We start from the raw sequence: 56,016 nt of genomic DNA on the forward strand, positions 1-56,016 counted from the left end.
TTCCTCCGGGCGCTTCCCTTCGGTGTTTCCAACCTTACCAGATCCGATTTCCGGCCCTGGCCCCCTGCTGGAGCGGGGTCTTTCTCGCCTTTCCGCTTTCGCGGCCCGGCGTGATCACTACTTTAGCCGGTTTCCCTCCCGGCTCCTAATCGGAGCCGCCCGACCGAATTCCGGACACGCCGGAATTCACCCCGGACGAGGGGTCGTACTGCAGTAGAGAAAGCCGCCGTCTGGCGAGAGGTGCCGCCCTGGGGCCGCTTGGCCCCGTGGCAACTCGGAGAACACTACACGAGGTCCGGGGTGCTTGGCACATCCCCCTACCCGCTAGCGGCCCTTGCGCTTCTTCTGCCCCGGCTGCCCCGACCGCTTCGACTGCCCCGACTGCTTCGACGCGCGCGCGGCCGGGTTGCCCGTGCGGGCGGAGCGGCGGCGTTCGTGGCGGGCGGCGGCCTCCTCGTACTCCTTGCGGCGCAGCTTCTCGCCGGGGGCCTCGACGAGGGTGCGGCAGGAGTAGGCGAGGAGGGAGCCGATGAAGCCGATCAGCATGATGCTGTGCATCGAGCGGTCGTCGGTGCCGCCTTCCGTCCGGCGGCCGACGAAGCCCTCCCAGGTGCGACGGAAGGCGATGGCGCTGCACACCGCGAAGGCCACGACCACCAGCGCGTTGACGAGGCTGCCGACCTTGGCGATGGTCAGGCCCTGGTAGCCGAAGCGCAGCACGGCCGCTCCGGCCGCGGCCGCGACCAGTGCGCCGAGGCCGGTGGCGATGCGGCGCAGGGCGTAGCCGCCGTCGTGGCGGAGCCAGGTCGTTCCGTAGAAGCGGATCGGCTCCGGCTGCGGGCCCGTCGCCTCGGGCGTCGAGTGATGTGCCCCGTTCTCTTCGGTCATGTGTCGATTATTGCCACCGCGCCATGACCGCCCCGTGGCCCCGCGGCCCCGTCAGGCGCAGCGGATGGTGACGAAGCCGCTGCTGCCCGTCTTCACATAGGCGTCGGAGACGTACTGCCCCGGGCCGATGTTGTCCCAGATGTCGGTGGTGCCGCAGGGGCCGGAGACGGTCTGGCCGCGGGTCTGGCAGCGGATCTGGATCCGGGAGTCCATGGGCAGGACGCGTACGACCTGGCTTCCGGTGTTCGGGCCGCTGCGCACGTTGACCTGGTAGCCGGGGGCGACCGGGTAGGAGACGGCGGCGGCGAAGGAGCGGGCCTGGAGGGGGACGTCGGGTTTCGCGTTCGCCGGCCCTTCCGTACCTTCCGTAGCTTCCACACCCGCCGGGTCCTCGATGACCGTGGGCTCCGCTCCCGCCGGGTCCTCGCCGGTCTCGTTCATCTCGTTGGTCCCGTCCGTGGTCACGTGTGGTCCTCCCCCAGGCATGCGATGACATGCGCAGGCTACAAGGCGCGGCCATGCCTTCCCGGGTTTCCCCCGCCGTATCGATTAGGCTCCGGCTCGGCCGCGGCCGTACGGACAACGGGGGTGGGGAATGCCGCCGCTGCGCAGGAGCGGGACGGGCCCGGAACCGGAGGATCCGCAGTGCGCCGGCCCGTACCGGCTGGAGGGGCGGCTCGGCTCCGGCGGCATGGGAGTGGTGCACCTGGCGCGTTCGGCGTCCGGAATGCGGCTCGCGGTGAAGGTCGTGCATCCCGAGTACGCGGTGGATCCCGAGTTCAGGGCGCGGTTCCGGCAGGAGGTCGCGGCGGCCCGGCGGGTGAGCGGCGCGTTCACCGCGCCGGTGGTGGACGCGGACCCGGACGGGGAGCGGCCGTGGATGGCGACGCTCTACATTCCCGGTCCCACGCTCTCGGAGCGTGTGAAGCGGAACGGGCCGCTGAACCCCGCCGAGGTGCGGCAGTTGGCGGCCGGGCTGGCGGAGGCGCTGCGCGACATCCATCGCGCGGGGGTGGTGCACCGGGATCTCAAGCCGAGCAACGTCCTGCTGGCGGAGGACGGGCCGAAGGTCATCGACTTCGGTATCTCACGGCCGTACGACAGTGAACTGCGCACCGAGACGGGAAAGTTGATCGGCACTCCGCCGTTCATGGCGCCGGAGCAGTTCCAGCGGCCGCGCGAGGTGGGGCCCGCGGCGGACGTGTTCGCGCTGGCGTCGTTGCTGGTGCACGCGGCGACGGGGCGGGGGCCGTTCGAGTCGGACAGTCCGTACATCGTCGCCTATCAGGTGGTGCACAACGAGCCGGATCTGACGGGGCTTCCGGCCGATCTCGTGCCGCTGATCAGGGACTGTCTGGCGAAGGAGCCGGCGCTGCGGCCGTCGCCGGACGCCCTCATGTCCCGGTTGCAGCAGACGGCCCGGGAGCCGCTGCCGTCACCGGCGGCGTACACCTCCCGTACCTCCCACACCTCGCACGTACTACCGTCGACCGTTCCGCAGGAGGAGCGCGAGAGACCCCAACAGGCCGAGCCGCACCAGCGGTTGGTGCCGGTGCGCCGCCCCCGGGGCGGCCGGCGGCGGGCGGTGTGGACGGTGGCCGCGGCGGTGGGGGCCGTGGCGCTGGCCGGTGGGGCGTACTGGGTGCTGGCCGAGGCGGAGCGGCCCGGTTCCCCGCTGCAGACACGGCCCACGGCGGCGGGGCACGAGTGGCAGCCGTGGCAGATGTCCATGCTGGAGGAGGAAGAGAGCGAGGAGCGGGAGGAGCGGGCCCGCGGCGGGTTCTGCACGTACGCACAGGACGCGCTGTACTGCTCCGCGGACGGTGTGCAGGCCTCCCGGATCGATCCGCGCACCGGGCGGCCCGTCTGGCGGCGGGCCGGGGCCAGTGCCCGGTCCGCGCCCGTGGCCTGCGGCGGGCTGATCCATGTGGTGACGCCGGACGGCAAGGTGCTCACGGCGCTGGACCCGGCGACGGGCGAGCCGCGCTGGACGCGGAACGTGGCGGCGTACGAGGGGCGCGTCTACCACACGGCCGACACGGTGCTGCTGGTCGCGGCGGACGGCACCGTGACGGCCGTCGACGGCGGGACGAGCCGGGAGCTGTGGCACCAGAAGCTGCCCCGGCACACCAGGCCCGTCTTCTCCTCCTACGGCGAGGGCCCCGTCTACGCGGTCTCGCCGGTGCCCGGCAAACACCGCACCGAGGTGCTCGCGCTCGACGCGCAGCGCGGGACGACGCTGTGGCAGCGCACGGCGGAGGGCGATCTCACGGCCGTCGGCAACGGGACGAACGACGCGCTGATCCTGACGGCCCTCGACTCCGAGAACCGGGTGTCCGCCGTGGTCCGTTACGAGCCGAACGGGCAGCGCGAGTACCGGGTGCGGCCGGCGGCGCCGCTGTACGCGACGAGCGTCGCCGCCCGGGGGGACGCGGTGTACATGCTGTCCAGCGACGGCGGGCTGACCGCCGTGGACACCCGGCCCGGCGGCGGCGAGGCGCTGCCGGAGGTGCGGCGCGGCGGGCAGCTGTGGCGGCTGGAGACGGCCGTCGCCAACGCCTCGGCCCTGGTGGCCACCGACGAGCGGCTGTACTTCTCGGCGGCCGACGGGCGGCTGCTGGCCGTGGACACGGCGCGCGGTTCGCTGCTCGGGCAGACGCCTCCGCGGCTGACCAAGGCCGGGCAGGGCTATCCGGACCTGCCGCCGAAGCCGGTGGCGGCGGAGGGCAAGGTGTTCGGGGCGACGCCGGACGGGAAGGTGTTCGCGGTCGACGCGGCGGATCCGTCGGGCTGGCACTGACGGTACGACAGGGCGGTTGCAGCCGGGCGGCTGCGGCAGGGGTGCCGGGAGCGCCCCTGCCGCAGGGCGGCGCCTCAGCCCAGTTTGCTGATGTCGCGCACCGCGCCCTTGTCCGCGCTCGTCGCCATCGCCGCGTACGCGCGCAGCGCCTGGGAGACCTTGCGGTCGCGGTCGCGCGGGGCGTACGTACCGGCCAGTGCCTGTCGGCGGGCCGTCAGTTCCTCCTCGGGGACGAGGAGTTCGACGGAGCGGGCCGGGATGTCGATGCGGATGCGGTCGCCGTCCTCGACGAGGGCGATCGTGCCGCCCGCGGCCGCCTCGGGGGAGACGTGTCCGATGGACAGGCCCGAAGTGCCGCCGGAGAAACGGCCGTCGGTGATCAGGGCGCACTTGGCGCCGAGGCCGCGGCCCTTGAGGAAGGAGGTCGGGTAGAGCATCTCCTGCATGCCGGGGCCGCCCTTGGGGCCCTCGTAGCGGACGACGACCACGTCGCCCTCCGTGACGCGCTTGCCGAGGATGGCCTCGACGGCCTCCTCCTGGGACTCCACGACGACGGCCGGGCCCTCGAACGTCCAGATCGACTCGTCGACCCCGGCGGTCTTCACGACGCAGCCGTCGGCGGCGAGGTTGCCGTGCAGCACGGCGAGGCCGCCGTCGGCCGAGTACGCGTGAGCGGTGTCGCGGACGCAGCCGGCGGCCGCGTCAAGGTCGAGGGACTGCCAGCGCTCGGACTGCGAGAAGGCCTGTGCGGAACGGACGCAGCCGGGGGCGGCGTGGAAGAGTTCGACAGCCTCAGGCGAGGGCGAACCCCCGCGCACGTCCCACTGCTTGAGCCACTCTGCGAGCGAGTCCGCGTGCACAGCGTGCACGTCCTCGCGCAGGTGGCCGGCGCGGTGCAGCTCGCCGAGGATCGCGGGGATACCGCCGGCCCGGTGCACGTCCTCCATGTGGTACGAGCCGTTGGGCGCGACCTTGCACACGCACGGGACACGGCGCGAGACGGCGTCGATGTCGGACAGGCCGAAGTCCAGTCCGGCCTCCTGGGCGGCGGCGAGCAGGTGCAGGACGGTGTTGGTGGAGCCGCCCATGGCCACGTCGAGGGCCATGGCGTTCTCGAAGGCGGAACGGGAGGCGATCCGGCGCGGCAGCACGGTCGGGTCGTCCTGCTCGTAGTGGCGTCGGGTGATCTCGACGACGGTGCGGCCGGCGGCCTCGTAGAGCTCCTTGCGGGCGGTGTGGGTGGCGAGCGTGGAGCCGTTGCCGGGCAGGGCCAGGCCGAGGGCCTCGACGAGGCAGTTCATCGAGTTGGCGGTGAACATGCCGGAACAGGAGCCGCAGGTGGGGCAGGCGGCCTCCTCGATACGGGCCAGGTCCTCGTCGGAGACGGACTCCGCGGCGGCCTCGGACATGGCGCTGATCAGGTCGAGGTTGGTGCGGACCGTGCCGTCGACCAGGGTCGTCTTGCCGGCTTCCATGGGGCCGCCGGAGACGAAGACGGTGGGGATGTTCAGCCGCAGCGCGGCCATCAGCATGCCGGGCGTGATCTTGTCGCAGTTGGAGATGCAGATCAGTGCGTCGGCGCAGTGGGCCTCGGCCATGTACTCCACGGAGTCGGCGATCAGGTCGCGCGAGGGCAGGGAGTAGAGCATGCCGCCGTGGCCCATGGCGATGCCGTCGTCGACCGCGATGGTGTTGAACTCGCGCGGGATGCCGCCCGCCGCCTTGATCGCGTCGGAGACGATCCGGCCGACGGGCTGGAGGTGGGTGTGGCCCGGCACGAACTCGGTGAAGCTGTTCGCCACCGCGATGATCGGCTTGCCGAAGTCCTCACGCGCTACGCCGGCGGCGCGCAGGAGGGCGCGGGCACCGGCCATGTTGCGGCCGTGGGTGACGGTACGGGACCTCAGCTCGGGCATCGGCTCGACTCCTCGTGCGGGGTGTCTACGTCGGTCGAGGGTACGCCGGGTCGTCTGCGGGGTGGACGGGGTTTCCGGCATCCGAGACGGACGGTACGGGGCGGGCCCCGGGATCACTGGCCTGTGAGATGGCGCTGCACCGACGGGGCGGCCAGGGCGATCACGCGGGAGGCGTCCGCCGAGGCCAGGGGTTCCACCTTGATGACGTAGCGGAGCATGAAGACGCCCACCAGCTGCGCCGCCGCGAGTTCGGCCCGCAGCTGGGCGTCGGGGACGTCGAGCTGCTCGGCGACGGGGCGCATGAGCCGGACGGCGACGAGCTCGCGGAAGACCCTGGCGGCCGTCTCGTTGGCGACGGCGGAGCGGACGACCGCGAGGAGGGGCTCGCGCGTGGCGGGGTTCTCCCACAGGCCGAGGAGGAAGCGGGTGAGGCGCTCCCCGACCTGGTCCCGGCCGCCGGCCGCGAGCACGCCGGGGGCCCCGAGGGCCGGTGCGAAGCCCGCCTCCACGGCGGCCGCGAAGATCTGTTCCTTGGGCCCGAAGTAGTGGTGGACGAGGGCGGGGTCGACGCCCGCGCCGCGGGCGATGGCGCGGATGGACGCCTGGTCGTAGCCGCGTCCGGCGAACTCGGCGCGGGCGGCGGCGAGGATGCGCTCCCGGGTGCCGGGGCCCGTACCCGCCTGGGCGCGGGCGGGCCGGCCGCGCTTCCTCGGGGCGTCGGGCGGGGTCACGGCCGCCGTGCGCCCAGGGGCGAGGCCAGGTGCAGCCGGGTGAAGGCCAGGGCCTCGGCGAGGTCGGCCTCGCGCTCGGCGGTGGACATGGCCCGTCGGGTGTTGACCTCGATGACGATGTGCCCGTCGAAGCCGGTCGCGGCGAGCCGCTCCAGCAGTTCGGCGCAGGGCTGTCTGCCGCGGCCGGGCACCAGGTGCTCGTCCTTGGCGGAGCCGTTGCCGTCGGCGAGGTGGATGTGGGCGAGCCGGTCGCCCATGCGGTCGATCATCTGCAGGGCGTCGGTGCGGGCGGTCGCGGTGTGCGAGAGGTCGACCGTGAAGTGGCGGTAGTCGTCCTTGGTGACGTCCCAGTCGGGCGCGTAGGCGAGGAGTTCGCGGTCGCGGTAGCGCCAGGGGTACATGTTCTCGACGGCGAAGCGGACGTCGGTCTCGTCCGCCATCCGCCAGACGCCGCGCACGAATTCCCGCGCGTACGAGCGCTGCCAGCGGAACGGCGGGTGGACGACGACGGTGCTCGCGCCGAGCTTCTCGGCGGCGGCGCGGGCCCGCTGCAGCTTCACCCACGGGTCGGTGGACCACACCCGCTGGGTGATCAGCAGGCAGGGCGCGTGCACGGCGAGGACCGGCACCCCGTGGTGGTCCGACAGCCGGCGCAGGGCCTCGATGTCCTGGCTGACGGGGTCGGTCCACACCATGACCTCGACGCCGTCGTAGCCCAGGCGTGCGGCGATCTCGAAGGCCGTCGCCGTCGACTCCGGGTAGACCGAAGCGGTGGACAGCGCGACCTTGGCATCCGGGATGCGCACCACAGGCTCTGTCACGAGGGACAGCGTACGACCGCCTGTCACACGGCGGGCAGGTGGTCCAGTCTCCGCAGGATCACTCCTTCCCGCAGGGCCCACGGGCAGATCTCCAGCTCGTCCACCCCGAACAGGTCCATCGCGGCCTCCGCGACGAGCGCGCCGGCGAGCAGCTGCGGTGCACGCCCTTCGGAAACCCCGGGCAGCTGGGCGCGCTGCGCGGCGGTCATCGTGGCGAGGCGGGGCACCCACTCCTCCAGGGCGCGGCGGCTGAGGGTGCGCTGGACGTGGATGCCCGCGGCGGACCCGGCGGCTCCGGCGATGCGGGCGAGCTGCCGGAAGGTCTTGGAGGTGGCGACGGTGTGGTCGGGGGCGCCGAGGCGGGCGAAGTCGCCGACGGTGCCGGCGATACGGGCGCGGACGTGGCGGCGCAGGGCCCGTACGTCCGTGGGGTCGGGCGGGTCGGCGGGCAGCCAGGCGGCGGTGAGCCGGCCGGCGCCCAGCGGCAGGGAGGCGGCGGCGTCGGGTTCCTCGTCCTGTCCGTAGGCGATCTCCAGGGAGCCGCCGCCGATGTCGAGGACGAGGAGCCGGCCGGCGGACCAGCCGAACCAGCGGCGGGCGGCCAGGAAGGTCAGCCGGGCCTCCTCCTCGCCGGAGAGCACGGTCAGGGTGACGCCGGTCTCCTTCTCGACGCGGGCGAGGACGGCGTCGGCGTTGGCGGACTCGCGCACGGCGGAGGTGGCGAACGGCAGGACGTCCTCGCAGCCCTTGTCCTCGGCCGCGTCGAGGGCGTCGCGGACGACGTCGATCAGCCGCTGTATCCCGGCGTCGCTGATCGCGCCCTCGGGGTCGAGGAGTTGCGCGAGGCGCAGCTCGGCCTTGTGGGAGTGGGCGGGCAGGGGGCGGGCGCCGGGGTGCGCGTCCACCACGAGCAGATGGACCGTATTCGAACCCACGTCGAGGACACCGAGTCTCATGGCCTGAACGCTACTGCGGTCCCCGGGGGCGCATAGGCTGGAGGGGTGGCGAAGACGAAGAAGGCGAAGCAGGGCAAAAAACTCGGCAAGGCGGGCCGCAAGGGCGTGACAGTGCCCGGTGTGGCGAAAGCGAAGGCCGGGGTGCCCGACGAGGTCGGTCTCGACTTCGCCCGCGCGTGGGTCGAGTTCCCCGACCCGGGTGACGACGAGCAGGTCTTCCGCTGCGACCTGACCTGGCTCACCTCCCGCTGGACCTGCGTCTTCGGCAACGGCTGCCAGGGCATCCGGGCCGGGCGCGCCGACGACGGCTGCTGCACGCTGGGCGCGCACTTCTCCGACGAGGACGACGAGAAGCGCGTCGCGGAGCACGTGGCCCGGCTGACGCCGGACATCTGGCAGTTCCACGACGTGGGCACCGGCTCCGGCTGGACGCAGACCGACGAGGACGGCGACCGCCAGACGCGCCGCTGGCAGGGCTCGTGCATCTTCCAGAACCGGCCCGGGTTCGCGGGCGGCGCGGGCTGCTCGCTGCACATCCTCGCGCTGCGGGAGGGCCGGGAGCCGCTGGAGACCAAGCCGGACGTGTGCTGGCAGCTGCCGGTGCGCCGCACCTACGACTGGATCGACCGACCCGACGACACCCAGGTGCTGCAGGTCTCGATCGGCGAGTACGACCGCCGCGGCTGGGGTCCGGGCGGCCACGACCTCAACTGGTGGTGCACCTCGGCGAAGTCCGCGCACACGGGGGCCAAGCCGGTGTACCTGAGCTACGCGGCCGAGCTGACCGAGCTGATGGGCGAGGAGGGGTACGCGCGGCTGGTCGAGCTGTGCGAGGAGCGGATGGCGGCGCAGCTGCCGATGGCCCCGCACCCGGCGGATCCGGCGCTGTAGGCGTCTCCCCCCTCTCCGGCACGCGCCTGTCAACCGCCGTGCGGGGCCGGTCCCTTCGGAGGAGCAGCCGTCGGCGGCTGCTGTGTCGGGGCGGCCGGGGAGGGCGAGGGCGGCGCGCTGGTCGGGGTGGGCTCGGGGGTGGTGCCCCGGCCCTCGATCGTCACCGCCGTGCCGCCGGGTTCGACCGTCACGCGGGCGCTCCAGTGGCCGACCGGCTGCCGCGCGGCGTCGACGCGGACGGCGACCGTCACGGACTCCCCCGGGCGCAGTTCGCCGGACGTACGGCTGATCAGCAGCCAGGGCGCGTCCGTGGTCAGCGACCAGTGGACGCTCGCCCCGCCGCTCGCCGTGAGCGTGATCAGCGTGGCCGTGCCGCTGGGCTGCGCCTCGACGGTGAGCCGGCCGGGTCCGGGGACGGGCGCCGGGAGCCCCGGCAGCGTGGGGGCGGCTCCGGGCGGGGCGGGGGACGCGCCGCCGCCGTCCGGGACCGGCAGCGGGGTACCGTCCGGGCCGCTGACGGCGACGGACACGTCCGGGATCCGGGCACCGGCCGCCGCCTTCGCGAAGGGGCCGGAGCCGCCCGGCAGGGCCTGCCCGGCCTGCGCGGCCTCCTCGTAGGGGTACTCGGTGAGCCCGCTGCTCTCCTTCGCGGAGACCCTCGGCGCCTCGTGGCCCTCCGGGGTCGCCGGGGCGCCCCGGCAGGCGGCCCACAGGGCGAGCACGGGCGCGCACACGACGGTGGTGACGACAGTGAGGGTCACCGCCCGGCCGCGCAGCCGGCCCCGGCGGGCGGAGCGCTCCTTGGGGTCCTGCGGGAAGCCGCGCCGGTCGAAGCGCGGGACGGGGGCGGCGGCGGGCCCGCGCCGGCCGCGCGTGCCCGTGGCGGCGGCCCGCGCCGCCGCCACGGCCTGCGCGGGAGCGGTCAGCACGGGCAGCGCGGCCGTGGACGCGGCGGTGCCCGGCCAGGGCTCCCCGGCGGTGGCGCGCTCGGCCGTGCGCCGGCACTCGGCGCACTCGTCGACGTGGCGCACCAGTTCGCGGCGCAGCGCGGCGCTCAGCAGCACCTGGCTGTCGCCGGCGAACCGCGCGACGACCGGGCAGCGGCCCGACTCGACGACGGCCAGGGCGGTACGGGTCCGCTCGACCTCGCAGGCGGCGCTGGAGAGCAGGGTCAGGGCGGGATCGGGCTCCAGGCCGAGCACGGCGGCGACCTCGTGCGCGGCGAGCCCGTGGCGGACGGCCAGTTCGAGGGCCTCGCGCTGCACGGGGGTGGTGCCGGCGGCCTCGGGCCAGGCGAGGCGGGCGAGCTCGGCGCGCTCCTTGTCGTCGGGGCCGGCGGGCGGCGGGTCCTGCCGGGCGTCGGGGTCGGCGAGCCGGCGCAGACAGGCCCAGCGGGCGAGCGCGTAGAGCCAGGAGCGGCGCAGTTCCTCGCCGGGGGCGCGGTCGGCCCGCCGCTCGGCCGCGGCGAGGGCCTCGCCGAGGGCGGCGGCCGCGGCGCCGTGCTCGCACAGGACGGACAGGCAGTAGGTGAACAGCCCGTCGAGATACGGCTCGTACTCCAGGGGCGGGCGCTGCCCGAGGGTGTGGTCGGCCGTGCGGGCCGCGTGCGGGCCGCGGCCGCTGTCCGAGCGGACACGGTCCGCGCCGGTGCCGCGCATGGGGTGCTCGGGCCTCCTCGTCATCCCGGCGACGGTAGGCCGGTGGCGGGCCCTGGTCCCCGCCGCTGACGCAGGATTACGTCGTTCGAGTGAGCTTCTCCCTCAAAAGGGGACAGGAACTGTACGTTCTGGCTCCCCGGTGGGGGTGTGCGCGCCGGTGCGGGGACGCGGCGGCGTACCCGGGCCCGGTGCCGGGTGCCGGGGCTGTCGGTGGCCCCCACTACGGTGGCTCGCATGGCTGCCCGTACCTCACGCTCGTCCGCCAAGGACCGGCCCTCCTACCGCTGCACCGAGTGCGGCTGGACCACGGTCAAGTGGCTCGGCCGCTGCCCCGAGTGCCAGGCGTGGGGCACGGTCGAGGAGTACGGCTCGCCCGCCGTGCGCACGACCGCGGCCGGCCGTGTGACCTCCGCCGCGCTGCCCATCGGGCAGGTCGACGGCCGGCAGGCCACCGCGCGCGGTACGGGCGTTCCCGAGCTGGACCGGGTGCTCGGCGGCGGTCTGGTGCCCGGAGCGGTGGTGCTGCTGGCGGGCGAGCCCGGCGTCGGCAAGTCCACGCTGCTGCTGGACGTCGCGGCCAAGGCGGCCTCGGAGCGGCACCGCACGCTGTATGTGACGGGCGAGGAGTCCGCGAGCCAGGTGCGGCTGCGCGCCGACCGCATCGGGGCCCTGTCCGAGCATCTGTATCTCGCCGCCGAGACCGATCTGTCGGCCGTTCTCGGGCATCTGGACGCGGTCGGGCCCTCCCTGCTGGTCATGGACTCGGTGCAGACGGTGGCCTCCCCGGAGATCGAGGGCGCGCCGGGCGGCATGGCGCAGGTGCGCGAGGTGGCGGGCGCGCTGATCCGGGCCTCCAAGGAGCGCGGCATGACCACGCTGCTGGTCGGTCACGTCACCAAGGACGGCGCCATCGCGGGCCCGCGGCTGCTGGAGCACCTGGTGGACGTGGTGCTGCACTTCGAGGGCGACCGGCACGCCCGGCTGCGCCTGGTGCGGGGCGTGAAGAACCGCTACGGGGCGACGGACGAGGTGGGCTGCTTCGAGCTGCACGACGAGGGCATCACGGGTCTGGCCGACCCCAGCGGCCTGTTCCTGACCCGCCGCGCCGAGCCCGTGCCGGGCACGTGCCTGACGGTCACGCTGGAGGGCCGCCGCCCGCTGGTGGCCGAGGTGCAGGCGCTGACGGTCGACTCGCAGATCCCCTCGCCCCGGCGCACCACCTCGGGCCTGGAGACCTCCCGGGTGTCGATGATGCTCGCCGTCCTCGAACAGCGCGGCCGGATCAGCGCGCTGGGCAAGCGGGACATCTACAGCGCCACGGTGGGCGGGGTGAAGCTGTCCGAGCCGGCCGCCGATCTCGCCGTCGCCCTCGCCCTGGCGAGCGCCGCGAGCGACACCCCGCTGCCGAAGAACCTGGTGGCGATCGGCGAGGTGGGGCTGGCGGGCGAGGTGCGGCGGGTGACGGGCGTGCAGCGGCGGCTGGCGGAGGCGGCGCGCCTGGGCTTCACGCACGCGCTGGTGCCGGGCGACCCGGGGAAGGTTCCGGCCGGGATGCGGGTGCTGGAGGTCGCGGACATCGGTGACGCGCTTCGCGTGCTGCCCGGGAGGGTACCTCGGGAGAATCGGCGGAAAGCGGGGCCGGACGGCCCGGCCGACGAGAGCCCTGTCCGATCGGCGGCAGGCACTCTTTAATAGGCTGGGCGCCCGAATACGCCAGTAGACTTTGCCCTGGTCTCGCCCGTACGTACGGCAACACGCGTACGCGCGCAAGCAGGGCGGCCTGCGGAACCGTATACCTTGCGACGCGACCGGAGGAGTGCAGTGGCAGCCAACGACCGGGCAGCGGGCCCCGGCAGGGCCGGGGGCGGCTCCGGTGCCGACGGTCTGATGCGCGCCTCGCTGAGCGCCGTCGCGCCCGGCACCGCTCTGCGTGACGGCCTTGAGCGCATTCTCCGCGGCAACACCGGCGGGCTCATCGTCCTCGGCATGGACAAGACCGTGGAGTCGCTGTGCACCGGCGGCTTCGTCCTCGATGTCGAGTTCACCGCGACGCGGCTGCGCGAGCTGTGCAAGCTGGACGGCGCGCTCATCCTCGACAAGGACTGCACCAAGATCGTGCGGGCGGGTGTGCAGCTCGTCCCGGACGCGTCGATCCCCACCGAGGAGACCGGCACGCGCCACCGCACGGCGCAGCGGGTGTCCATCCAGACCGGCTTCCCGGTGATCTCGGTCAGCCAGTCGATGCGGCTGATCGCCCTGTACGTGGGCGGGGAGCGGCGGGTGCTGGAGGAGTCGGCGGCGATCCTCTCGCGCGCCAACCAGGCGCTGGCCACCCTGGAGCGCTACAAGCTCCGGCTGGACGAGGTCGCGGGCACCCTCTCCGCCCTGGAGATCGAGGACTTGGTGACCGTCCGCGACGTGACGGCGGTCTCGCAGCGGCTGGAGCTGGTGCGCCGTATCGCCACCGAGATCACCGAGTACGTGGTGGAGCTGGGCACCGACGGCCGGCTTCTGTCGTTGCAGCTCGACGAGTTGATCGCAGGGGTGGAGCCGGAGCGCGACCTGGTCGTGCGGGACTATGTGCCGGAGCCGACCGCGAAACGCACGCGTACGGTCGCCGAGGCGCTGGCCGAGCTGGACTCCCTCAGCCACGCCGAGCTCCTCGAACTGCCCATCGTGGCCCGGGCGCTGGGCTACAGCGGCTCCCCGGAGAACCTGGACTCGGCGGTCTCGCCGCGCGGCTACCGGCTGCTGGCGAAGGTGCCGCGGCTGCCCGGCGCCATCATCGAGCGGCTCGTGGAGCACTTCGGCGGGCTGCAGAAGCTGCTGGCCGCGAGCGTGGACGATCTGCAGACCGTCGACGGCGTCGGCGAGGCCCGCGCCCGCTCGGTGCGCGAGGGGCTCTCGCGGCTCGCGGAGTCCTCGATCCTCGAACGTTACGTGTGACGGTGCGGGCGGGGCCCCGGCGGGTACGTGCCGCCGGGGCCCCGCCCGCACCGGCTCAGCTCTTGGCTCAGCTCTTGTCGAGGGCGAATTCCAGCCGCTCGGTGACGCCCGCCACCTTGATCTCCACCCGGTACGTACCGGGCGCGGCGAGCGTGTCGCCGGACGGCGTCGCGCAGTTCGGGGCGGAGCGCTTGCGGTCCCACTCCACGGTGCGCTTGGTCTGGCCCGAGCCGGGCACCTCGACGAGGAAGGGGGCGGCGCCCTTCGCGCAGTCGCCGGAGGACCAGATGTGCTCCTCGCCGCCCGGGTCGGTGATGCTGAGCACGGCCGCGCCGGTGGCGAAGTCCACCTTGCAGGCGCTGCCGCCGGTGTTGAGCACGACGATCTCGAACTTGGGCTTCTCGTCGGGCCCGTAGCTGTTCTTGACGCTGCGCACCTGGAGCCTGGTCGCGGCGGCCGTGCAGTCGGGCAGGGACGAGGTGGCCGCGACGCTGCGGCTGTCGCCGGTGCCGAGCACTCCGGCGGGGGCACCGACGCCGCCCGTGCTCGAACCGCCGCTGCCGGCCGCGCCGCCGCCCGTACCGCCACCGCCCGTCCCACCGCCGGTGGGGTGGTCGCCGGTGCCGCCGCCGGTGGCGCCGCCCGAGTCGCCGCGCCCGCCCGGGCGTTGGCTGTAGTGCGGCCCGGAAGGCGTGGGCCCCGGGGTGATGGTGGTGTCGGACGGGCCCTGCTGGCTGCCGTTCGATCCCTTGCTCTGCGAACCGCCGGAGCCGCCGTCACCTCCCACGCCGACGAGCCACACCACGAGCAGAACGAGAAGACCGAGCACGCCCAGCGCAACGGCCCTCCGCCGCCAGTAGATGGAGGAGGGAAGCGGCCCGATCGGATTGCGCAGAGATCCCACGCGAAGACTCTACGAGAGATCGGCCGGGGGACCAGACCGTACCCGCCGGGTGGGTGCCTACTTTTCTCATCATCTGCCCGCCTGCGGGCCGGGATTCACGCTTCGGGGGCGCGGGGCGGCCACTCGGTCCGGTGGCCGAAGCCGCGCCCGTTGTCGATCAGCCGCAGCCAGTCGGGGCGCAGTTCCCAGAAGTCGGTACGGTCCATGGCCTGCCGCAGCCGGGCGTCGCGCTCGACGTCCGGGAAGCGCGTGCCGTACGTGTGCCGGGCGGCCGCGCGGTCCGCGCCGGCGAGGACACGGCAGACGCCGCGGCCCTGAACTCCCGTCAGGGCGGTCCAGTCCTGGCCGTCGCGCTGGGCGGTGAAGGCGACGCGCGTGCCGCCGGTTCCGCCGGTTCCGTCGGTTCCGCCGGAGAGGAGGGCACGGCCGTGGCGGGTGGTGGGCGAGGTGACGAAGAACAGGGAGGGGGCGAAAGGGAGTTGACCGCTGACCGGGTCTTCCGAGTCCCCCGGGCTTTCTGTGGCTGCCGCGAGGGCGTAGAAGACGGCGCACGCCTGCGGGCCGTCCTCGTCCGCGTACGCCAGGGTCAGGGTCGTGTGCGCGCCGAGGGCGGCACGGATCGCCTCGGGTACGTCCTGCTCGCTCATGGGCCCCATTCCACCGCGTCCGCTCACCGGTGACCAGTCCGGATCGTTTTCCCCGGGGGCGAGGGCATGTCAGGATCGGGGCGTCATGACACTCACGCCCCTGACTCCCCGGTCCCCGGACACGCTGTCCGCCCCGCCCGCCGTCCTGCACGCGCCCGTCATCGACTGGTTCGAGGCGCACGCCCGGGATCTGCCCTGGCGGCGGCCCGAGGCCGGGGCGTGGGGCGTGATGGTGAGCGAGTTCATGCTGCAGCAGACGCCGGTCGGCCGGGTGCTGCCGGTGTACGAGCAGTGGCTGGCGCGCTGGCCGCGCCCGGCCGATCTGGCGGCGGAGCCGCCGGGCGAGGCGGTGCGCACGTGGGGCCGGCTCGGCTATCCGCGGCGCGCGCTGCGGCTGCACGCGGCCGCGTCGGCGATCACGGAGCTGCACGGCGGCACCGTGCCGGGCGACCACGCCGCGCTGCTGGCGCTGCCGGGTGTCGGGGAGTACACGGCGGCGGCGGTCGCCTCGTTCGCGTACGGGCAGCGGCACGCGGTCCTCGACACCAATGTGCGGCGGGTCCTCGCGCGCGCCGTGACGGGCGTGCAGTACCCGCCGAACGCGACGACCGCCGCCGAGCGGCGTCTGGCCCGCGCGCTGCTGCCCGAGAGCGAGCCGGTGGCGGCCCGCTGGGCGGCGGCGACGATGGAGCTGGGGGCGCTGGTGTGCACCGCGCGCACGCCGCAGTGCGGGCGCTGCCCGATCGCGGGCAGCTGCGCGTGGCGCGCGGCCGGCTCCCCGGCGCACGACGGCCCGCCGCGCCGGGGCCAGACGTACGCGGGTACGGACCGCCAGGTGCGCGGCAAGCTGCTGGCCGTGCTGCGGGAGGCGGTCGCGCCCGTACCGCAGCGGGTGCTGGACGCGGTGTGGGACGAGCCGGTGCAGCGGGCCCGGGCCCTGGACGGACTGGTCGCGGACGGGCTCGTGGAGCCGCTGGAGGACGGCACGTACCGGCTGCCGCTGACCTGACGGGAGGGGCTGCGGTTTCACACGGGAGTGTGATCTGAAGCGGACAGAGCAACCTTTACGCCACTGTTCCCCCTCTTTCTGCGACTGCTGTTACACAACCTATGGACAGCTGTGCACCAGCTGAAGGGCTGCCGCACATCACGTCGCAACAGCCGCTCCGTAGCGTCCTACCCGTGCTGGACGACCAGCGCCGACGCGGGGAACGCAAGGGGAATGGAGGCTGCACGATGGCCGGCAGCGGCAAGGTTCTGGACTTCGAGGAGTACGTGCGCAATCGTCAGGACGCCCTGCTGCGCAGTGCCCGCCGCCTGGTCCCCGACCCCATCGACGCGCAGGACCTCCTGCAGACCGCCCTCGTGCGCACCTACGGCCGCTGGGACGGGATAGCGGACAAGTCCCTCGCCGACGCCTACCTCCGCCGTGTCATGATCAACACGCGTACGGAGTGGTGGCGGGCCCGCAAGCTCGACGAGGTGCCCACCGAGCAGCTCCCCGACGCGAGTGTCGAGGACGGCACGGAGCAGCACGCCGACCGGGCCCTGCTCATGGACATCCTCGGCGTTCTGGCGCCCAAGCAGCGCAGCGTCGTGGTGCTGCGCCACTGGGAGCAGATGAGCACCGAGGAGACGGCGGAGGCGCTCGGCATGTCGACCGGCACGGTCAAGAGCACGCTGCACCGGGCACTGGCCCGGCTGCGGCAGGAGCTGGAGAGCCGCGATCTGGACTTCCACGCCCTGGAGCGAGGCGAGCGGGGGCGGGACGAACGGTGCGCGGCCTGACCAGGGCACCGCACACCCGGCCCACCGGGTCCATCGAGCACCACAGGCCGGTCCTGGTCACCGGCGGGGCGGTCGCGGCACTGGCCGCGGCCGCCGGTCTGCTGCTCGCGGGCTGTGAGGCGGGCAGCGACGGCGTGCGCCGGGAGGGCGCCGCGCAGACGCAGTCCGCGGCACGGCCGTCCCTGCCGCCCACGGCCTCGGCGTCGGCCCGGCAGAAGGTCGACGCCGTGCGGCTGGTCAAGAACGACCCCAAGGTCTCCGACCTGGTCAAGAAGAACCTCAAGCCCTGCGTGAAGAACGAGTACCCGGTCGACGTGATCTACGGCCGGCTCACCGGCGGCCCCCGTGACGACGTCGTGGTCAACATCCTGACCTGCGGGGATTCCTTCGGAGTGGGCTCTTATGTGTACCGTGCGAAGGGCGACTCGTACGAGAACGTGTTCTCCGCCGAGCAGCCCCCGGTCTACGCCGAGATAGACCGGGACGACCTGCGCGTCACCAAGCAGATCTACGGGCCGGGTGACGCGGTGTGCTGCGCGTCGGGCGAGGATGTCATGACGTACCGCTGGTCGGGGGACGAGTTCCACGAGACCGGTCGCACGCACGCCGACTACAGCCGGGTCGGCAACAACGACAAGGGCGATCTCCCGAGCATGGGAACGGAGGGCTGAGCGCGCGTGGCCGATACGCATGTGCTCTTCGTCGAGGACGACGACGTCATCCGCGAGGCGACCCAGCTGGCGCTGGAACGCGACGGCTTCGAGGTGACGGCGGTGCCCGACGGGCTGCTGGGGCTGGAGAAGTTCCGTGCCCGGCAGCCGGACATCGCGCTGCTGGACGTCATGGTGCCGGGACTGGACGGGGTGAGCCTGTGCCGGCGCATCCGTGACGAGTCCACCGTCCCCGTGATCATGCTGTCCGCGCGCGCGGACTCCATCGACGTCGTGCTCGGCCTGGAGGCCGGGGCCGACGACTACGTGACCAAGCCGTTCGACGGCGCCGTGCTCGTCGCCCGGATACGGGCCGTGCTGCGCCGCTTCGGGCACGCCAGCGGCGTGGCCGGGGCCGGCGGCACCGAGGAGCCCGAGCCGCTGGCGAGCGGGGTGCTGCGCTTCGGCGACCTGGAGGTCGACACCGAGGGCATGGAGGTCCGCAAGGCGGGCGAGCCCGTCGCCCTGACCCCCACCGAGATGCGGCTGCTGCTGGAGTTCTCCTCGGCGCCGGGCACCGTCCTCTCCCGCGACCGGCTGCTGGAGCGGGTCTGGGACTACGGCTGGGGCGGCGACACCCGCGTCGTCGACGTCCATGTGCAGCGGCTGCGCGGCAAGATCGGCCAGGACCGGATCGAGACGGTCCGCGGCTTCGGCTACAAACTCAGAGGCTGACCCGTTTGGGAGCGCACCCGTGGTGAAGCTCGCCCTGCGCACCGGACTGCGCTGGAAGGTCACGCTCGCCATCGCCGGGGTCAGCGCGCTCGTCGCGGTCGCGCTGAGCCTCGTCGTGCACAACGCGGCCCGGCTGTCGATGCTCGACAACGCCCGGGACGTGGTCGACGGGCAGGTGCAGGTCGCCCAGCGCTACTACGAGTCCACGGGCCGGCTCATGCTCCGCGCGAAGATCGACGACCCGGCGCTGCCCAGACCGCTGCGCGAGGCCGCGTCCCTGGGCCAGCGCGCCACCTATCTGCAGGACTCCGGCGGCAACCCCCAGGTGTGGGCCTCCGTCCCGCTGCGCAACGGCAAGATCCTGTCGATCCACACCCGCTTCCAGGACCGCTTCGCCATCCTCGACGCCCTGGACCGGGCCCTGATCATCGGCTCGGTGTCGGTGGTCCTGGGCGGCTGCGCGCTCGGCGTCCTCATCGGCGGACAGCTCTCCCGGCGGCTGCGCAAGGCCGCCACGGCCGCGCGCAAGCTCGCCGACGGCGACTCCGGGGTGCGGGTGCGCGACGCCATCGGCGGCCGGGTGCGGGACGAGACCGACGACCTCGCGCGCGCCGTCGACGGCATGGCGGAGGCGCTGCAGGACCGGCTGGAGGCGGAGCGGCGGGTCACCGCCGACATCGCGCACGAGCTGCGCACCCCCGTCACCGGCCTGCTCACCGCGGCCGAGCTGCTGCCCCCGGGCCGGCCCACGGAGCTCGTGCGCGACCGCGCGCAGGCGATGCGCACCCTGGTCGAGGACGTGCTGGAGGTGGCCCGGCTGGACGGTTTCGCCGAGCGCGCCGAGCTGCAGGAGATCCTGCTCGGCGAGTTCGTGCAGCGCCGGGTGGGCATCCTGGAGCCCCGTGCGCAGGTGACGGTCGTCCGCGACGCGTACGTCTCGACGGACCCGCGCCGCCTGGAGCGCATCCTCGGCAACCTGCTCGTCAACGCCGTCAAGTACGGCAAGGGGCCCTACGAGGTCACGGTCGAGGGCCGCGTGGTGCGGGTGCGCGACCACGGTCCGGGCTTCCCGGAGGAGCTGCTGCGGGAGGGGCCGAGCCGGTTCCGTACGGGCAGCGAGGACCGCGCGGGCAAGGGGCACGGGCTGGGGCTGACCATCGCGGCCGGCCAGGCGCGGGTGCTCGGCGCCCGGCTCACCTTCCGCAACGCGGACCCGCGGTTCGGGGGCGGCACGGGCGCGATCGCCGTGCTGTGGCTGCCGGAGACCTCGCCGACGGACACGGGCACGTTCCCCGTCATCCAGGTGCCGGACTGACGGGCCGCACGCGCACGGCTACATGGGATCCCTGCACTCCCAGTCCTCGTCGAGGACCGGCTGCTCGCCGGGCTGGGTGAGCGAGAACCAGTTGCCGGAGTCGTCGCGCAGGATGGCCTCGGTGCCGTACGGCCGCTCCGCCGGCTCCTGGAGGAACTCGACGCCCCTGGCCCTGAACTCCTGGTAGTCGCGGTGCACGTCGTCGGTGCGCAGCACGCCCGCGCCCAGCGCCCCCTTGGCGACGAGCCGCCGCAGCGCCTCGGCGTCCTCGGGGTCCCGCTGGCCCGGCGGCCCGGGCACCATGAGCGTCAGCTCGACGTCGGGCTGGTCCTTGGCGCCGACCGTGAGCCAGCGCATGCCCGTGCCCGCGCCGACGGTCGCGTCGGTACGGACTTCGAGCCCCAGCTTCCGTGTGTAGAACTCCTTCGCCCGGTCCTGGTCGAGGACCCAGACGGTGGTGATGGCGATGCCCCTGATCATGGCGCGCTCCCGGTGGTGCGGTCCCCGCTTCCACCGTAGGCGCGCCCGCGATCAGGGGCCTGCCGTCGTGCTGCCGCGCTCGCGTCGGCTCAGAGGCCGGCGCCGCGGGCGCGCAGGAAGGCCAGCGGGTCGACGGCGGAGCCGTAGTCGGGGGTGGTGCGGATCTCGAAGTGCAGGTGGGGGCCGGTGGAGTTGCCGGTGGAGCCGGACAGGCCGATCTCCTGGCCGGTGGTCACGGCCTGGCCGACGGCGACCTTCACCTGCGAGAGGTGCGCGTACTGCGAGTACGTGCCGTTGGCGTGCTTGATCACGATGGCGTTGCCGTAGGCGGGGCCGTCGCCGCCGCCGTTCGGGCCGGCCTTGACGACCGTACCGCCGTGCACGGCCTTGACCGGGGTACCGGTGCCGACGACGAGGTCCTGGCCGCTGTGCTTGTTGGCCCACATGCTGCCGTTGATGCCGAAGGGCTGGCCGATGCTGTAGCCGTCGACCGGCGCGACCCAGGCCTCGGCGCGGCTGCGGGAGGCCTCCGCGGCCTTGCGGGCGTCCTCGGCGCGCTTCGCCGCGTCCGCCTCGGCCCGCTGCGCGTCCTTGGCGGCGGCCTTCAGCTGCGTCTCGGCCTGCGCCTGCACCGCGGCGCTGGTCTCGGCCGGCGAGGGCAGCGCGGCCGGCTCCTGGGCGGAGGTGTCCACGGCGAGCGCGACACCGGTCCCGAGGGCGAGCGCGGCCACCGACCCGGCGGCCACCAGGGCGGCGCGGGAGCGCGGGGCGGCCTTGCCCGTACGGCGGAAAGCGGTGTGCTTCAGCATGGGGGAATTACCTCCGGAAATGACTGGGCCCCGGCTGTGCACCGGGGTCGCCCTACCTTGGTAACCCGCGATTTCCGTGCTGCCAAGCGGCCTTTCTACGAGCCTTCCTCGTAGCGACCGGAGCGGTATTCACCGGTCCGCACGGCGCTTTTCCCGGCGCCTTCCCGGAATTTCCCCCGCGGTGATCTCCGCCGCCCCGGTTAGTAGGGGGTAAGAGCGCTGTAAGCCTTGTCACCGCGCCCGGCGCGCGGCGGGACTTTCGACTTCCCGGTTCCCGGGACCAAGGACCCGCCCCGGCGCTACGCTCCCGCACAGCGGGCGCGCAGCGCGCCGCGCGAGGACAGCCGCACGCCCGCGTGCGGCGGGAGGGGGCGAGAGATGGCCAAGGAATCCCCGGCTTCACCGATCGACGGCGTCGAGCTGGCGGACGCCGTACAAGCCGTACGGGAGGGGCTCGCGGCCGCGGCGGAGAGGGGCGCGGGCCAGTCCGTGACCTTCGAGGTCGGCGAGATCTCGATGGAGTTCAGCGTCGAGATCCGCCGGGACGTCGAGGCCGGCGGCCGGGTCAAGGCATGGATCGTGGGCGCGGGCGCCGAGGCCTCGCGCGGCTCGGCCCGCGTCCACAAGGTGGCCTTCACCCTCAGCCCGAAGGACGCCGCGACCGGCGGGACCACCATCGTGGGCAACGAGCGGCCGGGCAGCCTCTCCCGTTTCGGCTCCTCGGCCGACCGTTAGCGCGGGAAGGGGGGCGACGTGCAGGCGGTGGAGAACCGGGTGGTGGCGGTCCTCGCGGGCCGGCAGGGCAGCGGCGTCCTGCTCACCCCGCACCTGGTGCTGACCAGTGCGCACGTCGTCGAGGGCGACGGGGAGATATGGGCCTCGGCCCCCGGCCGCGACTGGCCCGAGCCCTGCGAGCTGCTGTGGGCCGACCGCACCGGCCACTGCGACTCCGCCCTGCTGCGCACCCAGGGGCCCCTGCTGCCCACGAGCGAGCTGCCGCTGCTGCGCTGGGGCAGCTGCGAGGGCTGGCAGCCGCTGCCCGGCTGCCAGGTGCTGGGCTTCCCGCACGTCCAGCGGTACGGGGCCGACGACCTGGAGGCCGCGCAGCTGCCCGGCACCCTCACCCCCGTCTCCGGCCGGCTGCGCAGCCGCTACGTGCTGCGGCTCGACCACCACCCGCCCAGGGCCCGGGATACCGGCAGCCCCTGGGCGGGCCTGTCCGGCGGCCCGCTGTTCGCCGGGCCGGTGCTCGTCGGGATCGCCGCCGAGGACTCCGAGGCCTGGCAGCACTCGGCGATCACCGCCGTACCCCTGTCCAAGATCCTCTTCCACGGCGGGCTGATCACACTGCTGGAGCGGCACTGGCTGCCCGGCCGCCCCCCGGTCATGGAGACCGTCTCCTCCCTGCACCCCGAGGACTCCCCCTACGAGGCGCTGTACGCGCAGGCCATCCGCACCTGCTACGGCCGGCTGGAGATCTTCGGCCTGGACGACCTCGGCACCAGCGAGAACAACTGGGATTTGGACACCGCCTATCTGAGCCTGGAGGCCCACGAGCCCCGCCCCGAGCCGGTCACCGGCCTGGCGGAGCCCTCCCCGGAGGCCGACGCCGACGGCGGCCGCGCCCCGGACCGCCGCGACCGGCCCGCCTGGCGGCGCCCCGAACCGCAGCGCATCGAGGACCTGCTGCGCTCCAGGCCGCGCGTGGTGCTGCGCGGCGAGGCCGGGGCGGGCAAGACGACCCTGGTGTGGTGGCTGGCCTCGCACGCCGCCTGGCGCACCCTGCCCGCGAAACTGGACGCGCTCAACGGGCTCGTCCCCTTCGTGATCCCCATGCGCAGCCTCGCCGCGCGCGGCATCACCACCCCCACGCCCGCCCAGCTGCCCACGATCGCCCAGCTCCCGGTGGACGGACCGCCGGACGGCTGGGCCGGGCGGGTCCTCGCGGCCGGGCGGGCGCTGCTGCTCGTCGACGGCCTGGACGAACTCCCGCAGGCCGAGCGGGAACCCGCCCGCAAGTGGCTCGTCGAGCTGCTGCGCATGTATCCGCGCACCCGCTGTCTGGTCACCGTGCGGCCGCTCGCGGTCGAGGACGCCTGGCTCGCCTCGGAGGGCTTCGAGGAGCTGCGGCTGCGCCCGATGAGCGACGCCGACATCCAGGCGTTCGTGACCGCCTGGCACAAGGCCGCGCGGCTGGAGTGGGACCAGTGCGCCGACGGCCCGCGTGCCGAGCAGCAGCGCGACCGGATCGGCACGCTGTGCCGGGAGCTGACCCAGGAGTTCCAGCGCAACGCGGGCCTGCGCGACCTGGCCCGCACGCCCCTGCTGTGCGCCGTCATCTGCGCCCTGCACCGCCGGCGCGCGGGGCTGCTCCCGCGCACCCGCTGGGAGCTGTACCGGGCGGCGCTGAACATGCTGCTCGGCAGCCGCGACGCCTACCGCCGGATCCACCGCCCCGAGGGCATCGAGCTGGAAACCGAGGACGCCCGGCAACTGCTCCAGCGCATCGCCGTCTGGCTCGTCCGCAATCAGCGCGCGGAACTCTCCCGGAAACAGGCGGAGCATCAGCTCTCGCTCGCCATGAAGGGATTGCGCCGGGTACGGGAACAGGGTTCGGCCCGGGCAGTCCTCACGCATTTACTGAACCGCACCGGCCTGCTCCAGGAACTCGCCGTGGATTCCCTGCAGTTCATCCACCGCACTTTCCAGGACTATCTCGCCGCGAAGGAATTCCAGGACAGCGACAGCCTGGACGAGCTCCTCGGCCACGCCGCCGAGGAGCAGTGGCAGGACGTCATCCGTCTCGTCGTCGGCCACTGCGGCCGCACCGAGGAGCACCGGGTCGTCGAGGCGCTGCTCGCGGAGGCGGAAGCGGCGGAGGGCCGGTACCGCCAGTGGCCGCTGCGCGCCCTCGCCGCCGAGTGCGCCACCGCCGCCGCCTATCTCGACGACGACCAGCACGACGCCGTGTGGGAGGGACTGCGGGCGCTGGGGCCGCCCCGCGACCAGCGGGAGATGGACTTCCTGACCTCCCTCGGCCCGGACGTCATCAAGATCCTCCCGGAGCCGGACGGACTGCCCGCCGGGCCCGCCGGACGCATCGTCATCGTCCTCGCCTCCCTGGGCGAAGCCGCCATCCCGCTGCTGAAGCGCTACGGCCACCACCCCTCGGCGGCCGTCCGCGACAACGTGGCCCGGATGTGGGGTCTGCACGACCCCGAGCTGTACGCGGCCGAGGTCCTCGCCGGCATGCGGCTCGACGACATCGGGGTACCGGTGAGCACCTTCGAACAGCTCTCCCGGCTGCCCCGGCTCGGCCCGGTCGGCCACCTGCACATCAGCCAGGCCCACTGCTCGGACAGTCTGCAGAGCGGGCTGCGGGGCCGCCGGGTGCACTCGCTGTTCCTGGGCTGGAACAGGCCGCTGCGCGATCTGGACTTCCTGCGCGGGCACCCCGAGATCGAGGCGCTGGGCCTGCACTGCTGCCCCCAACTGCGCGACATCTCCGCCCTGTCGGGAACGGCGCTGTGCTCGCTGCACCTGGACGTGCGGCACCTCGCCCAGCACGCGCTGGCCGTCCTGCCCACCCTGCCGCGACTGATCACCCTGCGGCTCAACGGGCTCACCGCGGACGGCGGCGGACGGCTCCCGCCGCCGCACCCCGGGGTGCGGCGGCTCGAAGTCCTCGCGGCGAGCCGGGCCGCCCGGCTGGACGGCATCGAGCGCTGGACGTCGCTGCGCGAGCTGTCCCTGCGCGGCCCGCTGCGCTCGGCCCTGGAACTCGGCCACCTCGTGGCGGGGCCGCCGCTGCTGTCCTCCCTCACGCTGCAGCTCGACGGTCTCGACGACCTCGACGCGGCCGCCCCGCTGCCGCGCATCGGCGAGCTGACCCTGGTGCTCGGCGAGAAGTCGGTGCTGGACGAGAGGATTCCGGCCGTCTTCCCGGCGCTGCGCGAGCTGCGGGTCGACCAGTCGGGCCGCGGTGGATCCACGCTGGACGTCAGCGCCCTGCGGGCGGGGCCGTCCCTGCGGCTGCAGGTGTGGATCGACGCCGGGGACGAGCTGCGCGTCGTGGGCGCGGAGCGGTTCGGCGAACGGCTCACGGTCCGGGAGCTGTGACGGTACGGGCCGTACGGGCGGGCCGTACGGGCCGTACGCGGAAACGGCGAAGGCCCGGCCCCGGAACCCGCGTCAGGGGTTCCGGGGCCGGGCCCCGTCGCTGTTCGAGCGTGTGCCGACGCCTACGGCGCCCCTCACACGTCCTTGGAGAGGTTCGGGCCCGCGCCGCCGCCGGTCGCGGACTCGATCGGCGGGGTGTCGGGCAGCGCCGACTTCTCCTCGCCGCGGAAGGTGAACGTCTTCTCCTCGCCCTCGCCCTCGGTGCCGACGACCACGATGTGGCCCGGACGCAGCTCGCCGAAGAGGATCTTCTCCGAGAGGATGTCCTCGATCTCGCGCTGGATGGTCCGGCGCAGCGGGCGGGCGCCCAGGATCGGGTCGTAGCCCTTCTTCGCGAGCAGCGTCTTGGCGTCCGCGCTGAGCTCGATGCCCATGTCGCGGTCCTTCAGCCGCTCGTCCACCTTGGCGATCATCAGGTCGACGATCTGGATGATGTCGTCCTGGCTGAGCTGGTGGAAGACCACCGTGTCGTCGACACGGTTGAGGAACTCGGGGCGGAAGTGCTGCTTGAGCTCCTCGTTGACCTTCGCCTTCATCCGCTCGTAGCCGGTCTTGACGTCGCCCTGGGCGGCGAAGCCCAGGTTGAAGCCCTTGGAGATGTCCCGGGTGCCGAGGTTGGTGGTCATGATGATGACCGTGTTCTTGAAGTCCACGACCCGGCCCTGGGAGTCGGTCAGGCGACCGTCCTCCAGGATCTGCAGGAGCGAGTTGAAGATGTCCGGGTGGGCCTTCTCGACCTCGTCGAAGAGGACGACGGAGAACGGCTTGCGGCGCACCTTCTCGGTGAGCTGGCCGCCCTCCTCGTAGCCGACGTAGCCGGGCGGGGAGCCGAAGAGGCGGGAGACGGTGTGCTTCTCGCTGAACTCCGACATGTCGAGGGAGATCAGCGCGTCCTCGTCGCCGAAGAGGAACTCGGCGAGCGTCTTGGACAGCTCCGTCTTACCGACACCGGACGGGCCCGCGAAGATGAAGGAACCACCGGGGCGCTTGGGGTCCTTCAGACCCGCACGCGTGCGCCGGATGGCCTGCGAGAGCGCCTTGATGGCGTCCTTCTGGCCGATGACGCGCTTGTGCAGCTCGTCCTCCATGCGCAGCAGGCGGGAGGACTCCTCCTCGGTGAGCTTGAAGACCGGGATGCCCGTGGCCGTGGCCAGCACCTCGGCGATCAGCTCGCCGTCGACCTCGGCGACGACGTCCATGTCGCCGGCCTTCCACTCCTTCTCCCGCTTGGCCTTCGCGGCGAGGAGCTGCTTCTCCTTGTCGCGCAGGGAGGCCGCCTTCTCGAAGTCCTGCGAGTCGATCGCGGACTCCTTGGCCCGGCGCACATCGGCGATCTTCTCGTCGAACTCGCGCAGGTCCGGCGGCGCGGTCATCCGGCGGATGCGCATCCTCGATCCGGCCTCGTCGATCAGGTCGATCGCCTTGTCCGGCAGGAAGCGGTCCGAGATGTAGCGGTCGGCCAGGGTGGCGGCCTGGACCAGGGCCTCGTCCGTGATGGAGACGCGGTGGTGCGCCTCGTAGCGGTCGCGCAGGCCCTTGAGGATCTCGATGGTGTGCGGGAGCGAGGGCTCGGCGACCTGGATGGGCTGGAAGCGGCGCTCCAGCGCGGCGTCCTTCTCCAGGTGCTTGCGGTACTCGTCCAGCGTGGTGGCGCCGATGGTCTGCAGCTCGCCCCGGGCCAGCATCGGCTTGAGGATCGAGGCGGCGTCGATCGCGCCCTCGGCGGCGCCCGCGCCCACCAGGGTGTGGAGCTCGTCGATGAACAGGATGATGTCGCCGCGGGTGCGGATCTCCTTGAGGACCTTCTTCAGGCGCTCCTCGAAGTCACCGCGGTAGCGGGAGCCGGCGACCAGCGCGCCGAGGTCGAGGGTGTAGAGGTGCTTGTCCTTGAGGGTCTCGGGCACCTCGCCCTTGACGATGGCCTGGGCCAGGCCCTCGACGACCGCCGTCTTGCCGACGCCGGGCTCGCCGATGAGGACCGGGTTGTTCTTCGTGCGGCGGGACAGCACCTGCATGACCCGCTCGATCTCCTTCTCGCGCCCGATGACCGGGTCGAGCTTGGACTCACGGGCGGCCTGCGTCAGATTGCGGCCGAACTGGTCCAGGACGAGCGAGGTCGAGGGCGTGCCCTCGGCCGGGCCGCCGGCCGTGGCGGCCTCCTTGCCCTGGTAGCCGGAGAGCAGCTGGATGACCTGCTGCCGGACTCGGTTGAGATCGGCGCCCAGCTTGACCAGGACCTGGGCGGCGACGCCCTCGCCCTCCCGGATCAGGCCGAGCAGGATGTGCTCCGTACCGATGTAGTTGTGGCCGAGCTGGAGGGCCTCGCGGAGCGACAGCTCCAGGACCTTCTTGGCACGGGGGGTGAAGGGGATGTGCCCGGACGGGGCCTGCTGGCCCTGCCCGATGATCTCCTCCACCTGCTGGCGGACCGCCTCGAGCGAAATCCCGAGGCTCTCCAGGGCCTTAGCGGCGACACCCTCACCCTCGTGGATCAGGCCCAGGAGGATGTGCTCGGTGCCGATGTAGTTGTGGTTGAGCATCCGGGCTTCTTCCTGAGCCAGGACGACAACCCGCCGCGCACGGTCGGTGAACCTCTCGAACATCGTTAATCGCTCCTCAGAGCGGTCAGGCAGTTAGGGGTCGGTCCCCTCCCTGTCCTTCCGCATGCTAGTCCCGTGGGACGGGACAGCTCATTCCAACTGCCGACATCCGTCCGGATCACCCCCGCGTCGGCGGGGAAAACCAACTGCCGAACAGCCGACAACTCCTCCAACCCGATGGTGGGAGACGATGTTCCCGCAGGCCAGGCATATACGCCCACCACCACTACGCCCACGGCGAACGCCTGCCGGCCCGGACGCGCCCGCCCGCGGCCCCTTCACCACCGGCGACGACGCGGTCCCTGCGCTGCCCTACCGCCTCTTTCCACTGAGAAAGTCCTACCCGCACCCACCCGCAGTCCATGCGGCGCGGGCGGGTCCCCTCCGCTACGGGCGAACACCATCGCGCCCTGCGGGACTCCTGTGCACCCCTTGCCCCTTGTACAGAGGGTTCCCGGGAAACAACCCTGCGTAACCTTCGGGGGGTTTCGCAGTTGCACCGCACATGACCGCCGCGCCCGCGTTCCCCCGGCCGGTTCCCCCGCCGGCCGCACCTTCATGGTGCCAGGTGCGCCGCTGGTACGAGGGCGTGCTGGGGTGGCCGACGCTCGCCGCAGCGGACGGCGAACCGGTGCGACTGCGAACCGGGGTCCGCTTCGACGCGCTGCTGCTGCCCGCCGACGCCGGACTCGCCGTGCTGCGCCGGGCACCCGGAAGCGGGCCCGTGGCGCTCGACGGACGGGCGCGCAGGGTCGTCTTCCTGGTGGCCGCGGGCAGCGCGGAGGAGCTGCCGGGGCTGCTCGACTGGCTGGAATGGGGCGGGATCGCCCTGGACCTGACCGCCCTGGGGGCCGGCGGCCGGATCACCGCCCCGCTGCCCGGCGGCCCGCCGGCCACGCCGGGCGTCGCCGCCGCACCCGCCGGAGCGGGTCACGGTCAGGACGGGGCGCCCGTCCCGGGGGAAGCCGTGTGGCTACGGCCTCCCGAGCCGGGACGCGAGGTGGAGCCGACGCTGCCGGTGTACGGCCTGGGGGGCGGTGGGGGCGCCCCCGACCTCGGACGGCTCGTGGGCACGGCGGCCACGGAGGTCCACCGGGCCCGGCTGCGGCGTGCCCGTACGGCACGCTCGCCACGGCCGACGGGAGGTCAGCCGTTGGCCTTCTCGTACGCCTCACGGATCTCGGCGGGGACGCGGCCACGGTCGTTGACGTTGTAGCCCTCCTTCTTCGCCCACGCGCGGATCTTCGCGGTGTCCGGGCTGCCGGCCGTGGCGGCGGCACGGACCTTGCCGCGGGCGGCCGAGGCCCGGCCGCCCGTGCGGCGGCCGCTCTTGGCGTACGGCTCCAGCAGGCCGCGCAGCTTGTCCGCGTTCTCCGTGTTGAGGTCGATCTCGTAGGACTTGCCGTCCAGGGCGAACGTCACGGTCTCGTGGGCCTCGCCGCCGTCGAGGTCGTCGACAAGAAGGACCTGAACCTTCTGTGCCACGGGGGAATCCTTTCAGTGGAAAATGGGATTACGGAGGAATAGCAAAGCGCCTTTCCCGGAAAAACACAAACCCCCTGGGAAGGTTCAGCCCGCCTTCCGCGCGGGAAGCCTGCCTTCCGGAGGCATGTGATAGGGGCGCGATTCGGACATAGAGCCCGCGATCACAGTTGCAGAAGCATCCGGCTGTTGCCAAGGGTGTTCGGCTTCACTCGTTCGAGACCCAGGAACTCGGCAACGCCCTCGTCATAGGAACGCAGCAGCTCGCTGTAGACATCCCGGTCCACCGGGGTCTCGCCGATCTCCACGAAGCCGTGCTTGCCGAAGAAGTCGACTTCGAAGGTGAGGCAGAAAATGCGCCGCACTCCGAGCCACCGCGCGGTCTGCAGCAGCTTCTCCAGCAGGACGTGCCCCACCCCGCAGCCCCGCACCCCGGGGTCGACCGCCAGCGTGCGCACCTCGGCCAGGTCTTCCCACATCACGTGCAGGGCACCGCAGCCGACGACCCTACCGTCCGTGTCCCGCTCCGCGACCCAGAACTCCTGGATGTCCTCGTAAAGCGTCACGGTGGCTTTGTCGAGGAGGATGCGGTCACGAACGTACGTGTTGATGAGGCCGCGCACCGCCGGCACATCGCCCGTGCGGGCCCGGCGGACGGTGACGGCATTCGTGGGAGCAGACTTGGCAGGCACAGCCGGACGCTATCGTCCCGGGTCCCCGGCGGTGTCGGCGGGCCCGTCCAGTTGCACGATGCGGATGGCGTCCCGCAGCGCCTCGCGTTGTTCGGCCGACATCATGCCGAAGAAGGCGACGAGTGCGGCCGCGGGGTTGTCGCTCAGGGACCAGGCTTCGTTCATCAGTGCGGCCGAGTAGGCGGCCCGGTTGGAGACCGCCTCATATCGATAGGCGCGGCCTTCCGTCTCCCGGCGCAGCCAGCCCTTCTGATACAGGTTGTCCATTACGGTCATCACGGTCGTGTAGGCGATGGACCGTTCCTGTTGAAGGTCTTCCAGGACTTCCCGAACGGTCACCGGCCGGTTCCACTCCCACACTCGCGTCATGACCGCGTCTTCCAGATCACCCAGGGGTCGAACCACACGCGAATAATAGTGGGAGATGTCTAGAATGCCGGTTTAATCAGGGCCGCAAAAAGGGCGTACGGCCGAGAAATACGTTCTCGGCCGTACGCCCTTCGGCGTGCGACGCGTGCTCCGGCGGCGCCCTTCCGGGCGTCAGGCGCCGGCACTCCCGGTGCCCTGCCGGGCCTCCTCGGCGCGGGTGAACGCGGCGTCGACGGCCGCGTCCTCCTTGGCCTTGTTCGCGCCGCCCTGGCTCTTGACGATCGTCACGACCAGCGCGGTGAAGGCCACCGCCATCACCACGGGCGGGACCAGTGCGGCAACGTAGTCCATGGCCGTCGGCTCCTTTGCGAATCGGGGGGTGCGCGGTTGCGAAGCGGACCCGTCCAGACTACGCGCGCGTCAGGCCGGCCGGGCCTGCGGGTCCTTGGCGGCCGCGGGCGGCGGGGCGGGCTTGCGGCGCGGCGGGAACACCTCGCCGGGGGTCGGGATGGGGCGGTCGGGCCGCGGCGGCCTCGGGCCCGACGGCGGGGCGGCCGGCTCCTTGGCGGGTTCCTTGCCGGGCTTGGGCCCCGGTCTGGGGCCCGGCTTCGGCTCCGGACCGGCCGACGCGCGCACCGCGGGCAGTTGCTCCGGCCCCTCCCCCGGTCTGCTGCCGGGGACGGCGGTCCGCCCGCCGGGCACGGCGTGCAGCCGGCGCCGGGCGGCGGTCCTGCCGTCCGCGCCGTGCCGGGCCAGTCTGCTGCGCACGGCCAGTTCCGCGAGGTGCTCGCAGCGGCGCAGCAGGACGCGGCGGCGCACGGCCTCGGCGTCCCCGGCGGGCGCCGCGCACAGGGCGCGCAGCGCGGCGAGGTCGTCGGGGCCGGGCTGGTAGCCCGCCGCGAGCGCGTCGCCCAGCCGCTCCACGTAGCCGGTCACGCTGCCCGGCAGGGCGGCACGGTAGCGGGCGAGGTCGGCGAGCAGGAAGGAGCGCAGTCTGCCGCCCTCCCGGGCCGCCTCGTCCACGGCCTGGGCGAGGGCGAGGCAGTCGCGCACCTCCTCGTCGCGCTCGGGGGACGGGCTCGTGGGGACGGAGTGGGGGTGGACAGCGATGGCGAGGGCTCGGCGCAGCACGCGCAGTTCGTCCGCGCTGAATGCCATGCCGCCGCGGGATCCGTATGGCGTGGGCATGGGCCGACTTTAAGTGCTAAGCGGACAAATTTCGCTGAGCTGCCGTTTCCGGGCGTGCCATGGCGGCCAGAGGCGAGGGGTCGCGCGGTGCGGGTCAGCGGACGCGCCGGCCCATCGCGCCGAAGGCGATGGCCCCCACGGACAGGGCGGTGCCGGAGGCGGTCGCGAGGAGCAGGGCGCGTCCGGGGCCGGGCCGGGAGCCGTCCGCCTCTCCGGGCTCAGTGATCCGCACCCGGATCGGTGCCGAGTCGTTCTCCGGGTCGGGGTCGGGCCCCGCCCCGGCCCGCCCGACGACCCGCACCCACCCCTCCGCGCCCTCGACCTTCTCCTCGATCCGCACCCGGAAGCGCAGGGTCTCGCTGTCCCCCGCGGGGAAGCCGGCGCCGGTGGCGCAGAGGTAGGAGCGGGCGGCGGCCGGCTTCGGGGCGCACGCGCGGCGGCCGTCGCGGGCGGCCGGCAGGGTCGTGATCGTCGTGCCGGGCGGCGGTGTCACCTCGTAGGCGCCGGCGCCGTCGGCGCGGTCCGGGCCGCCGTTGCGGATGCCCAGTTCGACCTCGACGGTCTCGCCGAGGCGGCCCACGACGGGGTGGGCGACGGCCTGGTAGTCCACGGACCGTGGCCCCGCCGGCGCGGCCACGGCGGCCGGCGCCGGGCCGGCCGCCGTCACCACGGCGAGCGCGGCCACCGCCTGCCACAACACCCGCTGTACGCCCATACGTCCCACGCCCTACGGCCCTCAACGCCTCTGACACTCCGACAGGTGTCAGGACTGCGTGCGGGCCCGATCGGTTGCGTGCGCGCCGCCTCTGCCGTCCCGTCCGTACCGCCCGTACCTTCCGTTCCTGCCCGAACCGGCCTACGGGCGGGGGGCGTTGCGCTCGTGCACCAGGCGCAGGCCGATCAGCGTCAGCCACGGCTCGTGCTCGTCGATGACGGCGGCCTCGCCGAGGACCAGCGGGGCCAGTCCGCCGGTGGCGATGACGGTGACGTCCTCGGGGTCGGGGGCCAGCTCCCGGGCCATGCGGCGCACGACGCCGTCGACCTGGCCGGCGAAACCGTAGAGGATGCCGGACTGCATGGCCTCGACGGTGTTCTTGCCGATGACGCTGCGCGGCCGGGCCGGTTCGATCTTGCGCAGTTGGGCGCCCTTGACGCCCAGCGCCTCCATCGAGATCTCGATGCCGGGCGCGATGACGCCGCCCGCGTACTCACCGCGCGCGCTGATCGCGTCGAAGGTCGTGGCCGTGCCGAAGTCGACGACGATGCACGGTCCGCCGTAGAGGTCGACGGCGGCGACCGCGTTGACGATGCGGTCGGCGCCGACCTCCTTGGGGTTGTCCATCAGGATCGGCACGCCCGTCTTCACGCCGGGCTCGACGAGGACGGCGGGCACGTCCCCGTAGTAGCGGCGGGTGACCTCGCGCAGTTCGTGCAGGACCGCGGGGACCGTCGAGCAGATCGCGATGCCGTCGATGCCGTCCCCCAGCTCCTCGCCGAGCAGCGGGTGCATGCCCATCAGGCCCTGCAGGAGCACGGCCAGTTCATCGGCCGTGCGGCGCGCGTCGGTGGAGACCCGCCAGTGCTCGACGATCTCCTCGCCGTCGAACAGGCCGAGGACGGTGTGGGTGTTGCCGACATCGATGGTGAGCAGCATCAGGCGCTCTCCTCCCGCAGGTCGAGGCCGATGTCGAGGATCGGGGAGGAGTGGGTGAGCGCGCCGACCGCGAGGTAGTCGACGCCGGCCCCGGCGTAGGCACGGGCGTTGTCGAGCGTGAGCCGGCCGGAGGACTCCAGCGCGGCGCGGCCCGCGACGAGCCCGACGGCCTCACGGGTCTGCTCGGGGGTGAAGTTGTCCAGCAGGATCAGGTCGGCGCCCGCGTCGAGGACCGGCGGGATCTGGTCGAGCCGGTCGACCTCGACCTCGATGGGGACGTCCGGGAAGCGCTCCCGCACGGCCTCGAACGCCGCGGCGACCCCGCCCGCCGCGACGACGTGGTTGTCCTTGACGAGGGCCGCGTCCGACAGCGACATGCGGTGGTTGACGCCGCCGCCGCAGCGCACCGCGTACTTCTCCAGGGAGCGCAGGCCCACCGTCGTCTTGCGGGTGTCGCGGACCCGGGCCCCGGTGCCCTCCAGGGCGTCCGCCCAGGCGCGGGTGGCGGTGGCGATACCGGAGAGCCGGCACAGCAGGTTCAGGGCGCTGCGCTCGCCGGTGAGCAGGTCGCGGGTACGGGCCCGGACGGTCAGCAGCGGCTGCCCGGCCGTGACCCGGTCGCCGTCCTCGGCGTGCCGCTCGACCTCGAACTCCTCGGTGCACACGACGGACAGGACGGCCTCGGCGACGCGCAGCCCGGCGACGGTGCCCGCCTCGCGGGCGGTGAAGTCGGCGGTGGCGACGGCGTCCTCGGGGACGGTGGCCGCGGTCGTGACGTCCACGCCGCCGTCGAGGTCCTCCTCGACGGCCAGGTGCGCGATGTCCTCGATCTGCAGCGGGTCCAGTCCGGCGTCGGAGAGGAGGGCCGCGAGAGCGGGGTCGAGCCCGCACTCCGGCTCCTCGCAGCCGCCCGCCGCACAGCCGCAGTGCTCGCCGCAGCCCGCGTCCTCCGCCGGGGGCTCGGGCTGCGCTCCGGGGCGGCCGATGGTGTGCAGTTCGGGGTCGCGGGGGGTGCTCACGCTGGTCTCCTGGGGGCGGTCGAGCGGGGGGAAGGAAGCTGTGCCGGTGGCCCGTACGGCGAGCGTACGGGCCGGGCGGAGGGTCACCAGCAGATGGCGGCGCCAGCCGGTGTCGTCGCGGTCGGGGCGGTCCTCGCGCCAGTGGCAGCCGCGGGTCTCCTCGCGGCGCCGGGCGGCGGCGACCAGGACCCGGGCGACGAGCAGGAGGTTGGTGGCCTCCCAGCTCTCGGTGCCGGGCTCGGCGGTCTTGCCGTCGCGGCGCAGCTGCTCGGCCGCCTCGCTCTGGAGGGCGTCCAGCTGCTCGGCGGCGCGGGCGAGGCTCTCGGCGGACCGCAGGACCCCGGCGCCCGCGGTCATGATCCGCTGGATCGCGTACCGGGCCTCGGGGGCGACGAGGGGGCTGCCCGCGGCGGGCGCCCCCGCGTCGGGGCGCGGCGCGTCCGCTGCGGGCGTACGGGCGGCAGCGGCGCCGGACGCGAGGTCCGCCGTGATGTCGGCCGCGATGCGCTCCGCGAAGACCAGGCCCTCCAGCAGGGAGTTGGAGGCGAGACGGTTCGCCCCGTGGACCCCGGTGCAGGCGACCTCGCCGCAGGCGTACAGGCCGGGGACGGTCGTGCGGCCGCGCAGGTCGGTACGGACGCCACCGGACGCGTAGTGCGCGGCGGGCGCGACCGGGATCGGCTCGGTGACCGGGTCGATGCCGTGGGCGCGGCAGGCGGCGAGGATCGTGGGGAAGCGGCGCCCCCACTTCTGCGCGCCGAAGTGCCGCGCGTCCAGGTACATGTGCTCGGCGCCGGTCTCGCGCATGCGGCGCATGATGCCCTTGGCGACGATGTCACGGGGGGCCAGCTCGGCCAGCTCGTGCGCGCCGACCATGAAGCGGACGCCCTCGGCGTCGACGAGGTGGGCGCCCTCGCCCCGGACCGCCTCCGAGACCAGCGGCTGCTGTCCCTCGGCGTCCGGGCCGAGCCACAGCACGGTCGGATGGAACTGGACGAACTCCAGGTCGGAGACCTCCGCGCCGGCGCGCAGCGCCAGGGCGACGCCGTCGCCGGTGGAGACGGCGGGGTTGGTGGTCGCGGAGAACACCTGCCCCATGCCGCCGGTGGCGAGCACGACGGCCCGCGCCCGCACGGCGCCGACGCCGTCGTGCCGGCCCTGGCCCATGACGTGCAGCGAGACCCCGGCGGCGCGGCCGGCGCCGTCCTTGAGGAGGTCGAGGACGAGCGCGTCCTCCACCGTCTCGATGCCGAGGGCGTGGACGGCGTCGACGAGCGCCCGGGAGATCTCGGCGCCGGTGGCGTCGCCTCCGGCGTGGGCGATGCGGTCGCGGTGGTGGCCGCCCTCGCGGGTGAGCAGGATCTCGCCGGTGGTGGCGTCGGTGTCGAAGCGGGCGCCGGTGGTGATCAGGCGGCGCACCGCGTCGGGGCCCTCGGTGACGAGCGTGCGCACCGCTTCCTCGTCGCAGAGCCCGGCACCGGCGACGAGGGTGTCGGCCAGATGCTGCTCGGGGGTGTCGCCCTCGCCGAGGGCGGCCGCGATGCCGCCCTGGGCCCAGCGGGTGGAGCCGTCGTCGAGGCGGGCCTTGGTGACGACCGTGACCTTCGCGCCCGCCGCGGCGCAGCGCAGCGCGACCGTGAGCCCGGCGACGCCGGAGCCGACGACGACGACATCGGCGTCGACGGCCCAGCCCGGCTCGGGGGCGTGCAGCCGTATGCCGGTCACCCCTGGGCTCCGAACCGCAGCGGGACGTTGTCTATGAGGCGGGTGGTGCCCACCTTGGCGGCGACGGCGAGGACGGCCTCCCCGGTGTGGCCGTCGGTGACCTCCGTGAAGTCGGCGGGGTCGACGAGCGCCAGGTAGTCCAGGACGACGGGGGGCTCCAGGCCGGCGGCCTCCTCCAGCACCGCGCGGGCGGCCCGGCGCACGGCGGCGGGGCCCTCGGCGGCGGAGGCGGCCCCGCTCAGCAGGGCGCGGGACAGCGTCAGCGCGGAGGCCCGCTCGGCGGCGGAGAGATAGCGGTTGCGGCTGGAGAGGGCGAGGTGGTCGTCCTCGCGGACGGTCGGCACGCCGACGATCTCCACGGGGAAGTTCAGGTCGCGCACCATGCGGCGGATCAGGGCGAGCTGCTGGGCGTCCTTCTGCCCGTACAGCGCGAGGTCCGGCGCGGTCAGGTGCAGGAGCTTGGCGACGACGGTGAGGACGCCGTCGAAGTGGCCGGGGCGGAAGGCTCCTTCGAGGCGCTCGCCCATGGGGCCGGCGCTGATCCGCACCTGCGGCTCACCGCCGGGATAGACCTCCTCGGCGGCGGGGGCGAAGACGGCGTCGGCCCCGGCCTTTTCGGCGACGGCGAGGTCGGCGTCGAGGGTGCGCGGGTAGCGGTCGAGGTCCTCGCCGGCGCCGAACTGCAGGGGGTTGACGAAGACGGTGACGACGACCTGCCCGTCGGGGCCCACGAGCTCGCGGGCCTCGCGGACGAGGGTGGCGTGGCCCTCGTGCAGCGCGCCCATCGTCATCACGACGGCGCGGCGGCCCCCGCGCGGCAGGGCACGCAGCTCCTCTGCGGTGCGGGTGAGCTGGATGGTCATTCGTTGCCTCCGTCCGCGAGGACACCGAGGAGGTCCTCTGCCAGTTCCGGCTTGAGCAGGCCGTGCGCGAGGGCGCGGTCCGCGGTCGTACGGGCCATCGCCACGTAGGAGGCGACGGCGTGGGGCGCGTGGGCGCGCAGCTGCTCGATGTGGGCGGCGACGGTGCCCGCGTCGCCGCGGGCCACGGGGCCGGTCAGCGCGGCGTCACCGCTGCGCAGGGCATTGTCGAGGGCGGCGCCGAGGAGCGGGCCGAGCTGGCGGGCGGGGTGCTCGACGCCGGCCATCCGCAGCAGCTCCATGGCCTGGGCGACGAGCGTCACCAGGTGGTTGGCACCGATGGCGAGCGCCGCGTGGTACAGCGGCCGCGCGGACTCCTCGACCCACTCGGGCTCGCCGCCCATCTCGATGACCAGGGCCTCCGCGGCGAGCCGCAGCTCCTCGGGCGCGGTGACGCCGAACGAGCAGCCGGCCAGGCGCTGGACGTCCACCGGGGTGCCGGTGAAGGTCATCGCGGGGTGCAGGGCGAGCGGCAGGGCGCCGGCCCGGCGGGCCGGGTCGAGGACGGCGATGCCGTGCCGGCCCGAGGTGTGCACGAGGATCTGCCCGGGGCGGACCGCGCCGGTCTCGGCGAGCCCCGAGACCAGGTCGGGCAGGACGTCGTCGGGCACGGTGAGCAGCACGAGCTCGGCGCGCGCCAGCACCTCCGCGGGAGGGACGAGCGGGACGCCCGGCAGCAGGGCGGCGGCCCTGCTCACCGAGGCGTCGGAGACTCCGGAAGCGGCGACCGGGCGGTGCCCGGCGAGCTGGAGCGCGGCGGCGAGCGCGGGGCCGACTCGGCCCGCGCCGACGACGCCGACGGTCAGCCGCGCGGGGCGGTCCTTGGCGCTCGGGTGCTCCGGATTGGGGTGTGGGTTCACGCGGCGACGGCCTTCCGTTCCAGCCCGCGGGGGTACCGGACGATTCCTGCGTCATGCTACGCGAGGCCGCGGGGGCCCCCGCCGGTTGTCCACAGGGCCCGGCGTCCGGTACGACCGGTGCCCTGGACCTGTGGACAACTCGGGTGCGGGCCTGCGGGCGGTCGGCCATCATCGGCGCATGACCGACGACTCCGGTGCGCAGACGCGCACCGCACATGACGCAGGGACGAAGGCGGCGGGGGCGGGCTCCGCCGGGCCCCCGGCCGGGGTGGACCAGGCCCGCCGGCTGGCCGCGCTGCGCGGGGCCGAGCGCGTGCTGTCGGACAGCCCGCTCGCGCCGACGGTCGGCGAGGCCCTGTCCCGGCTGGTGGCGGGCGCCGAGGGCCGGCGGGCCCTGGAGGAGGGGGTGGACTTCTACGGGAACGGGGTCGTGGAGGAGCTGGAGCGCCGGGTCGCCGCCCTGCTCGGCACCGAGGACGCGGCGTTCTTCCCCACGGGCACCATGGCCCAGCAGGTGGCGCTGCGCTGCTGGGCGGAGCGCACGGGCAGCCGGACCGTCGCGCTGCACCCACTGTCGCATCTGGAGGTTCACGAAAGGGGTGCCTACGCGGCGGTGAGCGGGCTGCGGTCCGTGCATCCCACGCGCGAGCCGCGCCTGCCGACCGCCGAGGAGATCCACGGGCTGGACGAGCCGTTCGGCACGCTCGCGCTCGAACTGCCCCTGCGGGAGGCCGGGTTCGTGCTGCCCACGTGGCGGGAGCTGAGGGAAGCGGTGGCCGCCGCCCGCGAGCGGGAGGCGGTGGTGCACTTCGACGGGGCGCGGCTGTGGGAGTGCACCGAGCACTTCGGAGTGCCGCTGGAGGAGATCGCCGCGCTCGCGGACTCCGTCTATGTGTCCTTCTACAAGTCGCTGGGCGGGATATCCGGGGCGGCGCTGGCCGGTCCGTCCGAGCTGGTGGAGGAGGCGAGGGCGTGGCGGCACCGCTACGGCGGCGATGTCTTCCAGCAGTGGCCCGCCGCCCTGTCGGCGCTGGCCGGGCTGGAGCGGGAGCTGCCGAGGCTCCCCTCGTACGTGGCCCACGCCAAGGTGGTCGCGAGCGCGTTGGCCGGGGCGTTCCGTGCGGCGGGGGTGCCGTGGTTCCGGGTCCATCCCGAGGTGCCGCACACCCACCAGTTCCGGGTGTGGCTGCCGTATCCGGCCGGGGTGCTGGAGGAGGCGGGGGTGACCTTGGCGGAGGAGACCGGTGTGTCGGTGTTCGGTCACTGGGGGCCGGGCGAGGTGCCCGGGCTGGCGACCACCGAGATCACGGTCGCGCGGTCAGCGCTGAGCTGGACGCCCGCAGCCGTCGGGGAGGCGGTGGGCGCGGTCCTGGAGCGCGTCACCGACACGCTCGCCGGGCGGGAAGGGGGAGGACGGGAGGGGGCGAGCGGCCGGGAGAAGGGATGAGTGCTCCGCGGCGGCCGGGGCGGCCGGCGTGCCCGGCCGCAGCAGGCGGGCCAGGGCGGACCAGCGGCTCCGGCGGCGGGCGACGCGCTCGTCGACGACGGCCCGGAACGCCCACCGGGTGCGCAGCTCCCCGAGGAGGCGGAGTTCGCCGGTTCCGGGGGCGGGCGGGAGCGGTGTCGGCCGGTTGCCGCAGGCGGCGGCGCGGTGCAGGTCGAGCAGGTACTGCTGCGTGCTGTCCATGACTCCACGATGTGCCGTCGGCGGGAGCCGGTCCCGTGGATTGACCAGGACCGTCAATCCACGGCCCGGCCGGGAGGAGGAAGGAGGACGATGAGCCCATGAGCGTGACGATCGACATCGCCGGGCTGCCGGCCGAGCGCGTCATCTTCAGCCCGTCGCCGCTGGCCGAGCTGAGCACCGCGCTGCACGCCCTGGCCGAGCCCGGGCACCACCCCGGGCTGCATGGCTGGACCACGGCCACGAGCGCCGCGCTCAAGCCGGACCTCGCGGACCGGCTGTGCGAGGCGGACTTCCTGTGGGGGCCGTTGATCGCCGACATCCTCATGCCGTTCGCGGGGCTGCCGCAGAGCGACGGCCGGCCCGGTACCACCCTCGCGGAGGAGCTGGACATGGCGGACCGGCTCGACGACGAGCGGTATGTGGCCGCCGCCCTGGAGATCTCCTGCACCAGCCACTACTGCGAGAGCGGGATCTCCCCGCTCACCGATACGGCGGCCCGGCGCGATGCCCTGGAGCGGGCGGCAGCGCGCGGACCGCGTCCGCGCGAGTTCGCGGAGCGGCTGCTGACGGATCCGCCGGCGGTCCGCGCCTGGGTGCGCCGACTGCTGGAGGACTGCGAGCAGGCGTTCTTCGGGGAGGTCTGGCAGCGGCTCCGGGTCCAGCTGGCCGCGGACGCCCGGCACAAGACGGAGCTGCTGCGCCGCAAAGGGCTGCGCGAGGCGCTGGCCGAGGTGTCGGCCGCGGTGGCGCTGGACGAGGAGCACACGCGCATCACCGTGGACAAGATGACGGCGGGCCGGACGACGGCGGTGGATCCGGCGGTCGGCGCGGGGCTGACCCTGGTGCCGTCCTCGTTCGGCTGGCCGCATCTGATGGTGCTGCACGCCCCGGGCTGGCGGCCGGTGATCCACTATCCGGTCGCCGCCCCCGAGCAGACGGGCCCGGCCTCCGTCCAACTGCTGGAGCGACGGCTGGAGGCCCTCGCGCACCCGCTGCGCATACGGATCTGCCGCAACCTGGCACGCGCCCCGTTCACCACCGGCGAGCTGGCGACCGAGCACGGCGTCAGCGCACCCGAGGTCTCCCGGCATCTGGGAGTGCTGAAGAAGGCCGGGCTGATCACCACGCGCCGTCGCGGCCGGTACGTGCTGTATCAGCTGGATCTGACGGTGGTCGCACGCCTGGGCAGCGACTTCCTGGAGGGCGTCCTGCGGTGACGCCGGGCGGCGGGGGCGGCGGGGGTGCCCTGCCCGGCAGGGGCGGCCGGGAGGCGTGCGCGGCATCGAGCGGCCGCGTCGCCGGCACCGCGTCGGTACCGCTGGGTCACGGCGGGAATCCGGGACCGTCCCGGGCACGGACCCGGACAGCACCGTCTCGGCAGCACCGGCCCCAGCAGCCCTGACGCCGGCTGCCCCGGCCTCGGCGGCACTGGCCTCCGCAGCCCCGGCGGCAGCTAGGCCGCCCCTCCCCCGCCGGCGCGGACCAGGCCGCTCTCGTAGGCGAGGACCACGACCTGGACCCGGTCCCGCAGGCCGAGTTTGGTGAGGATGCGGCCCACGTGCGTCTTGACCGTGGCCTCCGAGAGCACGAGCCGGGCCGCGATCTCGCCGTTGGACAGGCCCTGGGCCACCAGGAGCATCACCTCGCGCTCCCGCTCGGTGAGCCTGCCGAGCTCGGGGCTCGCGGGCTCGCCGCCGGTGCCCGGCAGCATCGGGGTGAAGCGGTCGAGCAGCCTGCGCGTGGTGCTGGGGGCGACGACGGCGTCGCCGCTGTGCACGGCGCGGATGGCGCCGAGCAGTTCGCCCGGCGGCACGTCCTTGAGCATGAAGCCGCTGGCCCCGGCCTTGAGCGCGGAGAACGCGTACTCGTCGAGGTCGAAGGTGGTCAGGATCAGCACCTTCGGGGCGTTCTCCCGGCCGCAGATGCGGCGGGTGGCCTCCACCCCGTCCAGCCTGGGCATGCGCACGTCCATCAGGACCACGTCGACCCGGGTGCCGCGCAGGATCTCCAGCGCTTCCGCACCGTCCCCGGCCTCGGCGACGACCTCCATGTCGGGCTGGGCCGCCAGCACCATGCGGAAGCCGGTGCGCAGCAGCACCTGGTCGTCGACGAGCATGACTCGGATCGACATACGGAGGTCCCTTCCCTCAAGTTCTCGATCTTCCCGACCGCCTCATTCTGCTCTGCCGACCCGGCCGGATGATGCCCTGCCGTCTCCGTCGGCCATGCCGCCCGGAGCACCGGCGTTCAGGCCCCGCCCGGCTTGATCGGCAACAGCACGCTGATGCGGAAGCCGCCGCCCGGCCGGGGCCCGGCGTCCAGCGTGCCCCCGACCATGCCGACACGCTCCCGCATGCCGATCAGCCCGTGTCCCATCCCGTCGGCACCGCCCGATTCGTACAGCTCCTGCTGCGCGCCGCGGCCGTCGTCCTCGACGAGCAGGCCGAGCCCGTCGTCGAAGTAGGTGAGCCGGACGCTGGCCCCGGCGTCCGGCCCGCCGTGCTTGCGGGTGTTGGTGAGCGCTTCCTGCACGATGCGGTAGGCGGTCAGTTCCACCCCGCTGGGCAGCGACCGGGGGGCGCCCTCGACCTGGTAGTCCACCGGCAGCCCGGCGCCGCGCACCTGCTCGATGAGTTCGCCGATCTGCTCGACGTCGGGCTGCGGCACGTACTCGCCGCCCTCGCCGCCGTCCTCGGTGCGCAGCACGCCCAGCAGCCGCCGCATCTCGGCCAGGGCCTGCCGCCCGGTCCCGGAGATCGTCTCCAGCGCCTGCTTGGCCTGGTCGGGCGCGGCGTCCAGCACATACGCGGCGCCGTCGGCCTGGACGACCATGACCGAGACGTTGTGCGCGACGACGTCGTGCAGCTCGCGCGCGATGCGCGCCCGCTCCGCGACCACGGCCATCCGGGCCTGCTGCTCGCGCTCCTTCTCCAGGCGCCCGGCCCGCTCCTCCAGCTGCGCCCAGTACGCGCGCCGGGTGCGCATCGAGTCGCCCAGCACCCAGGCCAGCACGAACGGGACGGTCAGGAAGACCGTGAGCAGCGCCTGGCCGCCCAGCGACTGATGGGGGCTCGGCCAGCGCAGCTGGGCGAGCGCGGGCGCGAGGAGCCCGGCGCCCAGGGCGAAGCGGGAGGCCCAGCGGGTGTGGCCGGAGGCCACGGTGTAGATGACGACGAGCATCGCGAAGTTCGCCAGGGTCGGCGAGGAATTCACGGCCAGCTGGACCACTCCGGCGGCGGTCACCAGCAGCAGCGTCTTCTCGGGGGCACGACGGCGCAGCGCCACCGCGGTGCACAGCACGACCGCCATGACGGCGGCCGTGACGGCACTCCCGTGCTCGACCGACGCCTCGGCCACGATCGTCAGCCAGGTCAGCCCGAGCAGCAGCACAGCCCAGAACGTGTCGACACCCGTCGGGTGCCTGCGGAGAAAGTCGTAGATGCGCTGCACGTCACCCAGCGTAGGCACGCCACCCACGTGCCGGGGTCAACCCGGCGATCGATCCCTCGCACCCCCCTCTACTCCCCAAGGTGGATGCGTGCCGTCCGCGCGGGGCGCTTAGCGTGTGGACATGGCAAGCGGAACGACGGCGGGGGCAGTGAAGGCGGCGGACGGCCCGCGCGGTACCAGGACCTGGCGGGAGGCGACCGAGGCCGCGCTCTACGGACCGGAGGGCTTCTACCTGCGCCCCGAGGGCCCCGCCGGGCACTTCCGTACCTCGGTGCACGCCTCGCCGGTCTTCGCCGGTGCGGTCGCCGCCCTGCTGCGCCGCGTCGACGCGGCCCTCGGGCACCCGGCGGAACTGGCGTTCACCGACGTCGGCGCGGGCCGGGGCGAACTGATCACCGCGGTGCTCGCGCACACCCCGCCCTCACTCGCCGCGCGGCTGCGCCCGTACGCCGTGGAACGCGCCGGACGGCCGGACGGGCTGGACGAGCGCGTCGTCTGGCTCGACGGGATCCCCTCCGGCGTCGAGGGGCTGCTGTTCGCCAACGAGTGGCTGGACAACGTGCCCGTCGACGTCGCCGAGACGGACGCCGAGGGCGTGGCGCGGCTGGTGTACGTGCAACGGGACGGCGAGGAGCTGCCGGGCGGGCCGGTGACCGGCGCGGACGCCGACTGGCTCGCCCGCTGGTGGCCGCTCGACGGCGCGGCCCCGGGCACCCGCGCCGAGATCGGGCATCCGCGCGACGCCGCCTGGTCGCGGGCGGTGGCCTCGCTGCGCGCGGGGCTGGCCGTGGCCGTGGACTACGCGCACGAGCGCGCGGCCCGCCCGCCGTTCGGCACGCTCACCGGGTTCCGCGGGGGCAGGGAGGTACGGCCGGTGCCGGACGGTTCGTGCGACATCACCGCGCACGTCGCGCTGGACGCGTGCGCGGGGCCCGGCAGCCGGGTGCTGACGCAGCGCGCGGCCCTGCGCGAGCTCGGTGTGCACGGCCGCCGCCCCCCGCTCGCGCTGGCCTCGACGGATCCGGCCGGGTACGTACGGGCGCTGGCGGCGGCCGGTGAGGCGGCCGAGCTGACCGCGCCCACGGGGCTCGGCGGCTTCGGCTGGCTCGTACAGCCGGTGGGTGCGGCGTGCGCGGGACTGCTCGGGGCCGCCGGGGGCGGCCCCGGGCCCGGCGGCTGAGACACTACTGCCCATGACGGAGACGACAGTCGGCATCGGCGGCGCGGCGGAGAGCACCGACATGGTGCTCAACATCGGCCCGCAGCACCCGTCCACGCACGGTGTGCTGCGGCTGCGGCTCGTCCTCGACGGCGAGCGGATCCGGCAGGCCGAGCCGGTGATCGGCTATATGCACCGCGGCGCGGAGAAGCTGTTCGAGGCGCGCGACTACCGCCAGATCATCATGCTCGCCAACCGCCACGACTGGCTGTCGGCCTTCTCCAACGAGCTCGGCGTCGTCCTGGCCGTGGAGCGGATGCTCGGCATGGAGGTCCCCGAGCGGGCGGTGTGGACGCGCACGCTGCTCGCCGAGCTGAACCGGGTCCTCAACCACCTGATGTTCCTCGGCTCGTACCCCCTCGAACTCGGCGGCATCACCCCTGTCTTCCACGCGTTCCACGAGCGCGAGGAGCTGCAGACGGTGATGGAGGAGGTCTCCGGCGGCCGGATGCACTACATGTTCAACCGGGTCGGCGGTCTGAAGGAGGACCTGCCCGCGGGCTGGCTCGGCCGCGCCCGGCACGCGGTGGCCGAGGTCCGCTCCCGTATGGACGTCTACGACCGGCTCGTCCTCGGCAACGAGATCTTCCGCGGCCGTACGCGCGGCGTCGGCGTGCTCACGCCCGCGACGGTGCACGCGTACGGGGTGAGCGGCCCCATCGCGCGCGCCTCCGGCGTCGACTTCGACCTGCGCCGTGACGAGCCGTACCTGGCCTACGGCGAGCTGGCGGACACCCTGAAGGTCGTCACGCGCCGGGAGGGCGACTGTCTGGCCCGCTTCGAGTGCCTGCTGGAGCAGACCCACAACTCCCTGGACCTGGCGGACGCGTGCCTGGAGCGGCTGGCCGCGCTGCCGCCCGGCCCGATCAACCAGCGGCTGCCCAAGGTGCTCAAGGCCCCGGAGGGCGCCACCTACGCCTGGACGGAGAACCCGCTCGGCCTCAACGGCTACTACCTGGTCTCCAAGGGCGAGAAGACCCCGTACCGGCTGAAGCTGCGCTCGGCGTCCTTCAACAACATCCAGGCGCTGACGGAGCTGCTGCCGGGCACGCTCGTCGCGGACATGGTGGCGATCCTGGGCTCGATGTTCTTCGTCGTCGGCGACATCGACAAGTAACGACATCGACAAGTAAGGACGAGCGGCCGACAGCCCCGGCGCGGGTCCGCGCCGGGGCTGTCGCACGAGGGTGCCGGTGCGCGGGCTACGAGGCCGCGCCGCGCAGCCGCGCCACGTCGATCTGCTCGGTCTCGTCGTGCGCGGTCAGGTCGATGACGGCGGAGTCCGCGCCGTCGGCCCCGGCGGCCCGCTCGCGCTCGGCCAGCGCCTCCTCGCCGACGACGTCCGCGAGGTCGGTCTCCTCGACCGGCTTCGGCGACAGGGGCTTGCCCTGGTTTCCGAAGAAGTCGAAGCCGCCCTGGGCACGGGACGCCGCGCGGGACGCCTCGGCCTGCGGCGGTACGGCCACGGCGACGGCACGCTTGCCGGGCGCGGCCTTCGCCTCCGGGCGCGGTGCCTTGTCCGCGTCCGCCGCGCCCTGTTCCGTACGGGCGCGGGCGCCGGCCCCGTCCGTGCCGGGGGCCGAACCGGCACCGGCCGTCACGGACCCGCCCCCGTCACCCTTCCTCTGCCGCTGCTCCGCCTTGCGTTCCAGCTCGCGCAGGGCGTCGGCGGCCTTGCGGTACGCGGCCGGGGTGACGCCGGTGAGCGGGGCGGACCCGCTGTCGGCGGACTCCGGCGCGGGCGCCGGGGCCTTCGCGTCCGACGACGCGGAGGTGCGGGCGAGCCGCCGGTCCTCCAGGGCGTCGGCGCGCTCGGCCTCCGCGGTCGCGTAACGCCGCAGCAGATCGGCGTGCTCGGTGCGCAGCCGGGCCAGCTCGGCACGCTTGGCGCGCAGCTTGCCCTCCACCCGGCTCCGGGACGCCCGCTGCTCCTCCAGCTCCGTCTCCAGCTCGGCGACGCGCTCCTCGGCCTTCCACTCCTCGCGCGTCTGAGCCGCCGTCAGCCTGGCGACCTGCCGGCCCGCGGCCCGGTCCCAGCGGCGCAGCAGCACGGAGCCGATCACCGCGGTGGCGGAGGCGGCCGCCGCGAGGGATCTGATGAGGACGGTCTCCTCCACCAGCCAGGTGCCGGCGGCGCAGACGACCGAGGTCGCGGCGACCGTCACGGCGGGAAGGAGCCTGTGCAGGGATGGCGAATGGCGATGGCGTCCTCGTGGCATGGCCTGAAACTTACCGTGCGTTGCCACGGGACGGGGACTCCGCCACGGAACTCTTCCCTTGATCTTATTTATCGCCTACGCCGGATCAGTTCTTCAGCAGGCCCTTGTGCTTGAGGTAGTCGGCGGCCACCTCCGCGGGCCTGCGCCGTTCCGCGTCGACCTTCTTGTTGAGTTCTGTCAGATCGGCCGTGGTCAGTACCTTGGTGAGCTTGCCGAGCGCCTCCGCGATCCTCGGTGAACCGGCCTTCTTCGCATTCACCACGGGCAGCACGTTGTCGGAGTTCTGCAGCTTCTTGTCGTCCTCCAGCAGGACGAGCCCGAACTGGCCGAGGGTGGCGTCGGTGGTCGTGACCAGGACCATCTGGTCCTTGCCCTCCTTGACGGCCTGCTTGGCCTGCGTGCTGCCGACGTCCAGCGGGTCGATGCCCGTGACATCGATGCCGTAGACCTTCTGCAGCCCCGGCCGGCAGTACGGCCGCTGCGCGCATTCGTCGCCCGCCGCGAGCTTGACCGGCTCCTTCGAACCGCCGAGGTCGGAAAGGGTCTTGAGCTGGTGTTTCTCCGCGAACTCCCGGGTCACCGCGAAGGCGTTCTGGTCGACTGCCGAACCCGCTTCCAGCACCTTCAGGCCGCGTGGTTCGGCGAGTTTGCGCAGGGCCTCGACGGTGGCCCGGGCGTCGGCGGAGGCGACCTGCGGCGCGTCCTTGCCGTTCTGCTTCTTGTTCAGGAATTCGGCGAGGGTCGCCGCATACTCCGGGACGACATCGATCTCGCCCTTCTCCAGCGCCGGTTCGTACAGCTCACGCGCGTCGACGGTCTGGATCGAGGTCGAATATCCGGCGTCCTTCAACAGCCTCGCGTATATCTCGGAGAGGATCCGGGACTCGGTGAAGGAAGCCGACCCGATCACCAGGGATCCCTCCCCCGGTTTCGCGGAACTCCCGCCTCCGCCCGACTTCTCCAGGCTGTCGCCGCCGCACGCGGCGAGACCCGCCGTCAGCACGGCCGCGCAGGCGGCCGCCGACAGGGCACGGGTGATCCGCGCGCGGCGTGGGGTCTGGCTCATGGGAACTCCGTCCTTCGACGTGCGTGACGTGCTGACGTGCATGACGTGCTGTGGTGCGTGACGCGCTGTGGTGCGCTCCGGTACGGGCCGGGAGGCTGCCGCCGGCCCCTTACGTCTCACATGCCACCCGGAGCGCCCGGTATGCGTGCCGGGCGGCGGCGCAGCGGGTCCAGCAGCCGCTGCAGGAGGACGAGCGCTCCCTCGACCAGCAGCGCCAGCACGGCCACCAGCAGTGCGCCCGCGACGACCTGGGCGGTGTCGGTGAGCCGGAAACCGGCCGTGATGACGCGGCCGAGGCCACCGCCCCCGGGCAGCGCGGCGAGCGCGGCCGTGGCCACGACCTGCACGGCGGCGCTGCGCACCCCGGTCGCGATCAGCGGGAAGGCCAGCGGCAGCTCCACCCCGGTCAGGAGCTGACGGCCCGTCATCCCCATGCCGCGCGCGGCCTCCACCACGTCCCGGTCGACCTCGCGCATGCCGACATAGGCGTTGGTGAGCAGCGGCGGGATCGCGAAGAGCACGAGCGCGACGACGACGGGCAGCGACCCGTAACTGCCCAGCGGGCTGAGCAGCAACAGCACCAGGACCGCGAAGGTCGGGACCGCGCGGCCCGCGTTGGAGATGTTGACCGCCAGCGCGCCGCCCCGCCCGATGTGGCCGAGCCACACGGCCACCGGCAGCGCCAGGGCGCAGGCCACGGCCAGGCACACCGCCGTCAGGAACAGGTGCTCCCCCAGCCGCTGCCACACACCGCCCTCACCGCTCCAGTGGGCGGAGGTGGACAGCCAGTCCCAGGTGCGTCCGACGACTCCCATCACACCGCCCCTTCCCCGGCCGGCACCCGGCCGGACCGTCCCGCCCGGCGCGGACGGTCCGTACGGCCCGCGCGGGTCCACGGAGTCAGCAGCCGCTGGACGAGCAGCAGCAGGAGGTCCGCCCCGACCGCGAGCACCACGCACAGCACCGACGCCGTGAGCACCTGCGCCTTGAAGTAGCTGTGCATGCCCTCGTAGATGAGATTGCCCAGGCCGCCGTAGTGCAGAATCGCGCCCACCGTGGTGAGCGAGACGGTGGAGACCGTGGTGATCCGCAGGCCGGCCATCAGCGCGGGCAGCGCGAGCGGGAGCTCCACCGCGAACAGCAGCCGCACCGGCCCGTACCCCATGCCGCGCGCCGCCTCGCGGGCCTCCTCCGGGACGGCGGCGAGCCCGGCCAGGATGTTCCGCACGAGGATCGTCAGCGAATAGAGCACCAGGCCTGTGACCACCACCGACGCCGACAGCCCGAAGACCGGCACCAGCAGCGAGAACATCGCCAGCGACGGCACCGTGTAGAGCACGGTGGTCAGGCCCAGCACCGGGCCGGCGAAGGCGCGCCGGCGGCGGGCGAGCAGCGCGAGCGGGAAGGCCACGGCCAGCCCCAGGCCCACCGAGACGACGGTGATGCCGACGTGCTGGAGCGTCGCGTCGACGAGCTCGTCGCCGCGGGTGCGCAGATACTCCCCGCAGACCCACTCATTGCTGATCAGGCAGTTCCGGTCCGCCATGTGCCCGCACCTCCCCCTGGCGTTGGGCCTGTCCGTTACCAGCGACCCTAACCCCGGGCACTGACATTCGACTCGGGGCGCCACACAGCGGCGACAATGTCCGGGGACAGTACGGCCAGAATGGGGACCCATGATCCGCTTCGAGCACGTCACCAAGCGCTACGCCGACGGCACGACCGCTGTGGACGACCTGTCCTTCCACGTGGCGGAGGGCGAGCTCGTCACGCTCGTCGGCCCCTCCGGCTGCGGCAAGACCACCACCATGAAGATGGTCAACCGGCTGATCGAGCCCACCAGCGGCAGAATCCTGCTCGACGGGGAGGACATCACGGCCGTCGACCCCGTCCGGCTGCGCCGCCGCATCGGTTACGTCATCCAGCAGGTCGGCCTCTTCCCGCACCGGACCGTGCTCGACAACACCGCGACCGTCTGCCATCTGCTGGGCTGGCCGAGGAAGAAGGCCCGCGCCCGCGCCGCCGAACTGCTCGACCTCGTCGGCCTCGACCCGGCCGTCCACGGCGGCCGCTACCCCGAACAGCTGTCGGGCGGGCAGCGGCAGCGGGTGGGCGTGGCCCGGGCGCTGGCCGCCGACCCGCCGGTGCTGCTGATGGACGAGCCGTTCGGCGCGGTCGACCCGGTGGTGCGCGAGCGGCTGCAGAACGAGTTCCTGCGGCTTCAGTCCCAGGTGCGCAAGACGGTGCTGTTCGTCACCCACGACATCGAGGAGGCCGTCCGCCTCGGCGACCGTATCGCGGTCTACGGAGAGGGGCGCATCGCGCAGTTCGACGCGCCCACGGTCGTCCTGGGCGCCCCCGCCACGCCGTACGTGGCCGACTTCGTGGGCGCCGACCGGGCCCTGAAGCGGCTCTCGGTCACCCCCATCGAGCCCGGTGACCTGGAGGCGCCCCCGGTCGTCCGGCTGGAGGACCGCGCCGCCCCGGCCGCCGCGCGCCTGGCCGCCGAGGGCGCGCGCTGGGCCGTCGTCCTGGACGACGCCGGCCGGCTGCACGGCTGGGTGTCCGCCGAGTCGCTCACCGCCGGGGCCGACGGCACCGTCGGCGACCGTTCGCGGCGCATGGACGCCTGGCTGCCCGTGGGTGCCTCCCTCAAGCAGGCGTTCAGCAGCATGCTCCAGCACGACGCCGGCTGGATCGCCGTCCTCGACAGCGAGCACGGCGACCGCTTCCTGGGCGTCCTCACCCCGGCCCGCCTGCACGAGGCGCTGCGCCGCTCCATCGACGCGGACGCGCGGGGCGCGTCCCGCGCCGAGGTGGAGCTGGAGACCGTCTCCGGGGTGTAGCGGCCGCGACGGGGCGCCGCGCAGTCCCGTGGCCGGAAACGGCCCGGCAGCCCTGCGGCAGGTGTACGGGCGGAGGGCGTACAGCGCCCCGCGCTCCGGCGGGCGTACGGGACGCGGCGGCCCGGGGCCGGAACTGCTGCCCGCAGCAGGTGTACGGGACGCGGCGCGGCCCCCGGCCGCACGCGCTTCCGGCGCAGCCCGGCCCCCGAACGGCGCCAGCGGCCCGAGCCCACCCGGCACCACAGGAAGCGCGCCACCGCCCGGCAGGCACACCGGACGTGCCGGACGTGCCGGCCCTACGCCCGCGCCGTCCCCGGCCCCCCGTGGTCCTCGTCGTCGTCCTCGGGGAGCCGGCAGACCCGCTCCAGGAAGAGGGCGGCCGCTATCACGCCCGCGCCCGCCAGCACCGAGGCACCGGCGTAGATCGCCTGGTCGCGGCGGCCCGTGGCGTCCAGCCCGGCGATGAGGAGGAAGACCCCCACCCCGCCGTACGCGCCGGAGACCACCGCCGCCACCAGGGCGCTGGCCTGGCCGAAGACCACCGAGCGGGCGGCCACCAGGGGGTCGACCCCCTTGGCGCCGGGGCGCCGCTCGCGCTGGGCCCGAAGCCTGGCGCGCAGCGACAACGCCGTCGCCGCGATGATCACCGCGATGACCGCCAGCACGACGGGCGCGGCCACCGGGACGCTCGGCAGGGTGCCGAAGGCGTCCCACAGCCGGGCACCGGCCCAGGCCAGCACCCCGGCCACGATGAACAGGCCGACCAGCACCCTGACCCGCAGCTGCTTCACCGGCTCGCTCCTCCCCGGCTCGCGCACGGGGCCGGGAACCGCTCCCGGGTGGCACGGAACACGACGCCGTCGCCCCTCTTCCTCATCCGATCCTCAACCGTCCCTCGGTCTCCCCCTGCATCCCCCGTCCCGCCGTCCGCACTTGCGGCGCACGGGGACCACCCGCCCCAACGCCTATTCGGGCAGCCGGAGTTCCAAGTCCGTGCGCGCCTCCACGCCGTTCAGGCCGATTCCGGCCAGCAGCTCGGCGACCGCGCCCCGGCCGGGCACCACGGCCTCGGGGTCCACGTCGTGCCAGGGCGCGAGCACGAAGGCGCGCTCGTGCGCCCGGGGGTGGGGCAGGGTCAGCGCCGGGTCGTCGGAGATCACGTCCTGGTAGGCGACGATGTCGACGTCGAGGGTGCGCGGCCCCCAGCGCTCGTCCCGCACGCGCTCGAAGGCCTCCTCGATGGCGTGGCCGCGCTCCAGCAGCGAGTCCGGCGGGAGGGTCGTCCGCACGAGGACGACCGCGTTGAAGTACGAGGGCTGCGAGCCGGCCTCGACGCCCCACGGCTCGGTCTCGTAGACCGGGGAGACGGCCTTCACCCGCAGCCCCGGGGTGTCCTCCAGGGCGTCGATCGCGCCCTGGAGGGTCTCCAGGCGGTTGCCGAGATTGCTGCCCAGGGAGATCACGGCCCGTTTGGGGTTGCTCAGGGTCACATCGGCGGCGTCCACCTGTTCCACCACGGAGGCGGGCACCGGCTGCACGGTCGGGTCGCTGCTGCTCATACTCGGCTCCGGGTGATAGTGATCGTCACGTCGTCGAAGGGCACGGTGATCGGGGCGTCCGGCTTGTGCACGGTGACCTCGACCTCCTGCACCGGTTCGTGCTTCAGGCACTGGCGGGCGATCCGCTCGGCGAGGGTCTCGATGAGATCGACGGGCTCGCCCTGGACGATGCCGGCCACCTCCTCCGCCACGACGCCGTAGTGCACGGTCTTCGTGAGGTCGTCGTCGGCCGCCGCGGGCCGGGTGTCCAGGCCGAGCACCAGGTCCACGATGAAGGTCTGGCCCTCCTCGCGTTCCCGGGGGAAGACCCCGTGGTGCCCACGGGCCTTCAGGCCGCGCAGCGCGACACGGTCCACACGAATCACTCCTGCTGGTCGTCGGTGTGCGCGTGCGCGCCGACACACGTCGGCGCACCGCCCGTCCCCGACGTCGGTCGGGTATCCGCCTTCGAATCTACCTGCGAGCAGTGACACCACTCGCACATGGACGCAGGCCGATGCCGCAGAAATCTCCGGACATCCACCGACATTCACGGGCACATTCGGGCGCTTTCGACAAGGCGTGGCCAGGGCACCGGCCCGGCCGCACGGCTCACGGCGCGCTTGCCCCGCGAACCCGTGCCCCACCCCTACCCACCTGCCGAACAGCCCGAACGAGTGATCACGAACCGGGCCCGTCCGCGTCGTCCTCCTCGTCGCCCCCGTCCTCCTCCTCGCGCCCCGCCAGCACCGGGGAGCCGTGGTGCGACCACACCTTCCACTGCCCGCGCACCCGCCGGAAGACATTCGTCGCCACGACCAGCTGCCCCACCAGCGGCCCCAGCTCGCCCTCCTCCTCGGCCGGGCCGCCGCTGAGGATGTTCTCCGTACAGGTCACCAGCGCGGTGTCACCGGCCACCGACACCTCGACGTCCGTGAGGAAGAACTGGATGTAGTCGGTGCTCGCCATGATCAGCGCGTACGAGCGCAGCACCTCGCCGCGCCCCCGCAGCACCGGCCAGCCCGGGTGCACGCACGAGACCTCGGTGTCCGGGTCGTCCAGCCACAGCCGGCCCATCGCCACCGTGTCGCCGCGCTCCACCGCCTCGTACAGCGCGGTGTTGGCCAGCTCGACCCGCTCGCTGTCCGTACGGGCGGTGCTCACCCGCACCCCTCGGTCCCCGCCGCTGCCGCCTCCCGCACGGCCTGTACGACCCGTACCGCGTCCGCGCTCGCCCGTACCTCGTGCACCCGCACCGCCCAGGCGCCCTCACGCGCTGCGAGCGTGCTCACCGCCGCCGTCGCGGCGTCCCGCTCCCGGGCGGGCGGCACCTCCTCCGAGCCGCCGGCCAGCACCCGGCCCAGGAAGCGCTTGCGGGAGGCGGCCACCAGCACCGGCAGCCCCAGTTCGCGGCGGAACCGGCCCAGCCCGGCGACCAACGCCAGGTCGTGCTCGGCGTTCTTCGCGAAACCCAGGCCCGGGTCGACGACGATCCGCCCCGGGTCCACACCGCCCGCCACCACCGCGTCCAGCCGCTGCCGCAGCTCGGCGACCACCTCGCCGAGCACGTCCCCGTAGACCGCGCGGCTGTTCATGCCGGCGCTGAAACCGCGCCAGTGCATCACCACGAACGGCACCCCGGCCGCGGCCACCGCCGGCACCATGGCCGGGTCCGCGAGCCCGCCGCTGACGTCGTTGACGAGCCGCGCGCCCGCCGCGACGGCCGCCTCCGCGACCGAGGCGCGCATGGTGTCCACCGACACCACCACGCCCTCCTCGGCCAGCCCCCGCACCACCGGGACCACCCGGCGCAGTTCCTCGGCCTCGTCCACCCGCGCGGCCCCCGGGCGCGTGGACTCGCCGCCCACGTCGACCAGATCGGCGCCGCCGGCGACCAGGTCCAGCCCCCGCTTGACCGCCACCTCGGTGTCGAACCAGCGGCCGCCGTCGGAGAACGAATCCGGCGTGACGTTGACCACGCCCATCACCGCACAGCGGCCCCACTCCGGCAGACCGACGGGCCCGAATCGACCACGCAAGGTACTCATGACCACAGCCTAGGGCGTGCCGTGGAGAGCGCACCGCCCCGCCCCGGCCCGGGTCCGCGCACCGCGCGCACAGGGCGGGCGCACGGACGCGGGCGGCGCACTCCGGCCGCGGCCCACGACACGCCTGAGCCCCGCCCGCCGGTCGGCGGACGGGGCTCAAGGGGGCGAGAGGCCGTGCGTCGCACGGCTATCGGCAGGCCGTCACGCGGCCCGCGTGACCTCGGCGGGCGAGACCTGCTCGTCCTCGTGCACGCACGGCTTCGGCACGGACGGGCGGCGCCGCCAGGGGCGCGGCATGGACAGCGTCAGGAAGCCCTCCGCCTGCATCATCGCGAAGCCGATCCGCGGCAGGTCGCGGTTGTTGGGGAAGACCACGAAACGCGGCTCCCAGCGCGGCCGGAACTTCTCGTTGAACTTGTACAGCGACTCGATCTGGAACCAGCGCGAGAGGAAGACCAGCACCGCGCGCTGCATCCGCACCACCGGGCCCGCGCCCAGCTTGCCGCCGCGCTCCAGTGCCGAGCGGAAGAACGCGAAGTTCAGCGACAGCCGCGTGATCTTCAGCTCGGGGGCGGCCTGCAGGAAGGCCACGATCAGCAGCTCGTTCATGCCCGGGTCCGCGCTGCGGTCACGGCGCATGAGCTCCAGCGAGGAGCCGTCCTTGCCCCACGGCACGTAGTGCTGCATGGCCTTGAGGTCGCCGAAGGGGGCCTCCTCGCCCTCCTCCGGGTCCCTGTGGGCGGTCGCGATGATCGCGTCCAGGTCCTTCGGGTCGCCGATGCGGCCGAGCGCCATGGAGAAGCCGCGCTCCTCCTCGGTGTCGCGCCAGGCGTTCGCCGCCTCCTGGACGACCGCCAGCTCCTCGGGCGAGAGATCGCCGACGCGCCGCACCTTGGTGGAGTAGCCGTTGCGCTCGATGCGCTTGACCATCTGGCGGACGTTGCGCATCGCGCGCCCGGTCAGGCTGAAGTCGGCCACGTCGACGATGGCCTCGTCGCCCATCTCCAGGGCGTCCAGCCCGGTCTCGCGGGTCCACACCTCGCCACCGGTCTCGCTGCATCCGGCGACGGCGGGGGTCCAGGAGTGGCGCTTGGCGAGCTCCATGAACTGCTCGATCGCGCCCGGCCACGCCTCGACATCACCGATCGGGTCACCGCTGGCGAGCATCACCCCGGAGACCACGCGGTAGGAGACGGCCGCCTTGCCACTGGGCGAGAAGACCACGCTCTTGTCGCGGCGCAGCGCGAAGTGGCCCAGCGAGTCCCGCTCGCCGTGCTTGGCGAGCAGCTCGCGCAGCCGGTCCTCGTCCTCCTCGGTGAGGACGGCCGCCGGGTGCTCGGGCCGGAAGGCCAGGAAGGCGGTGGTGGCGACGGTCAGCAGACCGAGGGCGCCCAGGGAGTAGCCGACGGTGTAGTCGACGTTGTCGGTGTAGCGGATCGAGCCCTCGAAGCCGAACAGACCCCAGACCACGTGCTCGATCTGCTCCCGCACCGGCGGGTCGCCGATCATCTGGTCCGGGTGCGAGCCGACGATCAGCCAGCCGAGAGCGAAGCTCGCGCCGCCCATGAGCACGAAGTTGGCGAGCGCCTTCCAGCGGCTGCGCGGGTCCGGCAGCGCGGAGAAGGCCTTCTTGTGCCGCACGAGGTAGGCGAAGAGCAGCAGGGAGATGACCGCGCCGGCCGGCGAGTGGCGGTAGAGCAGATGGGCGGCGGCACCGACGGGAAGCACCACCACGGCCGCCAGCCAGGCCCGCTGCTTGGCCCGCTTGAGGCCGTGCGCGAGCATCAGCAGCAGGATGCCGACCACGATCGAGGCCGCGGCGGCGAAGGAGGTCACGGCACCCGGCAGCAGCTCGGCGACGTGGTGCACCCGGCTGATCCGGAAACGGGGAATGACGCCGGCCGCGATGTCCAGCAGACCGATGACGGCCGCGACCGTACCCACGACGGCAGGCACGTTCTCGGGCTTCGGTCCCTTGACGATACGCGCAAGCACCGACAGCCACTTGGGTTTGGTTCGCTGGGGAACCCCGTCGGACTTTTTGCCATCTACCCTGACAGACATCTCTTCCCGTCGTCCTGTCGAGTGGGCCCGCACCGTGCTTGGCGGCAGGTCCCGGACAATGTGCGCCCTGTAGGACGACGGTTTCGGGGTTGAGGTTCCGCCTGGGCCGCGCCCGGAAAGAAGTAACCATTCCGCGACCCGGGGGACCGGGGCGCCCGGTCAGAAAGCACCTCATGGGTCTCACCAGCAAGACAGTTCTGCTGTTGGCCGCCATAGCGGCGCTCGTGCTCTTCGCTCTGACGGTCTGGCTCTGGCC

General features: G+C 73.6%; 52 protein-coding genes and 1 pseudogene (1 of these 53 only partly in view). 18 read left to right on the forward strand and 35 right to left on the reverse strand.

The annotated features are described in order from the left end of the window. Positions 1-324: 324 nt before the first annotated feature. Entirely contained in the window at positions 325-888 is a 564-nt protein-coding gene (locus tag ACFP1Z_RS26415) for a hypothetical protein (protein WP_390320080.1), read from the reverse strand. 51 nt (positions 889-939) lie between these two features. Then, positions 940-1,329, reverse strand: a complete 390-nt coding sequence (locus tag ACFP1Z_RS26420) for an SH3 domain-containing protein (protein WP_390320236.1) — start codon at positions 1,327-1,329, stop codon at positions 940-942. Between the two features lie 154 nt (positions 1,330-1,483). Here ACFP1Z_RS26420 and ACFP1Z_RS26425 point away from each other — a divergent pair, with 154 nt between their 5' ends. Beyond that, positions 1,484-3,688, forward strand: a complete 2,205-nt coding sequence (locus tag ACFP1Z_RS26425) for a serine/threonine-protein kinase (protein ID WP_390320081.1) — start codon at positions 1,484-1,486, stop codon at positions 3,686-3,688. Between the two features lie 74 nt (positions 3,689-3,762). On the opposite strand, the gene ilvD is transcribed toward ACFP1Z_RS26425, so the two are convergent. The 4 genes from ilvD to ACFP1Z_RS26445 all read right to left on the reverse strand — a co-directional run bounded on the left by ilvD (position 3,763) and on the right by ACFP1Z_RS26445 (position 8,112). Beyond that, complete coding sequence (gene ilvD, locus ACFP1Z_RS26430) at positions 3,763-5,604, reverse strand: dihydroxy-acid dehydratase (RefSeq protein WP_390320083.1); 1,842 nt, start codon at positions 5,602-5,604, stop codon at positions 3,763-3,765. A 113-nt stretch (positions 5,605-5,717) separates the two neighbouring features. Next, positions 5,718-6,335 (reverse strand): TetR/AcrR family transcriptional regulator, encoded by a 618-nt coding sequence (locus ACFP1Z_RS26435; protein ID WP_390320085.1) that lies wholly within the window; start codon positions 6,333-6,335, stop codon positions 5,718-5,720. Beyond that, a complete protein-coding gene (locus ACFP1Z_RS26440; protein WP_390320087.1) occupies positions 6,332-7,156 on the reverse strand; it encodes a sugar phosphate isomerase/epimerase family protein in 825 nt (274 codons plus the stop codon). The genes ACFP1Z_RS26435 and ACFP1Z_RS26440 overlap by 4 nt, the downstream gene beginning before the upstream one ends. Before the next feature lie 23 nt (positions 7,157-7,179). Then, positions 7,180-8,112, reverse strand: coding sequence for a Ppx/GppA family phosphatase (locus ACFP1Z_RS26445; protein ID WP_390320089.1), 933 nt, complete (start codon positions 8,110-8,112; stop codon positions 7,180-7,182). A gap of 45 nt (positions 8,113-8,157) precedes the next feature. On the opposite strand from ACFP1Z_RS26445, the gene ACFP1Z_RS26450 reads away from it, so the two are divergent. Then, positions 8,158-9,003, forward strand: a complete 846-nt coding sequence (locus ACFP1Z_RS26450) for a DUF3109 family protein (RefSeq protein ID WP_390320091.1) — start codon at positions 8,158-8,160, stop codon at positions 9,001-9,003. Between the two features lie 29 nt (positions 9,004-9,032). On the opposite strand, the gene ACFP1Z_RS26455 is transcribed toward ACFP1Z_RS26450, so the two are convergent. Beyond that, the gene (locus tag ACFP1Z_RS26455; protein WP_390320092.1) at positions 9,033-10,685 is read right to left on the reverse strand and encodes a BACON domain-containing protein; all 1,653 of its coding nucleotides are present in this window, start codon (positions 10,683-10,685) and stop codon (positions 9,033-9,035) included. Between the two features lie 210 nt (positions 10,686-10,895). On the opposite strand from ACFP1Z_RS26455, the gene radA reads away from it, so the two are divergent. Together radA and disA are read left to right on the forward strand one after the other, a co-directional pair. After that, positions 10,896-12,353: a DNA repair protein RadA gene (gene radA / locus ACFP1Z_RS26460; protein WP_390320094.1), complete on the forward strand. Its 1,458-nt coding sequence runs from the start codon at positions 10,896-10,898 to the stop codon at positions 12,351-12,353. Between the two features lie 129 nt (positions 12,354-12,482). Then, positions 12,483-13,607 carry a DNA integrity scanning diadenylate cyclase DisA gene (gene disA, locus ACFP1Z_RS26465; RefSeq protein ID WP_390320095.1) on the forward strand — a complete coding sequence of 375 codons (1,125 nt, stop codon included), beginning with the start codon at positions 12,483-12,485 and terminating at the stop codon, positions 13,605-13,607. A gap of 67 nt (positions 13,608-13,674) precedes the next feature. Here the strand turns inward: disA and ACFP1Z_RS26470 are convergent, their stop codons facing one another. Then, positions 13,675-14,511: a hypothetical protein gene (locus tag ACFP1Z_RS26470; RefSeq protein WP_390320096.1), complete on the reverse strand. Its 837-nt coding sequence runs from the start codon at positions 14,509-14,511 to the stop codon at positions 13,675-13,677. 95 nt (positions 14,512-14,606) lie between these two features. Further along, on the reverse strand, positions 14,607-15,158 hold the full coding sequence (locus ACFP1Z_RS26475; RefSeq protein WP_390320097.1) for a pyridoxamine 5'-phosphate oxidase: 552 nt from the start codon (positions 15,156-15,158) through the stop codon (positions 14,607-14,609). Positions 15,159-15,243: 85 nt separating this feature from the next. On the opposite strand from ACFP1Z_RS26475, the gene ACFP1Z_RS26480 reads away from it, so the two are divergent. From ACFP1Z_RS26480 to cseC, 5 genes are all read left to right on the forward strand, one after another. Continuing rightward, positions 15,244-16,167 carry an HhH-GPD family protein gene (locus ACFP1Z_RS26480; protein WP_390320098.1) on the forward strand — a complete coding sequence of 308 codons (924 nt, stop codon included), beginning with the start codon at positions 15,244-15,246 and terminating at the stop codon, positions 16,165-16,167. A gap of 227 nt (positions 16,168-16,394) precedes the next feature. Continuing rightward, entirely contained in the window at positions 16,395-16,946 is a 552-nt protein-coding gene (locus ACFP1Z_RS26485) for a SigE family RNA polymerase sigma factor (RefSeq protein WP_390320237.1), read from the forward strand. Further along, positions 16,934-17,617 (forward strand): hypothetical protein, encoded by a 684-nt coding sequence (locus tag ACFP1Z_RS26490; RefSeq protein WP_390320099.1) that lies wholly within the window; start codon positions 16,934-16,936, stop codon positions 17,615-17,617. Before ACFP1Z_RS26485 ends, ACFP1Z_RS26490 begins: the two co-directional genes overlap by 13 nt. A 6-nt stretch (positions 17,618-17,623) precedes the next feature. Continuing rightward, complete coding sequence (cseB, locus tag ACFP1Z_RS26495; RefSeq protein ID WP_390320101.1) at positions 17,624-18,331, forward strand: two-component system response regulator CseB; 708 nt, start codon at positions 17,624-17,626, stop codon at positions 18,329-18,331. A 19-nt stretch (positions 18,332-18,350) separates the two neighbouring features. After that, positions 18,351-19,646 carry a two-component system sensor histidine kinase CseC gene (gene cseC / locus ACFP1Z_RS26500; RefSeq protein WP_390320102.1) on the forward strand — a complete coding sequence of 432 codons (1,296 nt, stop codon included), beginning with the start codon at positions 18,351-18,353 and terminating at the stop codon, positions 19,644-19,646. Positions 19,647-19,664: 18 nt separating this feature from the next. Here the strand turns inward: cseC and ACFP1Z_RS26505 are convergent, their stop codons facing one another. Together ACFP1Z_RS26505 and ACFP1Z_RS26510 are read right to left on the reverse strand one after the other, a co-directional pair. Beyond that, on the reverse strand, positions 19,665-20,126 hold the full coding sequence (locus ACFP1Z_RS26505; protein ID WP_390320109.1) for a VOC family protein: 462 nt from the start codon (positions 20,124-20,126) through the stop codon (positions 19,665-19,667). Positions 20,127-20,215: 89 nt separating this feature from the next. Further along, positions 20,216-20,935, reverse strand: a complete 720-nt coding sequence (locus ACFP1Z_RS26510; protein ID WP_390320111.1) for a M23 family metallopeptidase — start codon at positions 20,933-20,935, stop codon at positions 20,216-20,218. 378 nt (positions 20,936-21,313) lie between these two features. Here ACFP1Z_RS26510 and ACFP1Z_RS26515 point away from each other — a divergent pair, with 378 nt between their 5' ends. Both ACFP1Z_RS26515 and ACFP1Z_RS26520 read left to right on the forward strand, forming a co-directional pair. Further along, positions 21,314-21,670 (forward strand): trypco2 family protein, encoded by a 357-nt coding sequence (locus tag ACFP1Z_RS26515; protein WP_390320112.1) that lies wholly within the window; start codon positions 21,314-21,316, stop codon positions 21,668-21,670. 18 nt (positions 21,671-21,688) lie between these two features. Continuing rightward, entirely contained in the window at positions 21,689-25,054 is a 3,366-nt protein-coding gene (locus tag ACFP1Z_RS26520) for an NACHT domain-containing protein (protein ID WP_390320113.1), read from the forward strand. A gap of 134 nt (positions 25,055-25,188) precedes the next feature. On the opposite strand, the gene ACFP1Z_RS26525 is transcribed toward ACFP1Z_RS26520, so the two are convergent. Next, a complete protein-coding gene (locus ACFP1Z_RS26525) occupies positions 25,189-27,717 on the reverse strand; it encodes an ATP-dependent Clp protease ATP-binding subunit (RefSeq protein WP_390320114.1) in 2,529 nt (842 codons plus the stop codon). Positions 27,718-28,219: 502 nt separating this feature from the next. Between ACFP1Z_RS26525 and ACFP1Z_RS26530 the strand changes: the two genes are divergently transcribed. Then, on the forward strand, positions 28,220-28,930 hold the full coding sequence (locus ACFP1Z_RS26530) for an SCO3374 family protein (protein ID WP_390320116.1): 711 nt from the start codon (positions 28,220-28,222) through the stop codon (positions 28,928-28,930). Here ACFP1Z_RS26530 and ACFP1Z_RS26535 read toward each other — a convergent pair. The 11 genes and pseudogenes from ACFP1Z_RS26535 to ACFP1Z_RS26585 all read right to left on the reverse strand — a co-directional run bounded on the left by ACFP1Z_RS26535 (position 28,861) and on the right by ACFP1Z_RS26585 (position 37,623). Beyond that, positions 28,861-29,199, reverse strand: coding sequence for a histone-like nucleoid-structuring protein Lsr2 (locus ACFP1Z_RS26535; protein ID WP_390320118.1), 339 nt, complete (start codon positions 29,197-29,199; stop codon positions 28,861-28,863). The two genes, ACFP1Z_RS26530 and ACFP1Z_RS26535, sit on opposite strands and share 70 nt — an antisense overlap. Positions 29,200-29,360: 161 nt before the next feature. Further along, entirely contained in the window at positions 29,361-29,888 is a 528-nt protein-coding gene (locus ACFP1Z_RS26540) for an amino-acid N-acetyltransferase (RefSeq protein ID WP_390320119.1), read from the reverse strand. 9 nt (positions 29,889-29,897) lie between these two features. Next, positions 29,898-30,293: a BlaI/MecI/CopY family transcriptional regulator gene (locus ACFP1Z_RS26545; protein ID WP_390320121.1), complete on the reverse strand. Its 396-nt coding sequence runs from the start codon at positions 30,291-30,293 to the stop codon at positions 29,898-29,900. A gap of 135 nt (positions 30,294-30,428) precedes the next feature. After that, positions 30,429-30,608, reverse strand: a complete 180-nt coding sequence (locus ACFP1Z_RS26550; protein ID WP_390320122.1) for a hypothetical protein — start codon at positions 30,606-30,608, stop codon at positions 30,429-30,431. Between the two features lie 69 nt (positions 30,609-30,677). After that, positions 30,678-31,445: a hypothetical protein gene (locus ACFP1Z_RS26555; RefSeq protein WP_390320123.1), complete on the reverse strand. Its 768-nt coding sequence runs from the start codon at positions 31,443-31,445 to the stop codon at positions 30,678-30,680. 94 nt (positions 31,446-31,539) lie between these two features. Further along, positions 31,540-32,160, reverse strand: coding sequence for a hypothetical protein (locus tag ACFP1Z_RS26560; RefSeq protein WP_390320125.1), 621 nt, complete (start codon positions 32,158-32,160; stop codon positions 31,540-31,542). Positions 32,161-32,301: 141 nt separating this feature from the next. Beyond that, positions 32,302-33,099, reverse strand: a complete 798-nt coding sequence (locus ACFP1Z_RS26565) for a type III pantothenate kinase (protein ID WP_390320126.1) — start codon at positions 33,097-33,099, stop codon at positions 32,302-32,304. Continuing rightward, complete coding sequence (gene nadC, locus ACFP1Z_RS26570) at positions 33,099-34,118, reverse strand: carboxylating nicotinate-nucleotide diphosphorylase (protein WP_390320238.1); 1,020 nt, start codon at positions 34,116-34,118, stop codon at positions 33,099-33,101. Before nadC ends, ACFP1Z_RS26565 begins: the two co-directional genes overlap by 1 nt. 12 nt (positions 34,119-34,130) lie before the next feature. Continuing rightward, positions 34,131-35,843, reverse strand: a pseudogene (locus tag ACFP1Z_RS26575) (L-aspartate oxidase); the annotation flags it as partial. Next, positions 35,840-36,706, reverse strand: coding sequence for a pantoate--beta-alanine ligase (gene panC / locus ACFP1Z_RS26580; RefSeq protein ID WP_390320128.1), 867 nt, complete (start codon positions 36,704-36,706; stop codon positions 35,840-35,842). The pseudogene ACFP1Z_RS26575 and the gene panC, both read right to left, overlap by 4 nt. After that, entirely contained in the window at positions 36,703-37,623 is a 921-nt protein-coding gene (locus ACFP1Z_RS26585) for a Rossmann-like and DUF2520 domain-containing protein (protein ID WP_390320130.1), read from the reverse strand. The genes panC and ACFP1Z_RS26585 overlap by 4 nt, the downstream gene beginning before the upstream one ends. Before the next feature lie 178 nt (positions 37,624-37,801). On the opposite strand from ACFP1Z_RS26585, the gene ACFP1Z_RS26590 reads away from it, so the two are divergent. Further along, the gene (locus tag ACFP1Z_RS26590; RefSeq protein WP_390320131.1) at positions 37,802-39,070 is read left to right on the forward strand and encodes a threonine aldolase family protein; all 1,269 of its coding nucleotides are present in this window, start codon (positions 37,802-37,804) and stop codon (positions 39,068-39,070) included. A gap of 338 nt (positions 39,071-39,408) precedes the next feature. Then, complete coding sequence (locus ACFP1Z_RS26595) at positions 39,409-40,527, forward strand: DUF5937 family protein (RefSeq protein ID WP_390320133.1); 1,119 nt, start codon at positions 39,409-39,411, stop codon at positions 40,525-40,527. Positions 40,528-40,763: 236 nt separating this feature from the next. On the opposite strand, the gene ACFP1Z_RS26600 is transcribed toward ACFP1Z_RS26595, so the two are convergent. Together ACFP1Z_RS26600 and ACFP1Z_RS26605 are read right to left on the reverse strand one after the other, a co-directional pair. After that, a complete protein-coding gene (locus ACFP1Z_RS26600; protein WP_390320135.1) occupies positions 40,764-41,441 on the reverse strand; it encodes a response regulator transcription factor in 678 nt (225 codons plus the stop codon). A gap of 116 nt (positions 41,442-41,557) precedes the next feature. Further along, the gene (locus ACFP1Z_RS26605) at positions 41,558-42,760 is read right to left on the reverse strand and encodes a sensor histidine kinase (RefSeq protein ID WP_390320137.1); all 1,203 of its coding nucleotides are present in this window, start codon (positions 42,758-42,760) and stop codon (positions 41,558-41,560) included. Between the two features lie 121 nt (positions 42,761-42,881). Between ACFP1Z_RS26605 and ACFP1Z_RS26610 the strand changes: the two genes are divergently transcribed. After that, complete coding sequence (locus tag ACFP1Z_RS26610) at positions 42,882-43,940, forward strand: SAM-dependent methyltransferase (protein WP_390320138.1); 1,059 nt, start codon at positions 42,882-42,884, stop codon at positions 43,938-43,940. 13 nt (positions 43,941-43,953) lie between these two features. After that, positions 43,954-45,096: an NADH-quinone oxidoreductase subunit D gene (locus ACFP1Z_RS26615; protein ID WP_390320139.1), complete on the forward strand. Its 1,143-nt coding sequence runs from the start codon at positions 43,954-43,956 to the stop codon at positions 45,094-45,096. An 85-nt stretch (positions 45,097-45,181) separates the two neighbouring features. On the opposite strand, the gene ACFP1Z_RS26620 is transcribed toward ACFP1Z_RS26615, so the two are convergent. From ACFP1Z_RS26620 to ACFP1Z_RS26635, 4 genes are all read right to left on the reverse strand, one after another. Continuing rightward, on the reverse strand, positions 45,182-46,144 hold the full coding sequence (locus tag ACFP1Z_RS26620) for a hypothetical protein (protein ID WP_390320140.1): 963 nt from the start codon (positions 46,142-46,144) through the stop codon (positions 45,182-45,184). A gap of 139 nt (positions 46,145-46,283) precedes the next feature. After that, positions 46,284-47,264 carry an ABC transporter substrate-binding protein gene (locus ACFP1Z_RS26625; RefSeq protein ID WP_390320142.1) on the reverse strand — a complete coding sequence of 327 codons (981 nt, stop codon included), beginning with the start codon at positions 47,262-47,264 and terminating at the stop codon, positions 46,284-46,286. A 116-nt stretch (positions 47,265-47,380) separates the two neighbouring features. Next, the gene (locus ACFP1Z_RS26630; RefSeq protein WP_390320144.1) at positions 47,381-48,079 is read right to left on the reverse strand and encodes an ABC transporter permease; all 699 of its coding nucleotides are present in this window, start codon (positions 48,077-48,079) and stop codon (positions 47,381-47,383) included. Further along, entirely contained in the window at positions 48,079-48,810 is a 732-nt protein-coding gene (locus ACFP1Z_RS26635) for an ABC transporter permease (RefSeq protein WP_390320146.1), read from the reverse strand. Before ACFP1Z_RS26635 ends, ACFP1Z_RS26630 begins: the two co-directional genes overlap by 1 nt. 130 nt (positions 48,811-48,940) lie before the next feature. Between ACFP1Z_RS26635 and ACFP1Z_RS26640 the strand changes: the two genes are divergently transcribed. Continuing rightward, positions 48,941-50,110, forward strand: coding sequence for an ABC transporter ATP-binding protein (locus ACFP1Z_RS26640; protein ID WP_390320147.1), 1,170 nt, complete (start codon positions 48,941-48,943; stop codon positions 50,108-50,110). A 296-nt stretch (positions 50,111-50,406) separates the two neighbouring features. Here the strand turns inward: ACFP1Z_RS26640 and ACFP1Z_RS26645 are convergent, their stop codons facing one another. From ACFP1Z_RS26645 to ACFP1Z_RS26670, 6 genes are all read right to left on the reverse strand, one after another. Further along, entirely contained in the window at positions 50,407-50,901 is a 495-nt protein-coding gene (locus tag ACFP1Z_RS26645; RefSeq protein ID WP_390320148.1) for a DUF3180 domain-containing protein, read from the reverse strand. A gap of 174 nt (positions 50,902-51,075) precedes the next feature. Next, the gene (gene folK, locus ACFP1Z_RS26650) at positions 51,076-51,669 is read right to left on the reverse strand and encodes a 2-amino-4-hydroxy-6-hydroxymethyldihydropteridine diphosphokinase (protein WP_390320150.1); all 594 of its coding nucleotides are present in this window, start codon (positions 51,667-51,669) and stop codon (positions 51,076-51,078) included. After that, complete coding sequence (folB, locus tag ACFP1Z_RS26655) at positions 51,666-52,025, reverse strand: dihydroneopterin aldolase (protein ID WP_390320151.1); 360 nt, start codon at positions 52,023-52,025, stop codon at positions 51,666-51,668. Before folB ends, folK begins: the two co-directional genes overlap by 4 nt. 304 nt (positions 52,026-52,329) lie before the next feature. Continuing rightward, positions 52,330-52,812, reverse strand: coding sequence for a nuclear transport factor 2 family protein (locus tag ACFP1Z_RS26660; RefSeq protein WP_390320152.1), 483 nt, complete (start codon positions 52,810-52,812; stop codon positions 52,330-52,332). Then, positions 52,809-53,696, reverse strand: coding sequence for a dihydropteroate synthase (folP, locus tag ACFP1Z_RS26665; protein ID WP_390320154.1), 888 nt, complete (start codon positions 53,694-53,696; stop codon positions 52,809-52,811). Before folP ends, ACFP1Z_RS26660 begins: the two co-directional genes overlap by 4 nt. A 201-nt stretch (positions 53,697-53,897) precedes the next feature. Then, positions 53,898-55,760 carry a phosphatidylglycerol lysyltransferase domain-containing protein gene (locus ACFP1Z_RS26670; protein ID WP_390320156.1) on the reverse strand — a complete coding sequence of 621 codons (1,863 nt, stop codon included), beginning with the start codon at positions 55,758-55,760 and terminating at the stop codon, positions 53,898-53,900. 173 nt (positions 55,761-55,933) lie between these two features. On the opposite strand from ACFP1Z_RS26670, the gene ACFP1Z_RS26675 reads away from it, so the two are divergent. Then, positions 55,934-56,016 carry the start of an alpha/beta hydrolase gene (locus tag ACFP1Z_RS26675; protein ID WP_390320158.1) on the forward strand. It continues 1,030 nt past the right edge of the window, so only the first 83 of its 1,113 coding nucleotides appear in the window; the start codon lies at positions 55,934-55,936; its stop codon lies beyond the right edge, outside the window.

Origin of the sequence: Streptomyces gamaensis, from assembly GCF_042656465.1 — a bacterium.
Taxonomy (GTDB): domain Bacteria; phylum Actinomycetota; class Actinomycetes; order Streptomycetales; family Streptomycetaceae; genus Streptomyces; species Streptomyces gamaensis.

Coding starts and splice junctions, on each gene's coding strand:
- ACFP1Z_RS26475 (WP_390320097.1), bottom strand. CDS start 15,158: ATGAGCGAGCAGGACGTACCCGAGGCGATCCGTGCCGCCCTCGGCGCG.
- ACFP1Z_RS26670 (WP_390320156.1), bottom strand. CDS start 55,760: ATGTCTGTCAGGGTAGATGGCAAAAAGTCCGACGGGGTTCCCCAGCGA.
- ACFP1Z_RS26595 (WP_390320133.1), top strand. CDS start 39,409: ATGAGCGTGACGATCGACATCGCCGGGCTGCCGGCCGAGCGCGTCATC.
- ACFP1Z_RS26455 (WP_390320092.1), bottom strand. CDS start 10,685: ATGACGAGGAGGCCCGAGCACCCCATGCGCGGCACCGGCGCGGACCGT.
- ACFP1Z_RS26610 (WP_390320138.1), top strand. CDS start 42,882: ATGGCAAGCGGAACGACGGCGGGGGCAGTGAAGGCGGCGGACGGCCCG.
- ACFP1Z_RS26420 (WP_390320236.1), bottom strand. CDS start 1,329: ATGAACGAGACCGGCGAGGACCCGGCGGGAGCGGAGCCCACGGTCATC.
- folK (WP_390320150.1), bottom strand. CDS start 51,669: ATGAGCAGCAGCGACCCGACCGTGCAGCCGGTGCCCGCCTCCGTGGTG.
- ACFP1Z_RS26445 (WP_390320089.1), bottom strand. CDS start 8,112: ATGAGACTCGGTGTCCTCGACGTGGGTTCGAATACGGTCCATCTGCTC.
- panC (WP_390320128.1), bottom strand. CDS start 36,706: ATGACCATCCAGCTCACCCGCACCGCAGAGGAGCTGCGTGCCCTGCCG.
- folP (WP_390320154.1), bottom strand. CDS start 53,696: ATGAGTACCTTGCGTGGTCGATTCGGGCCCGTCGGTCTGCCGGAGTGG.
- ACFP1Z_RS26590 (WP_390320131.1), top strand. CDS start 37,802: ATGACCGACGACTCCGGTGCGCAGACGCGCACCGCACATGACGCAGGG.
- ACFP1Z_RS26565 (WP_390320126.1), bottom strand. CDS start 33,099: ATGCTGCTCACCATCGATGTCGGCAACACCCACACCGTCCTCGGCCTG.
- ilvD (WP_390320083.1), bottom strand. CDS start 5,604: ATGCCCGAGCTGAGGTCCCGTACCGTCACCCACGGCCGCAACATGGCC.
- radA (WP_390320094.1), top strand. CDS start 10,896: ATGGCTGCCCGTACCTCACGCTCGTCCGCCAAGGACCGGCCCTCCTAC.
- ACFP1Z_RS26505 (WP_390320109.1), bottom strand. CDS start 20,126: ATGATCAGGGGCATCGCCATCACCACCGTCTGGGTCCTCGACCAGGAC.
- ACFP1Z_RS26625 (WP_390320142.1), bottom strand. CDS start 47,264: ATGAGCCAGACCCCACGCCGCGCGCGGATCACCCGTGCCCTGTCGGCG.
- ACFP1Z_RS26640 (WP_390320147.1), top strand. CDS start 48,941: ATGATCCGCTTCGAGCACGTCACCAAGCGCTACGCCGACGGCACGACC.
- ACFP1Z_RS26555 (WP_390320123.1), bottom strand. CDS start 31,445: ATGCCCACGCCATACGGATCCCGCGGCGGCATGGCATTCAGCGCGGAC.
- ACFP1Z_RS26630 (WP_390320144.1), bottom strand. CDS start 48,079: ATGGGAGTCGTCGGACGCACCTGGGACTGGCTGTCCACCTCCGCCCAC.
- ACFP1Z_RS26615 (WP_390320139.1), top strand. CDS start 43,954: ATGACGGAGACGACAGTCGGCATCGGCGGCGCGGCGGAGAGCACCGAC.
- ACFP1Z_RS26415 (WP_390320080.1), bottom strand. CDS start 888: ATGACCGAAGAGAACGGGGCACATCACTCGACGCCCGAGGCGACGGGC.
- ACFP1Z_RS26480 (WP_390320098.1), top strand. CDS start 15,244: ATGACACTCACGCCCCTGACTCCCCGGTCCCCGGACACGCTGTCCGCC.
- ACFP1Z_RS26530 (WP_390320116.1), top strand. CDS start 28,220: ATGACCGCCGCGCCCGCGTTCCCCCGGCCGGTTCCCCCGCCGGCCGCA.
- ACFP1Z_RS26635 (WP_390320146.1), bottom strand. CDS start 48,810: ATGGCGGACCGGAACTGCCTGATCAGCAATGAGTGGGTCTGCGGGGAG.
- ACFP1Z_RS26560 (WP_390320125.1), bottom strand. CDS start 32,160: ATGGGCGTACAGCGGGTGTTGTGGCAGGCGGTGGCCGCGCTCGCCGTG.
- ACFP1Z_RS26425 (WP_390320081.1), top strand. CDS start 1,484: ATGCCGCCGCTGCGCAGGAGCGGGACGGGCCCGGAACCGGAGGATCCG.
- ACFP1Z_RS26515 (WP_390320112.1), top strand. CDS start 21,314: ATGGCCAAGGAATCCCCGGCTTCACCGATCGACGGCGTCGAGCTGGCG.
- ACFP1Z_RS26600 (WP_390320135.1), bottom strand. CDS start 41,441: ATGTCGATCCGAGTCATGCTCGTCGACGACCAGGTGCTGCTGCGCACC.
- ACFP1Z_RS26510 (WP_390320111.1), bottom strand. CDS start 20,935: ATGCTGAAGCACACCGCTTTCCGCCGTACGGGCAAGGCCGCCCCGCGC.
- ACFP1Z_RS26550 (WP_390320122.1), bottom strand. CDS start 30,608: ATGGACTACGTTGCCGCACTGGTCCCGCCCGTGGTGATGGCGGTGGCC.
- ACFP1Z_RS26485 (WP_390320237.1), top strand. CDS start 16,395: ATGGCCGGCAGCGGCAAGGTTCTGGACTTCGAGGAGTACGTGCGCAAT.
- ACFP1Z_RS26525 (WP_390320114.1), bottom strand. CDS start 27,717: ATGTTCGAGAGGTTCACCGACCGTGCGCGGCGGGTTGTCGTCCTGGCT.